We start from the raw sequence: 57671 nt of genomic DNA, 5'->3' as shown, positions 1-57671 counted from the left end.
AAGCCTCGGAAGAAATAGCGCAAAATTCTTTTATATGCGAATGCCATTGGAAGAGTAGTAATTGAAAATAAATTTACAAAAGCAGTTCCAGTAAAAGAAACATTTAAAGAATTACAGTAGACAAAAAAACGGCCAACAAAAAATATCATCAGCCGCCTTATCAATGTAAAATACTTCAACAAACACTAAAAAAAGCTTTACTGGTCTCCAAAAGCTTATTCCTTATGAAACACAAGATAGGACAAAAACAAAGAGCAAAAAATACCCTGTACAGGGTATTTTTTGCATAAATCAATAAGAATCAATGATATCTTGAGAAATAAGCCGATAAATTTCTGCTACCTGTTCGTTATAATTTAAAAACTGATGGTGTAGCTCTAGGGTATTCAAATCCGACCTTAAGGCCGGGCCTGTTTGGGCTTTCTTTGCACCCAGTTCCAAACTTTTGCTGATGGTCTCAATAATCAAAGGCTTCAGCATTTCATAATCCAATCCTTTTCTATGCATGATTTCTTCGGCCAATCGCAACATGTGGTTAGAGAAATTACTCGCAAACACAGCCGCCACATGAAGGGCCATTCTATCTTTGGACTTGACCACATACTGTAGTGGTGAGAGGCTATTAGCCAATTTTTTCAACTTCAATAAGGTTTGTTGATCATCAGATTCGAGTAAAAAAGGGACTTCGGTAAAATCGATTTCCCGCTCCTTCGTAAAACTCTGTAATGGGTAGAAAATCCCTGTATAGCTTGCAGAACTGTATCCCAACATATCCATTGAAACTGAGCCAGAGGTATGTACCAAAATACTTTCTTCGGGCAGGATTAAGGCATCTGCCAATTCGGAAATGGCCTGATCACTGACTGCCAAAATATAAATCTCAGCTTCAGATTCGGAAAAGTCAAGACTATCCTGAGCCTCAGTCGTATACAGCTTTTTAGTCAGTTCAACGGCTTTAGCTAAGTTTCTACCATAGATCTCCGTGACCGTATGGCCTGCTTCTTCCAATGCAGGAGCTAAGTGCCAAGCCACATTCCCTGTTCCTAGAATTGCAATTTTAAACTTCATCTATGAAATATAATTCATTTTACCAGCTAAAAAAATAAGGGAATGCGGATAGCCCACATTCCCTTATACAATAATATCGGCTTAATGTCTAAGCGTTAAACTCAAGCCCCTTATCCCTCATTTTTTTGAATTCATCATACCTCCTGTAAATGGCAACACAGAACCCAATGAGCATGATAATAGTCCCGGCCCAAAGGATATTGATTTGGGGCTTAACAATAGCCTTTAATACCACATAATCTTTTTGATACCTATTTACCTTAAAGGTAAACTGGTTTGTTTCAGGAAGGATATTTTCCACCTCTACCTTAACCCCTAATTCAATATCCACAGCAGGTATTCTTCCTACTTGATTATCCCTGATGATAAAAATCGGTTCGAGATATTTTTCAACATCATAATCCATAACCATCAGCCTGGCCTTGACAGCCACATCTCCTTCTCTTAGGCTTACCCCGTCAATTTCCGTAATGACATCACCACCTTGGAATTCAGTAACAAAGTCTGCAATGTAGAAGGTTTCTCCGGGCGAAACGTCAAATAACTCATCTTCCCTCCACTCCGGATCTTCAAAATCATTGATGGCTGATACAAAAGTGTAAAGATCTCTGTTTAGGAACCTTCTTGAATCAGGAGATGAAATCAAACCCATTTGGGGATTGAATTGTGACATAGGGTTTAGCGTAAACTGGTATTGATCTTCCTTGTAATAGTCAATTTGGAAGTAATCATTTTCCTCCAAGATAAGCGGCACCCTATCACCTTTCTCAAAATAGATTTTATTTCTGTATACAATATCCTCTAGGGCAATGGCTTCATTGACATTGTCCGTGGATTTCAACTTATTCACATTAACAAGGGAAGGCATACCTTTTACCTTCTTTTGTCTGCCTCTATAAATGGCCGTATAATCCTTAATTTGGGTTGGCTTATTAATCCAAAGCAAAACATGCTCTTTATTAAGTTCGTCTTCCCAGCTATTGCTGTACGTAAGACCGGACATATTGTAGGAAATGACTTCAGAATAACCGGAAGAAAACATTACCCCGATCAAAATCATACCCAAACCGATATGGGCAAGTGAGCCCCCTACCAGTTTAAAGGTAGACTTTTTGATCAGACGGAAAAGAATAGTGGAATTGGCAACAATCGTGAATGTACCTGCCAAAGTGACTACGATATAGGATAGGTCATATACTTTTCCAATAACGATAATCACAGCAGAAAGGATCACTGCCACGACATACGGGGTCACCAATGCCTCCCTAAGTGCCTTGGCATCCATTTTATTCCACCAGAAAAACTGTCCTACAGCAGTCAATAGGGCCAAAACCACTGCAAACCAAAGTTGGAACTTGGTATAGAAGCCCACCTGATCTGCTGGAGGAGCCATGTTGGAAATACCTCCAAAACTTTCCACAATGGCATTCCATACAGGAATGGATGTCGGAAGGATGACCTGAAAAGCCATCAAGGCCAAAGTTGTGGCCCCAATAAATATCCAGAACTCTCTAGAGTAAACCGAGGCCTCTTTTTCAGAAGTAGGAATATGTTTCCAATGTCTGATAGCAAGGAAAACTGCCACAGCAAGGAAAAAAAGCATGTATATGAGCAATTGTCCCGAAAGTCCCAGGTCTGTAAATGAGTGGACTGAGGCATCTCCCAAAACGCCTGAACGCACCAAAAAAGTAGCATACAGCACCAGAATGAAAGAAGCGATGATCAGTACAATAGAAGATTTAAGTGCGGTACTGCTCTTTTTGAAGGTAATCATGGTGTGAATACCCGCTACTAAAATCAACCAAGGTACATAGACAGCATTTTCAACAGGATCCCAATTCCAATATCCCCCAAAATTCAAGGTGACATATGCCCAATAAGCTCCCATAATGATGCCCATCCCAAGGATCATTGCAGAAAAGATTGCCCAAGGCAAAGCCGGACGTACCCATTCTGTGTATTTTCTTGTAGCAAGCCCTCCAATAAGGTAGGCAAATGGAATCAAAGTAGTGGCATAACCTAAAAATAGCGTCGGGGGATGGATAACCATCCAAATATTTTGAAGCAAGGGGTTTAGCCCTGTGCCATCCTCAGGAACGAAATCCGGATTGATCTGAAAAATCGGAGCACTCATCGCATCCCTTATGAGGATGAAAGGAGAGCTTCCTATCTTCAAATCGCCGATCACCACTCCTAAAATCATGGACACCAAAAATGCCTGTACCAGGGCAAAAACCAACATCACTGGCCCTTCCCATATTTTATTGGTTTTGATAAGGATCAAGCCCAACACCACATTCCATACTATCCAAAGTATAAATGAGCCTTCCTGTCCTTCCCAAAATGAGGAAATCATATAATGTACAGGAAGCGCCTTAGAAGAGTGGGAATAGGCATAGAAATATTCAAACCTATGGTTATATATGATCTCAAAAAGTGCCAAAGCTATGGTCAGCCCAGAAGCTGCATGCACATAAAATGCAACGCGGCTGAAACGCCTCCAAACATGCTTTTGAAATTCATCGACAACAGTATATTGGTAATAGCCATAAGCAGTAACCAAAGCACTTACAAAGGCAAGGATCACTGCAAAATGTCCTAAATTACCTATAAAGGTATTTATCATCTTTTTCTAAGTCAAAGTAAGGAAATTTTTACATACCAGCGGTACTGATATCGTTCTCCTGATATTTGGATGGACACTTCATCAGGATTTTGTCGGCTACAAATAGGTCTTCATTTTTATAGGAACCGATCACTACTACTTGCTCCGCTCTAGAAAAATCCGGTGGGACAGGTTCATTATAGAACACCTTTTGTTCAGTACCGTCATTATCTACCATCATGAAATAAAACGAAGTTTTACTGGGATTTACCTCTATCCCTTCTGCAAGTCCTGCGGTATTTTTCTTCAACTCGCCCACCACATGGATAGGCTTATCGTCCCCTTTCATTTTCATCGCCTTGGCAGTGGAGAAACTTTCGTAAGTACTCGCGTCACCGATCATCGAAACGATGATAATTATAGCTACTGCTATGATTCCAAGTCCTAAAATATGTCCCTTTTTCATATACTTTTTACTTGCTTGATCAAACAAGCTTATTTATTGATTATTCCTGAAGCAGTTTTTCCAGTCTGCTTACCTTTTTATCTGTATTGATAATATAAACCACAATACCAGCAAATACGATAGCGATGATACCTACTAATACATAGATTTTACCTTCAGAACGCATCACATCTGCCATTTCTACCCTGGTATTCTGGTAATCAGCTTCTGTTATTTCTATTTTTTCCTGCGCCATGACCTGCATACTGAAGGCCATGAATAGGATGATTAACCACCTTTTCATGATACTTGATTGATCAACTTATCTTCTATTTTTCTTTCAGCTCTTCTAAGCCTTACACGTACAGAACTTATCCAGGTTCCCAAAAGTGTCCATCCAATAATCGCAGGATAAAACACCAACCTTAATTTACTATCCAAATCATAGGCATTGAAACCTGGGTTACCCCCATTACCCGGATGCAAGCTATCGGTAAGTCTGGGAAGTACAAAAATCAATGGAATAAATGCTGCAAAAGCAAAAATACTGTAAACTGCCCCTATCCTTGCTCTCTGATGCACATCCGTTAGCGAATTTCTCAAAACCAGGTACGCAAAATACATCAACAAGCCTATGGCAGATGCATTTTGCTTAGGATCTCCTGACCAGTAATCACCCCAGGTAAACTTTGCCCACAACATCCCAGTCACTATTCCCAAAACACCAAACAAAATGGCTGCATTGGTAAACTCAATGGCCAAATCGTCATGCTTCAGGTCATTGCTGCGAAGGAATTTGACACTATAAACCACGGCTACCACCAACATGATGATCATACCAAACCACATGGTCACATGGAAGTGCAATGCCCGGATGGTCTCATTCAAAATGGGTAAACGGGGAACATCAAGCAGCAGACCTGCTGTAAGGGTGTAAGCCAGTAAGGCAATGGTAAGGATTTTCCACCAACTCGCTCTCATCGTACGATTTTTGCTTAATCAAGCGCAAAAATACGTCATAAGTTCCTGATTCTTGTGCTTTTTGTGACATAAGTTTACAAATGCCTATTCCCCATATACCAATTCAAGCTTTTCCACGATCAAAATAATAGAGATTGATACGCCCCACTCACAAAAAGTAAACCCTAGCTTCTCCACAAGTAAGGAAATAAAATATAAGCAGTCACCGCCACAATGGCATTGATGGCTAAAAGTGTAATCAGTTTGTCCACACTAACGGACCAGTCCAATCCATCAATGGCATTTTTGGATACCCTGATGGCCATTAGCAAAATCGGAATGATCACCGGAAAACTCAATATGGCCATCAGGGTGGCATTATTGCTCGCCTTGGAAGCAATACCCGACACCATGGTCAGGCAGGCAGAAAAACCTATAGCTCCTAATAGCAGATTCAGCACAAATAAGCCTTGGTCCTGAACAGGATTCCCAAGAATGATACTGAAGACCAGGTAACCTAATAATGCCAGAACCAGGGTAAGTATTGAATTATAGAGAATTTTAGAAATGATTACGGCTTCAGGCGAGGCGATCATATAATAATACAACTGACGGCCTTGATGTTCCTGCACAAAACTCTTCGCTACAGCATTCACTGCAGAGAATAGAATGATGATCCAGTAAAGGGCGTTCCAGGTGGGAACAGCGATATTACCTTGCTTGGCTCCCACGCTTAGGTATACGATAAAAACTGCCGAGACTACATACAGCAAAATCCCATTGAGGGCATATTTCTGCCTCCATTCTAAGGTAAACTCTTTGATGATGAGGGTCCGGATTTGTTGGTGCATGGCGCAAAGATAGGGAAATAAGATGTATATAAAGGACAAAAATAAGCAAGGCATAAAAGCCAAAGAATGACGTCTATTCTTGAAGATGTTTCAAACCCAAAAGCAACCTGCATTTTTTTGACCAATGATAATCCAATTACCTATTGGTATTTATTGGGACAAATCCTGTATTTTAAGGGTCCAACAATCCAATCAACTCAAGTGAAAACATTTTCAAAACTAAGTCTGTTCGGAGTTTTCATGCTTTTTGTTCTTGCCTGTAGCCCAAAAGACCAAACTGAGAAAAAAAGTGAACGCCTTCCAAGAATTGCCATAGCCGGAATCGCCATAGAATCCAGTACCTTCTCCCCTGCCGTCAGTGAGATGGACGCTTTTAGGATAAGCAGGGGAAATGACATATTCAACCTTTACCCTTTCCTTGCTGATGACGCTCCGAATAGAAATCGCGCTGATTGGTTCCCCACACTTTATGCCAGAGCCATTCCGGGAGGAGCTGTTACCAGGGAAACATATGAATCCCTGATGGAGGAAATGCTTGACATGCTCCGCGAAAATGCCCCATTTGACGGGATGTTTTTTGATATTCATGGAGCCATGAGTGTTATTGGACTTGATGATCCGGAAGGGGATATGATAGTCAGGATAAGAGAAGTAATAGGTGACGAAACGATGATTTCCACTTCCATGGACCTACATGGAAGTGTTTCCTGGCGTTTGGCTGAAAATACAGACCTCATTACCTGCTTCAGAATGGCACCCCATGAGGACGCTATGGAGTCAAAGAAAAGGACGGTAGATAATCTCCTGGAAAGACTTGAACACGGATTGGGAAAACCGGCCTACAAGGCTTGGGTGGCCGTTCCAATTTTGTTACCAGGGGAAAAGACGAGTACAAGGGTCGAGCCGGCCAAAAGTCTATATGATAAAGTAGCCCGGATTGCAGATCAGGAAGGGGTAGTTGACGCTGGGATCTGGATAGGCTATGCCTGGGCGGATGAACCAAGGAATCAAGCCTATGTCATGGTAACTGGAGACGACCAAGAAAAGGTGACAGAAGGAGCTACCTATTTGGCCAATAGTTTTTGGGAGGTAAGGAAGGAATTTGATTTCATTGCACCCACAGCGAGCCTGGAAGAATGCTTGGATAAAGCCATAAAAAGTGAGGTCAGGCCTTTTATCATCAGTGATATGGGGGACAATCCTACCGCCGGAGGAGCAGGGGATGTGACTTGGACTTTAAGGGAAATATTAAAAAGACCGGAATTCCAAAAAACGGATGGCAAATCACTGATTTATGCCTCCATTCCTGATGCCGACTTCGTAGAAAAAGCCATACAAGCCGGTGTGGGAGGACAGGTAGAAGGGTATGCAGGTGCAAGAGTGGATGACCGGTTTTCTCCCCCCATCCTCCTTAAAGGTCAGGTTATGGCCATTGAACACGGGGACCCCAATGCACAGACTGAAGTCGTGGTGAAAGTGGGAAGTGTATCTGTAATTGTTACCAAAAGGAGAAAACCCTATCACAGAGAATCCGATTTTACCAATTTGGGACTGAACCCAAGAGAGGCGGATATATTGGTGGTAAAAATAGGTTACTTGGTACCTGAACTCTATGACATGCGGGCTGATTGGATCATGGCATTAACCCCTGGAGGAGTGGACCAAGATTTGGAAAGAATGGAATTTAAGCGCATCAACCGACCCATGTTTCCCTTTGACCGGGACATGGAAGACCCCGACTTGCAGCCCAAACTGGTGCCTGTGAAGTAATTTGCGCTTTATAAGTGTAGTTCTTTTATGACCGGTATTTGTAGATATTGGATACTTATGGATATTGAGATATTGGATATTGGGATATTTCACACAGATATTTAAATCTAGTATTCCCTCATAAAATATTTCAATCTATTTCAACATTATTTCTCCCATATTTCTACTGAATATCCCCAATATCGAATAATATCTCTCAGTAAATATCCTCTAATTGTTTGTCCTCAGTGGCGGATCTAATATCGACTTTGTCAAATATCATGAAGTGAATATCTTTTAAATTCTGCCAAAATGACATTTTTCACCCTTTGGAACGGGGCTTGATAAGGCTCTATTGTCAAAAATGTTTATCAGTAACTTAAAATCAATATAGCTATGCAGGAAAAAGGTACCATCTCGATTCATACCGAGAACATTTTCCCAATCATCAAGAAGTTTTTGTATTCAGACCATGAGATTTTTCTCCGCGAACTGGTCTCCAATGCCGTAGATGCTACCCAAAAGATCAAAAGATTGGCCCAATTAGGGCAGTATAATGGGGAGCTGGGCGACATTTCCGTGGAAGTGGCTTTTGACAAAGACAAAAAGACTATTACCATCTCTGACAAGGGATTGGGCATGACCGCAGAGGAAATCAAGAAGTACATCAATCAAATTGCTTTCTCCGGAGCTACGGAGTTTGTGGAGAAATTCAAAGATGCCAAAGACGCCAATGAGATCATCGGTAAGTTTGGTCTGGGTTTCTACTCTGCCTTTATGGTGGCCAAGCAAGTGGAAATCAACACCCTCTCCTATCAGGAAGGTGCGCAACCGGCCCGATGGACCTGTGATGGCAGCACGGAGTTTGAAATCTCTGCCGGAGACAGAAAGACAAGAGGAACGGATATCATCTTGCACATTAATGAAGATTCAGAGGAGTTTTTGGACAAATGGAGATTACAGGGCATCTTGGATAAATATGCCAAATTCCTGCCTGTTCCGATCAAATTTGGCACCAAGACAGAGAGCGTAGAAGATGGTGTAGATGACAAGGGGGAGAAAAAATGGAAATCCGTGGAAGTGGACAATATCATCAATACCACTTCTCCTATCTGGACCAAATCTCCCAACGACCTGAAGGATGAAGATTATTTGAGTTTTTACAAAGAGCTTTATCCAATGAGCGAAGATCCACTATTCTGGATTCACCTCAATGTGGATTACCCTTTCAATTTGACCGGGGTCTTGTATTTCCCAAAAGTCAAAAACGACTTTGAATTCCAAAAAAACAAAATCAAATTGTACAGCCGTCAGGTATTTATTACTGATGAGGTGAAGGACATTGTTCCTGAATTTTTGATGTTGCTGCATGGGGTAATAGACTCACCGGATATTCCTTTGAACGTCTCCAGAAGTTTCCTACAGTCGGATTCCAATGTGAAGAAAATCAACAACTACATCACCAAAAAGGTGGCGGACAAGTTGGCCGAACTCTTCAAGAAAGACCGCAAAGTCTATGAAGAAAAATGGAATGACATTGGTCTGTTTGTAAAATACGGCATGATCAGCGAGGAAAAATTTGCTGAAAAAGGCAAGGAATTCACCTTGTTGAAAAACACCAATGGGGAGTTTTTCACACTCACAGAATATAAAGATAAAGTCAAGGCCCTTCAAACAGATAAAAATGAGCAGGTGGTTTACCTCTATGCTACGGATATTGCCAAACAGGATGCCTTTATCCAATCTGCCAATAAAAAAGACTATGATGTGCTGGTGATGGATTCTCCTATTGACAACCACTTTATTCAACACTTGGAGATGAAGGAAGAGAAAACTTCATTGAAGCGTGTGGATGCGGATGTGGTAGAGAAGTTGATCCAAAAAGAGGACACTTATGCCAACCTGTTGACTGAGGAGCAGTCGAAAAAGGTGAAGGATGTCTTCGAAAAAGCCATCAACAACCAAGCCTACAGAGTGGAAGTGGAAGGATTGAGTCCTGAGGAGATGCCGGTGACGGTTACCATGGAGGAGTTTATGCGCAGGATGAAGGAAATGGCCCAGATGGGAGGAGGTATGGGCTTTTATGGGGCCATGCCTGATAACTACAAGGTCGCCATCAATGGCAACCATCCTTTGATTGACAAGATTTTGAAAGCAGAAGCCGAAGAAGATCAGGCCAAACTGGCCAAGCAGGCATTTGACCTGGCCTTATTGGCCCAGGGCATGCTTACTGGCAAAGACCTGACCGCCTTTGTGAAGAGAAGTGTGGAATTGATCTAAAAATCTGCAACCATACCACCCTCCAAGGGTTCTAAACCCTTGGAGGGTTTTTTTATTAAACACAAAAGGACACATTAGTCACAAAAGCATCCTATACTCCCAAAAGCCCCCTCTTTTGTTCCCTTTTGTCACTTTTGTGGTTCATAAAAACAAATCGAACTGTTTTTTGACAAAAAAAGGATCCTTCTCATACTTTAACATGCTGTTCGTTTACTATATTTCAAATTTCATTACTAAATCGTAAACAATTGGAAATCAGTACTTTAATCATTATTTAATTTAATTTTTTCCTCGCTGTAAATCAGCAGGTTAAGAATTGAATGGGAATATTTTTTAGTTTAAGACTTGACAACTAAGCTATTTTTTTTTTTTAATTAGTGAAGAATTAGTTCTTACCGGTAAGAATTTTTCTACTGCTTGAAAATCAGGTAGTAATGTGAAAACTTAAATTAAATCAAAGATGAAAAAATTGTTAATTTCTTTATTTCTCCTAACACTTACCATTTACGGTGGGCATTTATTAGCGAATGACGCATCACTTCCAGGAGATGACCCTGATTATATGATCGCTATGAAAACAGAAGAGAAAGACAGTGAAGGCAATGTAATCAAAACGACGTGTGTTCATTGTGCCTCAAATGGGTCATGTGAGGTTTTAATTTGTTTGTAGACAAAATATTAGTTTAAATTACTAGAACAAAGGACCATTAATTTAAAGTCCTTTGTTCTATGGTTGAATACATTTTCTAAAAATGAGAGAATTATTACCTATTTCACTTGTTCTTCTATTTTCCATTTTGAGTTGCTCAGGAAGGAATGAAGGTTTTGAGAATTTCACTTTTTTTCTTGAAAAGACAATTAACTTTGAAAACGAAATGTATGCCATACACAACATGGAATTTCGGGGATTTGAGGATTCATTATTATACGGGTATGATATAGGCAGAGCGGCAATATTTAAGTTCGACCAAAAGGGAAATCTTTTGGAAAGCAATAGGTTTCAAAATGGTGAAAATGAGATTGACCTTTTGACTTTACGTGATGTATATCCAGTAAACAGAGATTCAATATTTATCGTAGAGTCAGGGTATAATAACCTTTTATTATTAGATGGAAATTTAAAAATTATAAATTCCTGGAATATCAGGAAACTTACAGATTCAAAGGTAAACTTGGGACGCTCAAATCCTCAGATTGTGAATTTTGATTATATTGATCAAGTACCATATATTACTTTAGTGGCCATGGACGGGGATTTAGACCCTACAGAAAAAGAGTTTTTTGAAGAGTCTTTTTTAGCTGCAAAGATTAACTTATTGACCGGGGAATTTATACCAATGTTTAAGTATCCTAATGAATCTCCTTATCGGAAATACCTATTTTGGGGAGACGAATCAGCATATATTCTATATCATGAAAATAAATATTATGTAACATTTCCTCTTGATCCTAATCTTTATGTTTTCACTGAGCATTCTAATGATTACCATATTATTTATTATACTGGTGAGCTGAATAAATCTACAACGGGAGTAAATTTTGGTATGAATCAGAGCGAATTTTTGGAGAATCATTATTTAGAAGTATTTCATATCAAAAATGATTTTAATCTGATTTCAAAAAGTATACTTAAAATATCAGATAAGAAATATTTTGTAAGAGCGGTTAGAAAGGCTATTAATGTTAACAACATAGACTCAAAGGATATAAACACTTTTCGTTTGAAAGGCCCTAAACAAGATTTTATTTTACAAATCTTCGAGTTAGAAGAAGATGTTGATGGTCAATTGTGGAAGGAATTTTTACTGCCAAAGCATTATAAAAATTATAGTTTCATTGATCAAGAAGGAAAATTTTATTTCAAGGAAAATAATGAAGAAAGTGAAAAATATTCAATTGATGTACTTACTTGGAGCTTTAATGATCTTTCAAAGCTGTAAGCATTCTGATTTTCAAACGTATTCATCACAATTAGACATTGATCATCAATCATATAACCTAATACTCACTACCAATCTTGATTGTCACAATTGCATTGATCAAATTATTTATGGAAATAGAAACCCAAATGAATACTATGGCCTTATATTTTCTCATACTAAAAAGGCTTCACTGTTAGATTTTAGTTATGTAGATGAAACCAAAGATTGGATTTCATGGCAAATCACTTATGATGAAAACTTGTTTTTAGAATTAATTGAGTTTTCAGCAAATAAAAAGACACCTATATATTTTGAAGTGGAGAACAAAAAATTAAAATCTGTTAAATCATTGAAATAGGAAAATTTATAATCAGACTCTTAAACTTAAGAACGGGTACATCAAATTATTGAAGTCATAGGTTTAAATACAGATAATTAACTCCTGCAAAATGAAATCATTTTGATCAAAGTCCATGCATCGCAACCCGACCCAAAAAACCCTGATAAAAGTCTAGTGGATCTGCTAAAACAATCCTCAGAATTCACCATTCTATCCAATAAGCGCTATGGAAGAGAATACCTTCCTCAGGTTTATGCTTGGTGCTTAAACAACCCTTAAAATACTTATCTCCCTTTGTTCCCTATTGTCCCTGTTGTGGTTCAAAATAAAAAGCCAATTATCGGTAAACCTTGTCTATTCCAATCGCTGACACCATCAATTTTTTCAAACACAAAAGAACACAATAGTTACAAAAGTAACCTGAATTACCCTTAGACCCCAAAAGCCCCCTCCTTTGTTCCCTTTTGTCACTTTTGTGGTTCATAAAAAAAATCGAACTGTTTTTTGACAAAAAAGGATCCTTCTTCTACTTTAACATGCTGTTCGTTTACTATATTTCAAATTTCATCACTAAATCGTAAACAATTGGTAATCAGTGCTTTAATCATTATTTAATTTAATTTTTTTCTCCCTGTAAATCAGCAGGTTAATAATTGGATGGAAATATTTTTTAGTTTAAAACTTGACAACTAAGCTATTTTTTTTGATTAGTGAAGAATTAGTTCTTACCGGTAATAACTGAGTTTTATAAGTAAAAATAAATTTCCAATCTAAAATTTTACTAAAATGAAAAACTCTTTCTTAAAAAATTCAATTCTTAAAACAGTAGCTTTTCCAGTTATCGTTTTATTAGGCATTAATTTCGGGATTCAAGCAAATGATGAGGGGTTAGAGGACGGCACCTCAACCTGTGCTGACTCATGCGAAAGTGATGATTTTAAGGTATGTTCTATCGCGGCAACAGATGCGAATGGACATCCAATCACTGTTTTATGTCACTTTATGAAAAAGAAATAATATTAAAACACTTAAGAATAATGGCGACAGAATTGGTCTGTCGCCATTTTTTGAAAACATAACAATAAAAAAATGCGGGCTTTTTCTTTTGTTATCATTATCAGTCTAATTTGCAGTTGTAAGAATGAAAATTTGAGCATATTACTAGGAGAACCTACTGTATTTTTTTCTGATAGTGAATTTGAAAAATATGAGATTTTAAAATCTGAACATATAGCTGTCATATCAGATTCACTTTTCAGGCCATCTACAATTTTGGTAATAGATGATAAATATTTAGTTATTTCAGATATTGCTGCAAAAAAGGCACTTCATTTATATGACGCATTAAATGATAATTACATCATGAATTTTGGGGAAAGGGGTTTCGGTCCAGGAGAAATTCAAGTTCCTTGGAAATTATATCAACCTGAGAGTAATACCGTTGGGGTTTATGATATTGAGCAAAATAAAACCCTTGAATCTGATATTCTATCCATTTCTTTGGGAATGAATGATCCTAAAGAAATAAAACTTCCCGCTGGTGTAAACAGTAATGGGGTAACCCGAATTAAGGAAAGACTATTTTTTTTTGATTCCAATAACGATGATGGCAGGCTTTTTTATTACGATATGTCTGAGATGAGAACTCAAAGAATTGGAACTTTTCCAAACTTTGAAAAACAATATCCACAGTTTTCAAAATCAGAGTTGAGAGAAAAAATTGGATTTGCGAAATTAGTTAACAGAGGTTCATTGTTTGCGCTGTCACACTATAATGTACCCTTAATTCAAATATATCATGCAGACCTTGATGAATGGATTTCTATTTTTGGGCCTGATGAATTACCCGCTCAAAATTTACTGGGGAAGACTGTTTTTTATGGATCAGTTTTCATCTCAGAAAAATATATTTATAAACATACTATGGAAGAGAGGATACATTCAAAAATCCATCAAAAACCATTTATATTTTCAATCATAGCGGTCAGTTACAAAAAAAATTGATCTTGGACACGGGAATTTTTGAATTTACAGTCCTAAAGGACAATACTATCTTTGGCCTAACCAGAAACGATGGGCAATTTGATTATGCATTGGTCAAGTTTCATCTCTAAATGCTTTAAATCCCTAAATGCTTCCTAAATTCACCCTTAGACCCCAAAAGACCCCTCCTTTTGTTCCCTTTTGTATCTTTTCCCGACTTTCGGGACAGGTTGTGGTTCATAATTAAAAACTAAGCTGTTCTGTTTGGAATAGATTTGTGAAAATCAGAAAATCAAAGCCCCAAATGAACCAGCCATTACCACCCCTAAAATAATTACAACCAACTGGTGGCCTGAGATACAATCTTCCTAAAATTGACTAAAAACCTATTTAAGTGCTTGTCCCCTAATTCCCTAACAACTTCCTCACCCCTTCCAGTATCTCCTTGAAGCCTTCCTTAAAATGTTCGGCAGAAGCAGAAAGATTGGGTTCCATTTCTTCCTTTTTCTCATTGTAGAGTTTTTCAACCTTCTCCTTCCCTTTTTTGAATTCCGCTTCAAGCGTGGTCCGCTTTTCCTTGAGGTCTTTGATCTTTTTTTCAATATCCTCCTTGGCTTCTCCTCCAGACTCCTTACCTTTTTCGATTAATTCTTCTATTTTAGTGCCTATGTCCTGAAGGATCGCTTCTACTTCTTCAAATCCGGTCTTTTTCGCAGCCATAATGTGAAATGTTTTAGTCAAATACCCAAAATATGATCAACAAGATACTCAATAAGCTCCAAACTACCAGCAAACTCAAATACAATTTGTTTGAACAGAGTGAAGCCCTTTTCAGGCAAATGGAAGAAATCTGCCATACCATCGCCAAGGAAATTTTTGAGGCCAACAAAGATGACAAACCTGTCCCCCTTAAGGTAGAACGCATCAATGACTTTGAATTTATTTTCCGGATAGGCGGGGATGTGCTGATCTTTATCCTGCAGAGCAATATTGTCCGTCTTTCAGATGATACATATCTCAGCAAAACCAAATACTTGAAGAATGACCTCAATCTGAGGTACTTCGGACAGATATTAATTTACAATTTCATCAGTGATACCCTTACTTATGGTAGACTGGAAGATCCTGGATACCTGATAGGCCGGGTTTTATTAAATAAAGAAAATAAATTCTTTATTGAAGGGGACCGCAAAATCGTTTACTCCTTTCCTGAGCTCAAGGACAATCCGGTAACACCGGAAAAAATGCGTAACCTCATCGAAAAACTGATAGAATCTGCATTGGACAATGACCTCTTGGCGCCGGCTTTCCAGGACCTTATGCTGATCACCTATCACCAAAAACTGGAGCATACCTCAAGTATGGGCAATCCCAAAAAAATAGGATTTGATCTTTTTGCCAAGCCCCGGGAATAACTATTCTTCTATGGTTTCGGGAGACTGTGTCTGCTTCTCATAGAGTTCTGCATAGGTGCCCTTTAAGGCCATCAAGGTGTCATGGGTACCCTGTTCGACGATTTCTCCATCATCCAACACGATGATTTTATCTGCCAGCTTGGCCGATGACACCCGGTGTGAAATGATGATGGATGTTCTTTTGGCCATGATGTCCTTAAGCGCATTGAGGATGGCATTTTCCGTCTTGGTATCCACTGCTGACAAGCAGTCATCCAACAATAATATGCTGGGTTCTTTGGCAATGGCCCGCGCTATAGATACCCGTTGCTTTTGACCTCCGGAAAGGGTGATGCCTCTTTCCCCCAGCCGGGTTTCAAAGCCTTTAGGAAAATCCACAATATTATGATAAACGTCAGCATCTTTAGCTGCTTTTTCCACTACGCCCTCGTGAATGCTGTCCAGTCCAAAGGCGATGTTGCTACCTATTGTATCGCTAAAGAGGAATACATCCTGTGGGACATACCCGATTTGTTTTCTCAAAGAAGCAATATCATATACCTCAACATTTTTTCCATCTACCTGAATCTGTCCGGAACTGACATCATACATACGCATCAGCAGGTTGGCTATCGTAGACTTCCCTGAGCCTGTGGTTCCAATAATGGCGAGGGATTGGCCGGAGTCAATTTTAAAACTCACATCCCTTAATGCATGTATTCCCGAATCCGGATAGACAAAACTCACGTTTTCAAAAGCCACATCGCCCCGGATGGGTATATCGAGTGATTCTGTACTTTGAATATCGTTTTGTTCATCCAAAAATTCATTGATCCTCGCTTGGGAGGCTGCTGCCCTTTGAACAATGCTGGTTACCCAGCCCAAAGAAGTCACCGGCCAGGTAAGCATATTGACATAAAGAATAAACTCAGCAATGACACCATAACCAATGGTTCCGTTCATGACCTGAATCCCGCCAATATATACCGTCAAAATGGTGCTGATTCCAATCAAAGCCATGATCAAGGGAAAAAACAAGGACTGCACAATAGTCAGGCTGATGGATTTCTCTTTGTATTCCTCACTGGCCTTGGCAAAATCATTGGCAGAATCATCTTCTCTTACAAATGCTTTCAATACCCTTATTCCTGAAAAGGCCTCCTGCACGAAGGTACTTAATCCCGATAGGCTGCGCTGGATTTTTTCCGAGCGCTCATTGATCATATTATTCACAAAGTAAATGCTCAGTGAAAGAATGGGCAAAGGCAATAAGGAGTACAAAGTCAATTCCACATTGACAGAAAGCATGTACCCGATCACCATGGGAAATAAAATCAGGAGGTTCAAACCATACATGATGGCTGGCCCCAAGTACATTCTCACCCTGCTGACATCTTCCGTTATCCTTGCCATCAAATCCCCTGTGCTATTTCTTCTGTAGAAACTCAATGGGAGGTTTTGATAATGGGCGAATATTTCATTTTTCATATCATACTCAATGAGCCTGGACATGATGATAATCGTCTGACGAATAAGGAATAAGAAAAAACCCCTGAGCAGTGCCATGGCCAAAATCAGCACACCAAAAATCAGGATGTATTTCAGAAAAGCAGACCGTGCAAAATCCGCCAGTTCCCCCTCAGAAAACACCTGATAAAAGGAAAAAACCTCTACCACATAATCTATGGCAATCCGCACCAATTGGGCAGGAATTATTACAAAAAAATTGGAAATGATAGTAAATAAAGTTCCCAACAAGAGGTAACCCTTATATTTATACAGATACTTATTAAGCCTCCAAAGCGGTTTCACAAAATAAAAACTTTTAAATCTCTTGATTTGTTTTATATTACTCTATTAATTGCAGTAGTAAAGCCCAAACAAAATATATAATTTTGCTCCGGGACACATCACAAACAACATTCCCAAATATAACACATTTAAAAATTCCAAGTTCAGATGGTAGAAATTAATACTGAGGAAAAAGTGAAGGAAGGTTCGATTTACGGACAGATAACTTCATTGGGTCATGAGCAATTGGTGATTTGCTATGACGAGCCCACTGGCCTAAAAGCCATCATCGGCATTCACAACACCGTTCTAGGCCCTGCTTTAGGTGGCACCCGGATGTGGAACTACGCCTCAGAGGCCGAAGCCATTACAGATGTCCTGAGACTTTCCAGGGGAATGACTTTCAAAGCTGCCATCTCAGGATTGAACTTGGGAGGAGGTAAAGCGGTAATCATTGGAGACCCAAAGTTGAAGAGTGAAGCCTTCATGAGAAGATTCGGCAGGTTTGTAGAAAGCTTGAATGGCAGATACATCACCGCTGAAGACGTCAACACCAAAACCAGCGACATGGAATATATCGCCATGGAGACCAAACATGTGACTGGCCTACCAGAATACAAAGGTGGCGGTGGAGATCCATCACCCGTAACCGCATATGGCACTTACTTGGGCATGAAAGCTGCTGCAAAAAAAGCATATGGTTCTGACTCCTTAAGCGGAAAGAAAGTAGCCGTTCAGGGAATTGGTCAAGTGGGGAAATACCTGGTCAATCATCTGGTACAGGAAGGTGCGGAGGTATTTATTACCGATATCTTTGAAGACAGATTAAAGGCTGTATCTCAGGAAACCGGGGCCACTGTAGTGGATCCCAACGCCATCTATGACATCGATATGGACATTTATGCCCCTTGCGCACTAGGAGCTACTGTCAATGATGAAACCATTGATCGGTTGAAGTGCTATATCATTGCCGGTGGAGCCAACAATCAGCTTTTGGACGAGCAAAAGCATGGCCAAATGCTACTGGAAAGAGGAATCATTTATGCCCCAGACTTCTTGATCAATGCCGGTGGTTTGATTAATGTCTATACCGAGTTCCTAGGTGGATACAAAAGAGAAGTGGCTTATGGACATGCAGAAAAAATTTATGACACCTGCTTGGCCATCTTAAATAAATCAGAAAAAGACAAAATCCCTTCACAACAGGCAGCTATTGAAATGGCTTGGGCCCGAATAGAGGCCATAGGCAAAGTTAAATTGTCTTATTAGGCATCTTATAAATTCAAAACCACCTGATCGGGAACTTTAGCCCGAATCAGGTGGTTTTTTGTACATTAACCTAGGCAAGATGACCATAAACTGTCAATCTTAGCCCAAAACACTTATATTTACGTTCTTTAATTTCAGGTATGTTAAACAGAAGAATTCTAAGGGTAAAAGCATTTCAAAACCTTTACGCTTATGAGCAGTGCAGATCCTCCAACTTTAACCTTGCGAAGGATCAGATCAGAGAGGCTTTTCAACCGGATCTCAACAGCATGGAAGTGCAGGATAAAGTCCAATTGAAAAGGGATGCCGCAAAGGCGATTGAAATTTTTTCCAACAACCTGAATGCAGAATTACTTCCTACAGGAGGTGTTGAAAATGGTAAAATCATCCAAGAAGTAAAAAACGCTATCCATTACTTCCATAAAGCCAATCAAAAGGATACTGATTTTTTGCTTAAAAATATGATTGCCTCTGCAGAGCGATTGCCACAATTATACCTGCTTGCCATACAGATTTTGGTGGCTTTTAGCGACCATGTGGCTGTCGAGGGAGAAAAGAAAAAGAAATTTTCCAAGGACAAAGCGCCGCTTAGTCTTGGGGAATTAAATTTGGCCAACAATAAAATCCTAGCTAAGATCAGGGAGTCTGCAGAGTTCAAGTCAGCTTGTATCCGACAAATGGCGGATATTGAAGAACTTGAGCTGGAAATCAAAGAATGGTTTAGAGATTATGTCAGGCCATTGGAAAGCTATCAGGCCTATTTGAAATTGGATACGCCGAGCCTTGAGCAGGATTTTGACATTGCAGATGAGATCCTTAAAAAGGTCATTTTCAAAACAGAGGCCATTTTAAGTTTTTTTTCAGAAAAAGACCTGAATTGGACAGAAAACAGAACCATTGTAAGGAGCTTGGCATCAAAAGTGCTTAAGAATGTCAAAGACAATTATGACCCGGAAGGGGAGGTATTGCCTGAAATCGCCCTGAATTGGGAAGAGGACAAGGAATTTTTCCAAAATATATTTAACTTAACAGTTGAAAATGATGGGGCCAATAGGGAATTAATTGCCAAAAAAACGCAAAATTGGGACATCGAAAGAATTGCCCAAACAGATAAAATAATCCTGTCTATGGCAATTACGGAAATGAAGAATTTCCCGAGTATTCCTGTAAAGGTCAGCATCAATGAGTATATTGACATTTCCAAAAATTATTCTACTCCGAAAAGTAAGCAATTTGTCAATGGTCTTTTGGATGTACTTTCAAAAGAATTAACTGAAAATGGACAAATCCGTAAGAGTGGAAGAGGTTTACTAGATAACAAATAAAAATTAAAAGATATGAGCAAGAGTACTAACGGATGGATTGCATTTATTGCCGGAGCAGGTATAGGTGCGGCCATTGGCATATTGTTTGCCCCAGATACAGGCAAAAATACCAGAGACAAGCTTTCCTATCAACTGTCAAAGTACAGCGAAGAATTGGAAAAGCTGATCAATGATTTGAAAGAAGGTAAAAACATGCCTTATAATGAGGCAAAATCCGAAGGCAATCGCGTGATTTCGGATGCCAAAAACAAAGCAGAAAATCTGCTTAGCGACGTGAATAAATTAATAGAACAAATAAATAGAGAAGCCAATTAACCCTTAAATTTCATGAAATACTTCAGATTAACAGCCTTGGCACTAGGCGTTGTGTTGATGGCAGCGAGCTGTGATTCTAAGAAAGATGATCAGTCTGACAAAATCGCAGAATTAGAACAAAAGTTAGCCAGACTGGAAGCTACACAAGCCGTACCTTCCAACGTGTCCTCTGTAACTTCAGCAGATCCTTCTACCCAAGGAAAATTCAGTTTCCAGGAAATGGAATATGATTTTGGCACCATAGATGAAGGAAAGGTGATCGAACACGTTTTCAAATTTACCAATGAAGGGGAAGCGCCATTGGTAATTTCCAATATCACTGCGTCTTGTGGCTGTACAAGCCCTGATTGGAGCAAAGCTCCCGTAAAACCAGGAGAAGAAGGATTTGTTAAGGTAGTATTCAACTCTACTGCAAAACCTGGAACTCAGGCACCAACGGTCACCATCCAGGCAAATACCAGCCCTAATGTGACCAGATTGAGAATGAAAGGAAATGTAACACCAAGAGGAGCAGCGGCCACCAGTCAACTGGGTCCAGTTAAAAGATAATTATGCAAACCTGGATATTATTACAAGCTGACGGCGGAGCCGGGATCATGGGACAAGTGTTCCTTTTTGGCTCTATCATATTGATCATGTATTTCTTCATGATCAGACCTCAACAGAAAAAACAAAAGAAACCAAATTATTCCTTGAAGCCATCAAGAAAGGGGATACGGTAGTAACCATTGGTGGAATTCACGGTAAAGTGAATGCCATCGAAGGAGATACCCTGGTTTTGGATTTGGATAAAGGTCTCAAAATTAAAGTTGAAAAATCGGCTATTTCAGCTGATTACACCAAAAAAACGACAGGCACTAAATAACTAAACCTTGTCAGTATTAAAAAAAAGATTTGCCGATTTGAATCCTCAAAAGATGGCAAACCTGAAAGTGGCGGCATTATGCTTTCTGGCAGCCGCCACTTTTTGGGTTTTAAATGCCCTCAATAAGGACAATTACACTACCGTGGTAGACTTTCCGATCGAAATTATTTTCGACCAGGAAGAGTTTATGGCTGTAGAAAATCTGCCTTCAAGGGTAAAGGTAGAAATCAACGGTAATGGCTGGGACTTGCTGAGGAAGTACTTTAAAATCAATGAGGCCCCTTTCTTGATTGAAATCAATAACCCTTCCACTAAAAATTACATCCTAACTTCTGAAATCCGAAGAAATCTGGCAGAAACCATTTCGCCAACAGGATTGGTTTCTATGGTAACGGATACCATTAAATTCAAAGTAGATAAGCTCGTCACAAGAAAAATAAAAGTATTGCCAGATACCACCACAAACACATTGGCAAAAAACCATAGATTGGTTGGAAAAATGGAAATTGACCCCGATGTGATCAATATAAAAGGACCAACATCTATTCTTCAAGAACTTGATGGAGTATTAAAGATATCTCTTGGTGAAGATAAGATCAACAAGTCCTTCAATAAAATACTTCCACTGGAAGCTCCTGAAGCATTCCAAGATTTTTTGACGCTGGATGAAGAAAGTGTCCATATCAAATTTGATGTTATCCAAATGCTGGAAGGGAATAAGAGGCTAAGAGTAAAAACCTTAAACTTCCCTTCCAATGTTTCCCTCCAAAATGAGGTCAATACAGTCATTATGTCCTATCTGATCGACGAAAGGAAGGTAGAAGAATTGGGTAATTTTGAATTTGAAGCCGTTTTGAATTACAACAACAGGAATAGGGAAGATAGTACGATCAAGGTACAGGTAAGCCCCCGTCCCAATTTCCTTGAAAACATCAAATTTGAGCCGGAAATCTTAAAACTCAGGTATGAAAAACCATAAGCCCTTTCTGGTTGGTATTACAGGAGGTATAGGTTCTGGCAAAAGCACCGTAGCCCAGATTTTTTCCATTTTGAGCATCCCCATTTATTATGCGGATGATAGGGCCAAATGGCTGATGGCCCATGACCCTCATTTAAAAGAACAGATCATTGCCGCCTTCGGCAAGGAAAGCTATTCAGCTGAAGGAGAATTGAACAGGAGCTTTTTGGCATCACACGTTTTTGCTGATGAGGATAAGGTTAAATTGATCAATAGCTTGGTTCATCCCGCTGTGCGAAAAGATTTTGAAGCTTGGTCTGCAGCACAAAAAAGCCCTTATGTATTAAAAGAAGCAGCTTTGCTTTTTGAAACAGGTTCATACCAAGAACTGGATAAAGTCATCAATGTCAGCGCCCCTTTGAAACTCAGGATGACACGGGTATTGCTCCGGGACCCCCACAGGAATGAGGCACAGGTGAATGCCATCATTGATAAGCAATTACCGGATGAGGAGAAAAATAACAAAGCAGATTACGTTATAAAAAACACAGACAACAAACTGCTTATACCCCAAGTCCTGAAAATCCACCAGGAATTACTGAATACTCAAATCGGTAATTGAATTTGATCCAGGTAAAACTTCATCCTCGTGTGGGAAGTATTGAGGTAGTCTATCTGGTCAATTTTATCCAGCTTATGATTGTAAAAAACTTCTATATATTCCTCCCCAAGTAAATAGAGATTTACTTTGTGGGAATAGTAGCGGATGGCTACAATGAAAGTCCCTTCTGTATAAAGGACTTGGATTTTCTTATGTAATGGCAGTGCTCTAAATTCTTCCCTACTCATCATATACCTTTGACAATTCCATTTCGGCCGCAATATAGCCAAATGCAGACCAATATCCAGTATCCAAAACATTTTGAAAAATGGAGATGGCCCTGTTTGTATCTCCCTGCATGAGGTAATAATTACCAAGCCCATAACCTTGGGTCACATATTGAAGCCTCTGATCTCCATCCTCTACGTTGGTGGAGAGTAGGACTTCTGGCTGTAATTCACCTTTATACATTAGGATTCGCTTGAAGTAAGCATCATTTTCAATGATCTCCATATTTTTATTTACCGGATTGATGATGGCTTTGGCTTCTTCGGTTCTCCCCAACTTCATCAAGGCCATATAATACCAATCCAGAGTTGCCACTAAAAGGTCAGCATTACCAGACACCTCCATGCACTTTTCATAGGCAGCTATGGCATTTTCCCAGTCACGTTTCAGATAATGGGCCAAACCTAGATGATACCAAACGTTGAACTGTACATTTGACAAGGGAATGTTAAGACGATTAGGCATACCATCTTGTTCTATTTGTAATGGCTCCCCTTCCATCAACTCGGCTGCTTTTTTCAAGTCTACAATAGCCTGATCAAACTTACGGATGCTTATAAAACGATGCCCCCTGTGCCTTAGTGCCTCATAGCTTTGGGGAAATTCATTGAAAGCTTTTGTAAAAGTGCGAATGGCCAGGTCATGCCTGCCCAGATAAGCTTCTCTTCTACCTATCCAAATCAGGTTATCCAAGCTGGGGTCTTCTGCATAGGAAGCAAATGCTTTTTCTAACTTTTCAATCTGGTCTTTTTGGGACACGGAGTCTACTGTGGTCATCAAAGAATCTCCTAAAAGGCTCACTCCTTGAAACACAGCCTCAGGTTCTACAATAAATCCACTCTTATTATTGACCTTTTTTTTCTCAGGAGCACTGCATGAACAGAAACAAAAAAAGAAAATGGCGAAAAAGATGACATAAAATCTCATAGTTATTTCCTTTTTGGACGTTAAAGCTTTGTAAACTTGAATACTGAAAGCTATTATTGAAGATAAAAATTATTTTGGACATTTATGAACAAAGGCTTGAGGGAAAATTACAGCAAAGGCATTTTGGGGGTATTTTTTATATTTGCTTTAGTTCTCGCACTAAGTTCCTGCTCCTCCACCAAAAAAATCAGGAAACAAAACATTGAAAAAGTAATTGACACTGCCAAATCCTACAGAGGTACCCCATACCGCTACGGTGGCACCACCCGGTCCGGAATTGATTGTTCGGCTTTGATTTTTCATTCCTACAACAGCATAGGCATCAACCTCCCACGCACTTCCGCCGATCAAAGCAAAGTAGGGAAAAATGTTCCTGCTAGGAACCTTCAGAAGGGCGATCTGGTGTTTTTTGCTACCGGGAAAAGCAGGAGAAAGGTAACCCATTCGGGCATTGTTACCGAAGTGTCTTCACGGGGCGTATATTTTATTCACTCTTCCACCAGCCTAGGTGTAACGGAGGATAACCTCACCAACCCATACTGGAACAAGGCTTTCCGATTTGGGAAAAGGATATTGTAAAAAAATGGCACCGCAGCGATTGCGATGCCATTTGAGGGTTTAAAATCAATTTCCTTTTACCAAGGCAAACTCAAAAGATGGCCTGCCTCTTTCCCCATCTCTGGTTAAAGCGATAAACCGTACTTTATAGATATTGCCAGCCGCATCTTTTACAAGATAGAATCTGTCTTCCCTAATAGAAGGAGAAGCATTTGGCCCACCACCTGCTCTCCAATTCGAGCCAATAGTTAATCTATTGTCATTATTGAACGCCAACCCGGTCAGGTTGCCTTCGGAAAAATTTTCATAAGCAATATCAGCTTCCATAACTTGAACCGCTCCCACATTGCCATAAATGTTATGGAAAACCAGATCCTGGAAGGGATAAGCCAAGGTTCCATTGACCGCCTGAGGAAAAGGGGTAGTTGATGTTCCTGCACTCCACATAAAATCCCAATCCTCTTTCTTTGGCTCTACCTGTACCACACCTTCTTCAAAAGAAACATACACAAAATTAAAATCCCGGTCTTTGGACACCTCTACAGTGCTAAAGGTAGAAGATGTGACATCGGCATGCTGCAAAATATATTTTCCATCCTGAACCAGAACCCTGATTTTTTTCCAAGGTCTGGGGTCGATACCGAAAGCACCTCTATTCAGGAGGAAGACCTGGTTGGATGCGGCAGTGGCATTGACAGTACCCATTACCGGTGATGACAATGGGTTGGAAGGCAGGTCAACAGACAGGATGGCTTCCATATTGGTGAAGCTCATTTCCAGTCTCCCACTGGACCTTAAGGGTTCTGCTTGTTCATCGCTCACAGCATTCATGTCAAAGATCCCTGTAGGATAGGCCAAGGCTCCAGCGGTGCCATTAATCAATACTTTAAAATCTGTTCCAGTAGAAAATGCCAGGTCCCACTTTTTTCTGCTGACAGGAAGCTGTTCTCCCTTACTTAAATTGATAAATACCGAATTGGGGAAAGTAGATCCCCCTCCGTTGATTTCGATCAATCCTTCTTCCACAGGTGGGACTTCTAGAACCGGTTCCTCAGACTCAGTACAGGAAAACGTGAAGGCAGCTAATGCGCCCATCATCCAAATGCGAATGTTTTTTGTGGTAATCATTTGTTGTACGTGTTATTTTGATAATTGATAAGTAATTCCAAGAAAATAGGAACGGCCAAAACCCATTGGTCTTGCCGGACCTCCGCCATGGGCACTTCCAGCCGTAGAAGTACTCATGATATCTGAAATGTTGAACATATTTCTAGCCCCACCTGTAAGGGTAATTCCTATCGGAAGGTTTTTTCTTAAGGTTAAGTCCATCCAATGAAACCCTTCCAACATGATTTGCCTGGGTACTGCCTGTCCACCATCACCTGCTGCCAATTCAAACCCAGGAAGGGGTCCAGTCCATTTATAAAACAGGTTAATATCTGTCTCTAAGAATGGGATTTTATAAGTGATATTGCTATTTATTTCAGGGCTGAATAACATGACTGGGAGTGTTTGATCTTCCTGAGAAAGCAAATTGAAACGCCCTATATAGGATGCCCCGGCTTCTAAAGTCCAGCGGTTTGCTTTTAAACTCTGATTCAGCATCAGTCCTTGTGTACGGTATTGATTGATGTTAAAAAGGGTGGTAATCCTTGGATCAGTCGGGTCCATTCCAAAGGCTATCCTGTCCCTAACCTCATTATGGAAAGCACTCAATATGGTTTTCCAGCCCAAAGCACTTTCTTTTTCCTGAAAGGTCAGGGAGGCATTGAAGCTATCCGAACGTTCAGGTGATAAATCAGGGTTCCCTGCAATGGAATGACTGGCATCAAAAAAGTCAAAATACAACTCCCTGATGGATGGAGCCCTAAACCCATTAGCATAAGCCAGTCTCAGGTCCAACTTGGAACTGATCGCCAATTTCGTATTGATAGAAGGAATCAATGGAGGAGCCTGATAGGCCGAGTTATAGGCCGTACGCAATCCAGGCCTTACCTGAAGAAATGAACTGATCCGCCATTCCCCAGTAAGAAAGGCTGCATAATCTTGGATACCACGATTTTCATTAATCCTATCACCGACTCCGGATTCGGTATTGATGTCAATGCCGGGCATTAAAGTGAGATTGGGAGATACAAGCCAATTCCCAATCGTACGGAAAGTAAAGCCCTGATGGTTCACCAACGCCTGTGATCCTTCCTGCCGCGATAGGTTTTGCTCATTGGTTCGCACATTGGTCACCCAAGTCTGGGTCTCCCTTTTAAAGTCTGTATAGGCCATTTGGGTAGACAATTGAAAGGCCGGACTGAAATCAACCCTGGCATTCATGCGGTGCATCCAACGCTGGGTTATGAAATTCCGATCAATTACCTCTAATCGGTTTTCCGGACCAAAGGAAGTGATGATTTCGTCCATAAAGTCAACGTGATAGTCTAACTCAACTTTATCTTTGCGGAACCCTATGGAAGCATTGGCCAACCATTGGTCTTTGGGCAGCCATTGAAACATTCGCCCGGTCTGTGGGCCCTTCCATCCTCCAAATTGATTTTGGGTAAGTCCCAATCCTAAAGAAAGCGGACCTTCTGTTGTGTAAGTACCTTGAACGGACCTGATGCGGTTACCCGCTCCATGAAAAGGACTGTACTCATTACCCGCAGTTTCTTCCTGCATTCGGGTAGAAAGGGTATAACCTGCCTTGGCTCCAGGATTTTTGGTGATGATATTGATCACACCTGCCAGGGCGTCAGCACCATAGATAACAGCCATAGGCCCTTCTACAATTTCTATTTTTTCGATTTGATTGATATCAATCTGATTGAGGTTGATTTCATTATTGACTCCTTGTCTGCCAACCATCGGCACTCCATCAATCAGTATTTTTACATTTTGCCCTGACATCCCCATCATTTCCAAATTACTGCTTCCCAATGCGTTGTCCTGACTGAACCGGATGCCTAATTCAGTATTGAGAACTTCCTGCAAATTACCGGCTGCCCGCTGCTGAATTCTTTCTTTATCAATAGACCTCACCATGTAAGTGGACTGTCTTGCGGATTGAGGTCCAAAGTTTCCAGTAATGACCACTTCATTTAAATCATTCAATGCTTCTTTAAGGACAAAAACCGTGGACAAAGATTCTGAATGTATGGGGAAGGTTTGGCTATCATAGCCTACGGCAGAAATTTTTAAGGAACTTACCGATTCCCAATTACTGATATCAAATACACCTTCCACATCAGCGACAACACCTTTAGCCTCCCCATACTGAACCGTTGCAAAAGGGATAGGTCTGCCATTTTCATCCACTACCTTACCCCTCAAACCTTTCTCCGCTTGGGCAGAAGAGTAAAGCAATAAAAGTGTGGCCAAAAAGCATAGACTAAATTTATTTAGATTAAATCTAATCATAATTATAAATTTTTTTGCCGGGAGACAGGCTCCCGGCGATTTAGGTTTTACAAGCTGTCAATCAATCTTTTCCATGCATCCAATTGCGGGATACCAGGCTTTCTTAGTCCAAAGAACTGGGCGATCATATCACCTTTTTGATCAAAAAGCTCTAAGGAAGAAACCAGACCGTCTTCCGTCTGCTTATGCACCACAAAAGCTGAATCGATCAGGTCTTCGTTGAGATGCATATTGAAATCAGGATCCAACACATTCAACCAAGCCCCCATTTGACGGATGGTGCGTACTTTTCCCTGGTGGATCTGAATATTTCCCTTATTCCCGGCAAAAATCATAATAGGCATCTTTTCGGCCGAGGCTACCTCCAATACCTTCCTTACAGAAATCCTTTCCACTTCATAGGCCCATTTATCATTAATCCATTTCACGGCATCAAGGCGATGAACCTTGTACTTTCTAAGCATACCAAAGAATTCATGGGTATCCTTCATATTTTCCCAATCCTGGGTAAAGGCTTCCATGTCAATTTCTTTGGCATACTCAGGTATGGCAAATGCTTCTGTTGGGAGTTCCTCATTTTGGTTTGAGGCCTTGTATTGTGTTACCAAGGCTTCAAATACTTCAACCCTGCTTTTTTCCTGCAGGTAAATCTTCATAATGGCTTCACCGGATTTGTCAAAAAACTGAAAGCTTCTCATGGTACCTCTTGGAGTCTCATTGATCACTGCAAAGCCATACTTCCACGCACTAAAAAACACCCGCTGTTCAATGGGACCAATTACCGTGGCTACTTGGTAAGGTGCCTCTCCCTGAATATCTATTTTCTGAAAATTTCCTTTATGCTCCAAGACACAGCCATCATTTCTGGTCAAGGCCATCACTTTTCCAAGATTTTTACAGGCGATGAGAAACTCCGCCCAGTTACCTTCGAGTCTGATGGTAGAATCCCCAATAGTAGTGGCCAAGAGTTCCATTTCAGACACCCCAAGTTGGCTAGCAGCATCTCTGATTCTTAGCTGAGGCGCTTCTGCTTTCAAGGCATCCCATGCCTGCTTCAATGTTTCTGTTGTGAATTTTTGTAATGCGGTTTCCATAGTTTATGCAATTTTAAATGTATGGGATTGATGATGTACGGGTAAGGATTGGATAAAATGGGGCATACCATCATAGCCATTTCTGACCAAAATGGGATGTTCAAATACGTGTTCTAAGTGCTGCGAAGCCATGACTTCAGCAACAGCACCTTGTTGATAGACTTTTCCCTCTTTGAGCAATATCACCTGATCGGCATAAGCTGCAGCCATATTAAGATCATGCAGCACAGCCAAGACTGCGATATCTTTTCTTTTAAGTTGTGAGGCAATGTGCAACACCTGATGTTGATGGGCGATATCCATGCTGGAAGTAGGCTCATCTAATAGCAGGAACTTAGGTTGGTCTGAGCCGGCCCAAACCTGTACCAAGACTCTGGCCAACTGTACCCTTTGTTTCTCTCCGCCGGACAGCGCTCCATACAACCTGTCTCTGAATGCCCAGGTCTGCGTTTCTATCATGACTTCTTTGACGAGCTGTTCACCTCCGGCCATACCTAATGATAAAAGGCCCAATTCTACGACTTCTTTTACCTTGAAAGGAAAAGTAAGTTGGCTATGCTGGGGCATGACCGCCCTAATTTTAGCCAGATCTTTCGGCCTATAATTTTCTATGGCTTTGCCATTGTAGATGATTTCTCCTGCCTGGGCCTTATAATCTCCGGCCAGAACTTTCAACAGACTGGACTTTCCAGCACCATTAGGCCCTACAATAGCAGTAAGTTCTCCAGGGTTTAGCTGCAGGGAGACCTTGTTGACAATGGCTCTTCCCTGAACGAGGTATTGAATATTTCTTGCTTCCAGCATACTACGTTCTGATCTTTTTTACATTCATCAATAACCAAATAAAGAATGGAGCTCCTAAAATGGCCGTAATGATACCAATGGGCATCTCAGCAGGTGCCACCATGGTTCTGGCCAATAAATCAGCCAATGTCAAAAGAATAGCGCCGGCCAGGAAAGATCCAGGTATGACCAAACGATGATCTGCTCCAAATAAAATTCTTAATAAATGAGGTACCACTAGACCAACAAAGCCTATGGTTCCTGTTAAGGCCACAGCTGTACCCACTACCAATGCACTGCCCACCAAAATGAGCAGCTTGGTTCTTTGCACATCTACTCCCATATGGAAGGCTTCACTTTCTCCAATGGCAAGCGCATTCAATGCTCTGTGCTGACCGATGATAAGCCCTACCGGTAAAAAGGAAAAGCCCAACATGAGCATAACCTTTTCCCAATTGGCACCTCCCACATCCCCGAGACTCCAAAATGTGAAATTTCTCAAGGCTGCATCGTCCGCATAAAAAATAGATAGACCGATCAGGGCCCCTGCCAGGGCATTTAGCGCCACACCAGCAAGAATAAGCAAAGAAATATCTGTTTTACCTGCCTGACTGGACAAGCGATAGACCAAAAAGGTATTCATCAAACCTCCAATAAAGGCAAAGCCCACCAATCCGAATTTCCCCAATGCAGACAAAAAAGTAAGGGAAGAACCAAAGACAATGAAAATAACTGCAAAAAGGGCACTGCCACTGCTGACACCGATCAATCCCGGTTCAACCAGAGGATTCCTAAAAAGCCCCTGAAGGGCAGCACCCGCTATGCCCAGCGCACCTCCCACCAACATGGCCAATAGTAAACGTGGAAGGCGAATCTGAAGCAAAACATTTTTTTCCTGCAAGCTGACACCATCGAAACCCAACCACTCTCCAAAAATCACCTGCATGACTTTGGACAAAGGAATTGGAAAAGCACCCATACTCAAGGAAAGGACAGCCAATACCAAGAGCAAAAATGCCATGGCACCAAGCACGAGCCGCTGATGGGAGACTTTGTTCGATATGGCCAACTTTGATATCATTAATCTCTGATTGACTTTGCAAGTTCCAATGCTGCCGCAGCAATCCTAGGCCCAAAACCTGAAAGATAATGACCGTCAAATGCCAGAACTTGCTGCTTTTGAAAGGCAGTAGTCTGATCAATACCCCTGATTTGGGACACGGCATCCTTACCCCCGATCGTGGATAAACCGGACTCAAAAAAAAGTAAGTAGTCCGGATTGATAGAAACAATGGCTTCTGGGGTCAGTGGAATGAAATCTTTGAAACCCTTACCTGCAAATTCTCCTCCAGCCATTTCAATAACTGAAGCTGCAAAAGTCTCTTCGCCTGCAAGAAACACCGTTTCCAAGCCCCTTGCCATGACAAATGCCACTCTTGGCCTGTCTTCGCTTTTATTAGCTGACAGATAGGCAGCTAATGCAGCCTCATCCGCTTCAAGATTAGCACTCAGTGCAGCCGCCCTTTCCTCAACTCCAAGGAACTGCCCCAGTTCACTGATAAGGTTGTAGGTTCCGGAAACTTGCTGTGGTTTTTTAAAGAAATGCAATACGATACCTGTAGCTTCTAATTGCTGCACTACATCAGTTGTAAGGTAACCTTCCTCAGCGAGGACCAAATCCGGGCCCAAGGCCAATATCCCTTCTGCTTTGATCTGATTTCTATATCCTATAGAAGGCAATTGTTGAAGGTCTACCGGATAGGTAGATGTGATATCTGTGGCAATGATCTGCTCTTTGAAACCTAAAGCAGCTACTATTTCAGAAACAGTACCACCTGCGGTAATGATTTTAGCCTCATCCCTAGCCATTCCTTCTGAAGGCGTGCTCTGTCCGCAGGCAACTAACAATAGGGGCATCAATAAACCCAACAATAAATTTCTTATCATTATTTAGATTAATTTCAAATTATATGGCAAATATCATGTTATTTGGATTTAATCCAAATTAATTTTAATTGAAAATTTCTATCGCTTTGAGTTATCATTCAGGGCATTATGTAATGTTTAAATCTCATAGAAAAAGTCTATAGTTAAATAAAGGTGCTGAATTTCTTAGTAGCACAATTTTTATGGCCTAACAGAAGAGCGGGCTCGACGGGATAAAACCGAAAAGTCGGGGTAAATTCAATTTCAAAATGAATTGTAGGATAGAAATATAAAAATCAACGGATTATTGGGATTAATTTTCCAAACATCCTTTGGTATTCAGCATTAATAATTAATTTTGCGACCAATATCTAAAAAGTGTATATCCTTTTTACAATACTAAATACAAATGGCAAATATTGGTAAGATAACCCAGGTAATTGGTCCGGTAGTGGACATCTCCTTCGAGGGAGGAAAATTGCCTAATATTTTGGATGCGCTGACAGTTACTAAAGAAGACGGTCAGCAAGTTGTCCTTGAAGTTCAGCAACACCTAGGCGAAGACAGGGTGAGAACCATCGCAATGGATGCAACCGAAGGGCTTGTAAGAGGCCAAGAGGCTATTGACAATGGTGCTCCTATTTCAGTACCTACCGGTGAAGCCATCAAGGGTAGGTTGTTCAACGTAGTGGGCTCCGCTATCGATGGCTTACCTGAGGTAGAATCAGCCAAAAGATTGCCAATCCACCGTTCTGCACCAAAATTTGAAGACCTTTCTACTTCTACAGAAGTGCTTTTTACCGGAATCAAGGTAATTGACTTGATCGAACCTTATGCAAAAGGTGGTAAAATCGGTCTATTCGGTGGTGCCGGTGTAGGTAAAACAGTATTGATTCAGGAATTGATCAACAACATTGCCAAAGCTTATTCAGGTCTTTCTGTATTTGCAGGTGTAGGTGAGAGAACCCGTGAAGGTAATGACCTTTTAAGGGAAATGATCGAATCAGGCATCGTAACTTATGGTGAAGACTTTTTACATACATTGGAAACTGAAGGTGGTTGGGACCTTTCAAAAGTAGATTTGAAGAAATTGGAAGAATCCAAAGCAACCTTCGTGTTCGGACAGATGAACGAGCCTCCTGGTGCCCGTGCAAGGGTAGCCTTGACAGGTTTGACTTTGGCTGAGTACTACAGGGATGGAGAAGGTGATGGCGCAGGTAAAGATATCCTATTCTTTATCGACAATATCTTCCGTTTCACCCAAGCAGGATCTGAAGTATCTGCCCTTTTGGGCAGGATGCCGTCAGCGGTGGGTTACCAGCCTACTTTGGCTACCGAAATGGGTTCCATGCAGGAAAGGATTACCTCCACCAAAAATGGCTCCATTACTTCTGTTCAGGCGGTTTACGTACCTGCGGATGACTTGACTGACCCAGCACCGGCGACCACCTTCGCCCACTTGGATGCTACCACTGTACTTTCCAGAAAAATTGCTGAATTGGGAATTTACCCAGCAGTAGATCCTCTGGATTCTACTTCTAGAATTTTGACGCCGGATATTTTAGGAGATGAGCACTATGACTGTGCTCAAAAAGTGAAAGAAATCCTTCAGCGTTACAAAGAATTGCAGGACATCATTGCCATCTTAGGTATGGAAGAATTGTCTGAAGAAGATAAGATGGTGGTGCACAGAGCAAGAAGGGTACAGCGTTTCCTTTCTCAGCCATTCCACGTAGCAGAGCAGTTTACCGGTCTTAAAGGTGTATTGGTGGATATCAAAGACACCATCAAAGGTTTCACTATGATCATGGACGGTGAATTGGATCACCTTCCTGAAGCAGCTTTCAACTTGGTAGGTACCATTGAAGATGCCATTGCCAAAGGTGAGAAGATGTTGGCCGAGGTTAAAAATTAATATTCAGGACAACTGAATTAAAGGAATCGAATTATGATGCAATTGACCATTATCACTCCAGACCAAATGGTATTTCAGGGTGAAGTAACAGAAGCTACTTTCCCAGGTGCCAATGGTTCTTTCCAGGTATTGAAAAACCACGCGGCCATTGTTTCGGCTTTGGCAAAGGGAAATGTTTCCTATACCACCAAAGAAGGACTAAAGAGCCATGTTATCGAAGGAGGAGTGGTAGAAGTGAATGATAACAAAATTGTACTCTTGGCCGAAAAAGTAATCGGTTAAATATAAATACATCATTTGAAAACCTGGGCCTAATGGTCCGGGTTTTTTTATGCCCTTTTGGAAAATGCTGGTGGTCAACACCTTTTATTTCCAATAGGTTTTTGGTTTCTGATTTATTTGTCTCTACCTTTGCAACCCTGAAAGGAGGTGTATACATATGATCATAGTCAACGTAAAAGAAAACGAATCTATTGAGAAAGCGCTTAAGCGTTTCAAAAAGAAGTTTGATAAGACTGGAGCTGTAAGAGAGCTTAGAGCTAGACAGCACTTTGTAAAACCTTCTGTAAAGAACAGAGACCAAAAAATCAAAGCAGCTTACAAGCAGAGATTACAGACAGAAGAAATGAAGTAATTGTTTGTTATCTTTTTGAGATACATCACATCTAGAAGCGTACCTACCATAAGTGGGTGCGCTTTTTTTATTTTTATTTCCTTAACAATACTTAACCCAATCTATTAGTGATTTTGTGTGTTGAAATGTAATTTGGGTGAATCTTAAATACTGTAATATGAGAATCATTCTTAAATTCTTATATTCAGAATTAGTAATCCTACCCTATGCTAGATTCTTTTATCAACTACCTGGAATTTGAAAAAAGGGCAAGTGCCCATACGGTACTGGCCTATAGGAAAGACTTGGAGCAATTTTCTGAGTTTTGCCAGACGGCTTTTGAGAAAGCAGATATTGCCCAGGCGGAACATGCGGAAATCCGTGCCTGGATCATAGATTTGGTGGAAGAAGGATTAAGCAGTACCAGCATCAACAGGAAGATTGCCACTTTAAGGTCTTTTTACAAGTTCCTGCTACGGTCAGATGAAATCAGCAAAGATCCTACCTATAAAATCAAAGCCCTAAAGACTCCCAAACGTTTGCCTGAATTTGTGCAGGAAGAGGCCATAGAAAAAATCCTGGATGAGTTTCAATATGAGAATACATTTGAGGGGCAACGGGACCGTATGGTGATGGAATTTCTCTACCTTACCGGGGTGCGTTTGTCCGAATTGATAGCATTAAAATGGAGGGATATCAACCTGGCTTCTGATTCGGTTAAAGTATTTGGAAAAAGAAAAAAGGAGAGAATAATACCTATAAATAATGTGCTGAAAAAAAATATTGTTTCGTATAAAAAAGTATTTGAAGAAACATTTTCAAATGTAGACCATAGTGATTATTTTATCGTTAGTATTAAGAAAGAGCAGGCCTATCCTATGAAAATTTATCGGATTGTGAGACAGTATTTAGACCTTTTCGCTCAGACCCAAAAAAGAAGCCCGCACTTGTTGAGACATACTTTCGCCACCCATTTACTCAACAAGGGAGCTGATTTGAATGCGGTAAAAGATTTGCTGGGCCATGCCAATCTTGCTGCTACCCAAGTTTACACGCACAATTCCATGGAAAAACTTAAGGCTGTGTTTGAACAAGCACATCCTAAAGCTTAATATACGTTTAACTTTAAATCTTTACAGTTATGAAACTTCAAATGCATTCCATCCATTTCGATGCCGATCGCAAGCTTATTGACTTCATCCAGAAGAAGGCAGATAAACTCGATACTTTCTATGATCGCATCATCGACGGTGAAGTATTTTTAAGACTTGATAAAAATGAAAAAAATGCGAATAAAATCGTGGAGATTAAAATGAATGTTCCCGGCAAGACCTTATTTGCCAAGCAGCAAAGTGACTCTTTTGAAGCTGCCGCTGATGAGGCAGTAGAAGCTCTTAGAAGGCAGATCAAAAAATTTAAAGAAAAAGTGGTCCTAGCCAACCAATAAAATCCAAACCCGTCAAACGACGGGTTTTTTTATTTTTATATCTGAATGGACCTCCCGGATTTGCTGCCGAAATAAATGAATAATACCGAGCATATCAGCATTAACCAAATCAATAAATTCCAATCAGCAAAAATATCAAATGCTATTCCAAACAGTAAAGGCCCTAAGGCAGCGAGGTAATAACCTGTGGACTGGGACATGCCTGAAAGAGAAGCGGTGGTTTTTTCATGCCGGGTACGCAAGCCTATCAGAGTATATGCTAAGGAAATACTGGAACCTAAGCCTAATCCAACCAAAATAAGTCCCAAGTAATTGACCCATAATTCATGTATAAATAACGAACTGAACCCGATAAGGTACATGATGCCAAGTACCCAAACTACACCCACTTGATCTTTAAATCTTGTAGCTATAATGGGAGCTAAAAAAGAACCGGTCAAACCTACAATCTGCATTAAGGAAACCAAAACTCCAGCTTCCACGGCAGACAAGCCTCGATCTATCATCATATCGGGCAACCAGGCAATGATGGTGAAAAAGAGTAAAGACTGAACCCCCATAAACATACTGACTTCCCAGGCCAGCCTAGATTTCCAAACATTAACTTTTGGCAGATCATTTTCAGTTTGACGCTCAGGGGTTTTCCATTTCAATTGCGGGAACCATAGAAGCAATACCAAGACCAATAAAACCACCCAGGTCAAAAGAGAACCTCTCCAGCCCAAACCCAAATCAATGGCCATGGGTGCTGATATCCCCGATGCAATGGCTGCAAATAAGGTCATCCCGGTGGTGTAGGAGGCGGTAACCAAACCTATTTTTTGTGGAATTCTGTTCTTTATCAGAGGGATAAGTAGCACATTACAGATTACAATACCAATCCCTGTAAGTCCAGTACCAATAAACAAAATATCCGGACCTCCCTGTACCCTGATTATCGTCCCAAACAAGAGCAATAAGAGTGCATAAAAAATCGCCCTGGCATTGCCCAGCCGCTTACCGATTGCTGCAGAAAACAGCGAAAAGGTAGCAAATGTCAACAAAGGAAGGGTAGTCAAAAAGCCTGCCCAACCATTGGATAATCCAAGGTCTTCACGGATCATTGGTATCAAAGGACCCACTGCGGTTATGGAGGGACGCAAGTTGAAGGATACTAAAAGGATCCCTAGAAACAAAAATCCAGTTTTCTGGTAAAGCGGCTGGTCAGATTTCATGTTCTATGAAAAAGAATGAGGCTGTCTTATAAGTCAAGATTTCAGAATATTTCCGGAATTTTTTTGGCGTTTAATTTAGTGAAACTTTGTGTAATGGAGTTTTCGTGGCGTTTTTAGCCACAAAGCCGATAAGTCACAAAGGGATTAATTCTTAAACAAAATTTTGTTTTGGAAATAAATTTGAAAATCAATGTATAAGACAGCCTCTTAATCGATTTATTTCTGGATGATAGGCAAATTTATGAAATCAGGTATTGGATTCCACCATATCTTTCACGCAATCCACCCAAGTATCTCTGGAATTAAGGCTAGGCACCAAGTCCCAGTGTTCGCCACCCAACTCCTCAAATTCCTCTTTATATTCCTCGCCTACTTCAATGGTAGTCTCTAAGCAATCCGCCACAAAGGCCGGAGAAAACACCAGTACTTTTTTCACTCCCTTTTCTGCCATTTCTTTGATCAAATCTTCCGTATATGGCTTGATCCAAGGATCATTCCCTAACCTGGACTGAAAGCAGGTAACCACTTTTTCCTCGGGGAGTCCCAGCTTATCTGCTATCAAACGCGTTGTATGGAAACATTGCCCTCTATAACAAAACTGGTTTTTCTTAGTATAGTTGGCACAGCATTTATCACTGAGTTGGCAATAACCATCTACTGAACCCTTTCTGATCTGTCTTTCAGGCAATCCATGGTAAGAAAATAGGTACACGTCATAGTCCTCTTTTTCCATCATTTCCTTACCCAATTCCGCCCAGGCTTCTAGGAAAATGGGATGATCTACGAAGTTGTTGACAAAAGTAATGTTAGGAATAATCTGCCAGGTCCTCGCAATTTCCATTACTCTATCCACCACAGAACCATTAGTGGCAGAAGCGTACTGTGGGAAAAGTGGAATGACAATTATTTTTTTGACATTGGCTTTGTTGAGCTTCTTCAGCCCCTCTTCAATACTCGGAGACTGATACCGCATCGCAATTTCAACCTCATACTTGTCCATGTCCAGCTTTTTGACCAACTTTTCTTTTAAGTCCTCTGTATGAAACAATAAAGGAGAACCTCTATCGGTCCACAATTTTCTGTATTCTTTGGCGGACTTGGGGGCTCTAAAAGGTGCAATGATTAAATTAACAAGCATCCATCTAGGGATAAAAGGAAAATCAATCACCCTGCCATCCATCAAGAACTCCCTGAGATACTTTCTTACATCACCGGTTTTGGTACTGTCCGGTGTTCCCAAATTGACCAACAATACTCCGATCTTGGCTTTATTTTTATTTATCATATCAATTTCAACAATGCTTTTTTTGAAAACCAAAAGTAAGGGCTTTGGTTATAAAATACCAATTGATTCTTTTTATGAACAATTGAGGGAAAAATAAATTCATGTCACCACACATAAATTTACATTGCTGTTAAAAATTCTTTGAATACATAGCCAATTGACTTAATTTTCATTTTTCAAAAGTAGATAATAAAAATAGCATGACTGAGCCCATGACTTTGGTATTGAACCATAAACAGATCCAACAAAAGATCACCAGAATGGCCTACGAAATCTATGAGCGAAATGCCTCTGAAGAAGCAATCCTTTTAGCTGGCATTCGTGGCATGGGCAGTCAGCTGGCCCACTATCTGGCAGAAAGTTTACAAAATATCTCCCATCTTAATGTTCAGGTTACTGAGATTTTACTGGATAAAGAGGATGTCAACAGGGGAAAAGTAAAGTTATCATCTGATTTGGACCTGACCGACCAGAATGTCATCATTGTGGATGATGTACTCAATACAGGAAAAACGCTGGTCTATGCCTTAAAGCCCTTTTTAGATGCGCCTATCAAAAAAATGGAAGTAGCTGTTTTAGTAAACCGAAGCCACAAGCTATTTCCGGTAACCCCTGATTATACTGGTCTAGAATTGGCCACTACACTCAGCGAACACATCACAGTTGACCTTAGCAAAGAAAACCATTCTGTTCACCTGCACTAATACCTCCATGTCCATTCATCAATCTTCGAATATCAAACGAATTACCACCCATATCCTTCAGGAAATGAAAATGCGTGGGGAAAAAATCTCCATGTTGACAGCCTACGACTTTTCAATGGCCGGGATCATCGATGCCGCGGGGATAGACATTATCCTGGTGGGCGATTCGGCCTCCAATGTGATGGCAGGACATGAAACCACGCTCCCAATAACATTGGATCAGATGATTTACCATGCCACCTCAGTAGTCCGTGCGGTCAAGCGGGCTTTTGTTGTGGTAGATATTCCTTTTGGATCTTATCAGGGGAATAGCTCAGAAGCACTTCGTTCTGCCATTCGGATCATGAAAGAGTCTGGTGCGCATGCGGTAAAAGTTGAGGGTGGTGCTGAAATCAAAGAATCAGTAAGTAGAATACTCAGTGCAGGTGTCCCGGTGATGGGGCACTTGGGCTTAACCCCCCAGTCCATCTATAAATTCGGGACCTACACTGTAAGGGCCAGAGAAGAGGCAGAAGCCCAAAAACTATTGGAAGACGCCAAATTACTGGAAGCATGTGGCTGTTTTGCTATAGTATTGGAAAAAATTCCAGCCAGCTTGGCCAAAAAAGTTGCCGAAGCCGTAGAAATCCCCGTCATAGGAATTGGTGCAGGCCCTGATGTCGATGGGCAGGTTTTGGTAGTCCACGACATGCTGGGTATCACACAGGAGTTTAAACCTAGATTTCTTCGCCAATATGCAGACCTGCAGGGCATCATGACCAAAGCCGTGGAAGACTACATCAAAGATGTCAAGGATAGAAATTTTCCTAACCAAGGGGAGAGTTATTGAGATTTACCTGACCAAGAGTTTCCTTGTAAGCTTTTGCCGGGAATCACTCACCAATTGTAATACATAAATGCCTGGGGCCAGTCCAAACCCTTGTATTTCTTCTACTCTATTGGCCTCTATGGTGACGTCGTCCAAGATCACTTGACCTAACATATTAACCAGTCGCAAACTTGCATTTTGAGAACTCAAGACACGGAAATCACCTGAGGTGGGATTAGGGTAAACCCTCACCAAAAAATCCTCGGTAGATGGTGGAAGGCTTCCTTGAACTCCTTTTAAATACTCCAAACCACCCGCTGTATTTCCCAGAATCAGGTCATGGCCTGCTCCAAAGGGCATGGATAAAGCACTTAGCCAAGTGTTCCTTGCAAATCTGCTCTGACTCGTCTCAACCCCATGTAAAAAAAGTTGAACAGTTTGCCTTTGATTCTGTTCCATGAAATTTTCAATATAAATCAATACGCCTCTTTGGTCAATGGCATATAGAGAAGGACTCTGTCCCTGTAAGACATGCACACTTAGGTTCCTACTGGCAGGATTATCCTGAAATCCCAGGAAATCCCTGCTCTCCAGTGTTAGTCGCCACTCTCCTTCCAAATCAAGGGAAAACAACACCAATTCTCCACTCTGTTTTGCCAAGAGCAGGTAATCTCTACTGTTGAAGCTAAAAGGCTCCAAATGGTCCAATGGTCTGGTCCCTGTTACAGGTACTGTCAATTCCCTCATGGATGCTAAATCTGCCTGTCTACCCACAAAAATCCTCCTTTCCAATCTGAAGTTAACCGTATCTACGCCAGAAACCCAATAAATAGTTTGCCCTGATGTGGTCTGATACTCTAGGTACTGCAGGTCTGTAAAGTTTAAACTTGACAATCCCAAATAATCTGTCTCCACCAACCGAAAGCCCTCCTCATCTTTTATAAATTGATATGCCAATCCAACAACCCTCCCGTCAACATTCGAATTGGCCGTAAGAACCATCTCTCCTGCTTCTTTGAACCCTTTAAAAAAAGGCCTGGTATTTTCACCCAAATCCAGCATGTCCGATTGCAGAAAGGGCTCAGCCACCCCAATGCCTTTACTCAATGAAAAAACATTTCTGCCATAATCTGCATTAAAAACCCCTGCTACTGAGGAGGAATTGCTACTGACCAACAACTGCTCATCTTTCAAATAGGCAGCATGGAAAATCGGAAATTGAGGCAGTGCCCCATATTCTGGCAGCGTGGTGGAGAAAGAACGAAACAGGGGTGCTGCATTAGAACCCTCATTGGGTAAAAAATACAGCACATCGCATTCATCCTGTCCCAGTAAAAGATCAAAAACACCATCTCCATTAAAATCTGCATACAAAACGGAGTGCCCACCGGCATGTTGGATTCTTGCTGAAGTCTCATCGGCTTCAGGCGCTTCACTGATAGGAATGCCACCACAGGTAAGACCAAAGCTGAAATCTCCACAAGTGCAAAATTCAAAATTTCCCCATCTGGACTGAGGAAATGCAAAGCCGTCAATATCCGGCACGCCTTTCCTTTCCATGCTGGTGTTTCTATAAAGCTCCAGGTAATCCCCAACCACAAAATTAAAGGTCACGATATCCAGATCCCCGTCTCCATCAATATCCATTATCAAGGGGATGTCCAACACATTGGCCTGTACATTGGACCCATTGTCCAATCGGAGGAAGTTTTGAGCCACTTCCCATTGGGGAAAATTGGCTCCTGCAGGTGTCACATTCCGGTAAGCTTTGATGCCAAAAGGAGAACTAGTGAAAAGGTCTTTTCTGCCATCCCCGTCAAAATCTGCCAATACTAAAAACCCGTTGACATCTGTTGGAAAATAATAGGCCATCTCCGGAAGATACCGAAAGCCATCCATCGTATTTTCAAAAACCAAAATTCTCCTGGAATTGATATCCCATACCAGCAATTCTTCCTTCCCATCTCCATTGGTATCCATTTCCTGAATTTGTGCCGCATTGATTCCTGCAGCAAATGGAAGCGCAAGTGGCACCCCATTTACTTCCACAGGAATGCTTTGATCAAAGGAGAAAACTTGCTGAGCTTGGAGAGAAAAACTCTGGAATATAAAAAGCAGCAAAAGCAAATACTTCATGAGTAGCCATATTGATCACTTAAAATTAAACGATTGATTTTGATATAAGATGTTTTGTAAAGCTTTAATTTTATCAGCTAATTGAGTGATCATGAAAATTGAAGATTTATACCTGGCTTTTTTAAAGTCCACAGGCGTCAGTACTGACACCAGAAAAATAGAAAAAGATAATATTTTCTTTGCACTTAAAGGGCCAAATTTCAATGCCAATGACTTTGCTGCACAAGCATTGGAAACAGGGGCTTCCATGGTAGTGATAGATGAGGAACGGGTTATACCTCAGGAAGATTCAAGGTATTTCTTGGTAGATGATGTTCTTTTGGCACTCCAAAAATTAGCCAATTACCACAGAAGGCAATTAACCATTCCGATCATTGGCTTGACAGGAAGTAATGGCAAAACTACCTCAAAAGAGCTTTTACACGCGGTTTTGAAGCAAAAATTCCGAACTTCTGCCACCGTCGGGAACCTCAATAACCATATTGGGGTACCTTTGACGCTATTGGCCATTCCAAAAGATACGGAGATTGCGATAATTGAAATGGGAGCCAATAAGCAGGGAGATATCAAAGAGCTTTGCGACATTGCTGAGCCTACCCATGGATTTATCACCAACATTGGCAAAGCTCATCTCGAGGGCATGGGTGGACCGGAGGGGGTACTGAAAACCAAAACAGAACTCTTTCAGCATTTGAGAGAGAAAAAGGGGGTAGTTTTCATCAATTCTCAAGACCCTATTTTGTCCAATATGGCCAAGCGCTTTGAAAATCCGGTTTTATATCCGGCAAAGGGGGATTTCTGCGAAGTTGAATTTCTGGGCGCTGATCCCTTTGTGAAATTCAGGGTAGAAGGTGATGAACAAGTACACCTGAGTTCACTCATTGGAGCCTACAATTTCGGCAACATCGCCACCGCATTGACCCTTGGAAAATATTTTGGTATCCCTATGCATTTGGCTGTTAAGGCCATTGAAGCTTATCGTCCATCCAATATGCGGTCCCAGCTGGTAGAAAAAAGGTCCAACCTGATCATCTTGGACGCCTATAATGCCAATCCATCCAGTATGGAAGTGGCCATTGACACCTTCGGAAAGATGAGTGGGAAAAAGCACAAAATGGTCATTTTGGGAGACATGTATGAATTGGGCGATGCCACAGAGGCAGAACATGCCAAATTGGGAGAGCTGGTTGGGCAATACAACTTTGAAAAAATCTGCTTTACAGGAAAATATATCGAGGCAGCCTTAAAAAAAGCACCTTTCAGATCGCTTTATTTCCCAGATCCTTTTTCCTTCCGAAATTGGTTACAAGATTCCAAACTGGAAGATTACATGATCCTGATCAAAGGCAGTAGAGGAATGAAACTGGAAGGTTTGGTGGATTTCATTTAGTAGCTTTAAGCAAAACAATTCAGGGTATTTTCGAATTATTATTAAGATGAGTAAAAACTATCTTTCTTTCCTTTCTGCACTTACAGAAAACAACCACAAAGATTGGATGGATGCGAATAGGGATTGGTATCAATCGGTAAGAATGGAGTTTTTGGAAGATGTGGATTTTTTGCTCAAATCCATCAGTCTTTGGGAACCTGGGATGTCCACTTTCAAAGCCAAGGACTGCGTATTCCGGCAAAATAGAGACATTCGGTTTTCGGCCAATAAAGATCCCTATAAGACCAATTTTGCCGCCTATTTCTCAGTGGGCGGAAAAAAATCAAATGGACCAGGCTATTACCTTCATATTCAACCTGGACAAAGCTTCCTAGCGGGTGGTATATGGATGCCTCCGGCGGATATACTCAAAAAAATCCGTCAGGAAATCGACTACTCTGGTAAAGATTTGCTAGAGATTCTTGAAGAATCCGCATTCAAAAAAACCTTTGGAGGTCTGGAAGGCGAGCAGCTGAAAACCTCGCCAAAAGGTTATGAAGCTGACCACCCACATATAGAACTTTTGCGCTTCAAAAGCTTTATCGTTTCCACCGCCTTAACAGATGATGAAATCAATTCAGGCAAGTTCAAGGAAAAAGCGATTGCCAATTTTAAAAAAATGAAACCCTTCCATGATTTTTTAGCAAGAGCCATAGAAGAGACAGAAAACGGCAATGGCCTGCTTTAAAACTAGAAATCAAAGCCATCGAAGGCCCCATTAAAAATTCCTGTAACCGCTCCTATTCCCATTAAGATTAGGATGATAATCCCTAAGCCAAAAGCTACTGCATACCAAAGCAACTTGGCTTTGGCCCAATTGGCTTTATTGGGATTGCCGTTTTTATCAATGGCCCAAACGATAAGCATGACCAATCCTAAAATTGGAATATTGGCGATAAAGATGGTTAAAAACCAATCTCCTGTATTTACTGGAGGGTGTTTGAATTCATTATTGAAGTCCATAATCGCTGGGGTTTTGGTCTGAAATCAAATCCTCTACCCTGAAATGGTATTCACTCATGGCCAAATTGTCCGGGTTGAAAGGATCTGTTTGAATAAAGGTGATTTTCACCGCATCATATTCATTGATTTTGCTGAATTCCACAGCGTAGATTTCAGCGACTTTTCTGGCAATGATTTCTTCGCCTACATGGAGCTGGGGCCCCCTTCCATTGATCAGGCGTAACTCCACTTCATTGTACCGAACGCCATCGTGGAAGCTTTTCTGCATGTTCACTTCCACCCTTTCAAAGTTACCAATGGCCATGATTTTAGAGGAAGGGAAATACCCATCCCCTGCTAACTTATTCATGCTCCACATGATCCCTTTGAACAAGGTTTCTCCATCACAGGCGCATGAGCTGAGCCAAAGTAAGGTCAACAGAAAAATGGGTACACGGATTTTCATTTTCAATGTGTTTGAAACTACCTGGCAGCAACCGCCTCAATTTCAATCAACAAATCAGGATTTGCCAAGGCATAAACAGCCAAAGTAGAGCGGGCCACCTTGTTTGGGTTTTGATCATTGTTGAAATATTCCCCATAAGCTGTAAACCAGGCATTCCAGTCAATATTGCCTTCTTTATCAGGGGCCAGATAAACCCTCAAAAAAATCACATCTCCCATGGTAAACCCTGCTTCTCCAATAGTTTCTTTGATCCTTTCCAAAATTCCTATACTCTGCTCATAGGTGTCTCCGTACCTTTGATAGGTGCCGGGTATGGCATCCGGATTTTTAACAGGTGCTACCAAGCCAGAAGTATAAAAATATTCCTTCCCCTCAGGAATATATACTCCTCTTAGGATACTGGCATCTGGCCTGTCATATCGCACAATAAAGTCTTCTTCTGGTCCTGCAGCAGCCATCTGGTCTGAAACCTTAGCCTCACAAGCCAAAAGCAACATTAGGACAGGAATAATGAGTGTTTTCATGGTTATTTTATTTATCAACAGCTTCCAAAGCTTTCAACTTGTTTTTCACCCTAAGTATAAAGTCACTCAATACATTCATATAATTTATGAATGCATCGTATGGTGTATCATAGTGGCTGAAATAGGAGTGTACTGCTCCGTCAGAGAAGAACTTGGTACACATGTAATAAAAATGATCAGAAGTCTGTAAGTATTTCCAATCCCTTATGATATCCGGATCATCAATTTTCTGAACCTGTGCCTCAAGCTCATACAGTTTGGTAAAGGCTTCATTTTGGAGATCATTGCCCAGCCATGCAGTAAGGTCGCGCTCTTCGTCCGCCCATGAAATAGGGGTAGGAACCTGTATTTTCGCTATAGGCTTAGCGTTTCTTGCCGCCTCAGTGGTGGTACTAAAACTGAAATTAGTATAACGGAAAACTGCCTCTGGCAAGCTCCTCATAAATTCAAATATTCCTGTTTCTGCCCACTGATGCTCCCCGAAAGTTTCATAATCCATGAAAAGATTTAAAACCTCTTGTTCCTGAGGGATCGCGTTGATCCAATTCACAAATTTTTCGGTAGTCAATGGGTAATCTGACCAGGTTTTATTACTGAACCTGAAAGCAATATCATCGCTGAGTTGAAAATTCTTAAGGAGGATTCTGAGATTGGGATCAACTGAATTTTGATAAACAAAATTTGGGCTTTTCCAGCCCAAAATATGCTTGGCACCTTCAGTAAGCATGGCTTCAAATCCCATTTCCGCTACCATAGCACCGATTTTATCAGAGTAAATCAACTCTGTATTCCTAAAGACTTTGGGTTCATAACCATTAAAGAGTCTTTTGATCTTTTCTTTGTGACTTTCTACCATCCTCACAAACTCCTCCTTGTTGGCGAGAGAACACAATGCATGGGCATCTGTCTCACTCAAGAGTTCAACATGACCGGTGGCAACCAACCTTTGGAAGCTTTCCAACACATCCGGGGCATAGAGTTCAAATTGATCCAAACACACGCCGGAAATGGAAAAAGTAACCTTGAATTTACCATTGTAACGTCTTATCAATTCCAAAAGCAATTCATTCATAGGAAGGTAGCATTTTTGGGCCACTTTTCGAATGATGCTTCTGTTGGAATAATCATCCCAATAGTAATGGTCTTCTCCTATATCAAAAAAACGATAAGGTTTTATCCTGAATGGTTGGTGTACCTGAAAGTAAAAGCAAATGGTTCTCATGGTTGTTCTTGGTGTAATTTTTCGTAAACAGTAACTAGTTTGGCAGCAACATGCTCCCATTTCAATTTTTTCAGTTCCTCACTGCCAAGTTCCTTAAACATTTTGGAAATACTGTGATAATGCAAAAGCCCAAATATGGCATCGGCCATGGCGTCCACATCCCAAAAATCAATTTTAATGGCATTCCTGAGCACCTCAGCCACGCCTGACTGCTTAGAGATGATCACCGGGGTATTATGCCTTACCGCCTCTAAGGGAGCAATACCAAAAGGTTCGGATACGGAAGGCATCACGTACACATCTGATATCGCATACATGTCATCCACGTCTTTCCCTTTTAAAAATCCTGTAAAGTGAAACTTGGTCCCCATGCCCAATTCTGCTACACGTTCTACCATCCTGTTCAGCAAATCACCACTGCCTGCCATTACAAACCTGACATTGGGATCCCTATCGATTACTTTTTTGGCAGCTTCTACAAAATATTCAGGTCCTTTCTGAAAAGTAATTCTTCCCAAAAATGTTACAATTTTTTCAGGTACATTTTTTCTGACCGAGGATTGAATGATACTTGCATCCAAAACCGCATTATGTAAGACACTGACTTTATTAGGATCTACGCCATATTTTTCTATCACCACTTTTTTCGTCAGGTGACTTACTGCCAAGATATGGTCAGCTGCCAGCAATCCTGCCTTTTCTATTTCATAAACAGGACCTTGTCCTCCGCCTTCCCCGGCCCGGTCAAACTGTGTGGCATGAATATGTGCTATAAATGGCTTCCCTGATATTTCCTTTGCCGCAATGCCCGCAGGATAGGCCAACCAATCGTGGGCATGAATGAGATCGTGATCCTTGGACTTGGCAATTTGAGCAGCTACTAAAGCATAACGCGAAACCTCTTTAATCAGATCTTTCCCATATTTTCCGCTAAACTCAAACTTATTGGAGAAAACACTTTCATCTACATCAGTCCTATCATGTAAAGTATAGTCCGTATATTTTTTAAACTCTTCCGGGCCTAGGTAAGGAACCAAAAAACTGCTGACCTCCAAGTAGGTGAGGTTTTTCCAAATCTTTTTAAACTTCCGTTCACGATAGTCAATCACCACATCGCTGGCATTGACAAAGTCCGCCAATGGCTCTTCATCCCCCCAAAGTTTGGGCACCACAAAAATGATGTCCTGCTTGTGGTGAACCAATCCCTTCACCAAGCCATAGCAAGCTGTCCCCAATCCTCCGGAAATATGTGGGGGAAACTCCCACCCGAACATTAAAACCTTCATATACAAACAGTTAAACTTTTTTCACTAAATACATGATTCGAAGTAATTCTCCTATGCTCCAGGCCTGAGAAATGGCTCCTTTTGGTCTATGTGGAGGATCACCGTCGTAAATCTCTGCAACGGTACCAACACCATATTGTGTCATTACTCCATCAAAGCTTTCTATGATTTTTTCGACAAAGCGTTTCCCGGATTTACCATGTAACTTCAGATAACCCTCCACAAAATTCCCTAGTAACCAAACCCAGACTGTTCCGTTATGGTATGCCTGATCTCGTGTAAATTGATTGCCATGGTAATAGCCTTTATACCCGGGATCATCCGGTGCTAAGGAACGCAACCCTCTATTGGTTAATAATTTAGACCTGACAATTTCCAAAATTGAATCCATTTGACTTTCCTCCAAGGGGGAATGAGGAAGAGAGGTTGCAAATATCATATTGGGTCGAACGGACCAATCTTTATAAAACCCATCTACATAATCTGCTAGGTACCCCCTTTCTTCATCCCAAAAGACCTCATTGAAAGTTTTTTTGACACGATCAGCAGTAGATTTAACTTCTTCATCCCCAGTCAATTCATGGTAAAAACAAAGGGCATTGTACCAAAGGGCGTTGATTTCAACAGGACAGCCCATTCTAGGTGTTACAGGACCATCTGAGTTGACTGCATCCATCCAAGTCAGCGCCAGTCCCTCTTCTCCCCCATAAATGAGCCCATTTTCCAGCATGTGAATATTATAGTCTGTACCCAGCCTATACCCATCAATGATGCCTTTCATTTTTTCCAAATACCGGGATTTAACTGTTTTTTTGTCTCCTGTGAATGCGATGTATTGCTGCAAGGACCAGAAAAACCAAAGTGAAGCATCCATAGAACTAAGGTTTCTCATTACACCACTACCAACATTAGGGAATAATGGCCCGTGAAGATCCGCTACCATGGTATCCATGATGGCCAAAAAGGTTTCCTTATCCCCTTGCGTCAGTGTAAGGCCGGGAGTAGCAATAAATGTATCTCTACCCCACCAGCCAAACCAAGGATAACCTGCAATAACGTGGGTTTTTCCGTCTCTCTTTTGGATAAACTGACTGGCAGAATTAATCAGGCAGTTTTCAAAATTATTTCTTGGGACCCTCCGGGCCAGTTCTTTTTCAAAAGCTCGCTGTCGGGTACTTGGGTCAGCTTCGATTAGTCCCGCTGAAAAAATTACGGACTCTCCTTTGTCAATATCAAATTCAAAATAACCCGGATAGAATAAGTCCTCTTGATATTCATAGCCCCTTTCTCTTTCCATGATATACTCAAAGTTATAGTACCACTCTGGCATGGGGGCAAATACATTTTTCTTGGATAGCTGTAGGTATAAAGGGGTGTAATGGGGATAAAGCTGAAACTTGGCTCCATTAGGAACTTTTTGAAATTCTTTATTGATCTGATCATTGGCCTTACACAGGTGGTGATAGCCTCTGAAGGCCAAAAATGGCTTGATCTGAATTTTGGTAGGAGAATGTGCTTCCAGCAACGTATAGCGGATCATTACCCTGTCACGATTGGTATCTAAAATAATTTCTTTTTGAAGTACCACACCACCTACCCTGTAGGTAAGTTTGGGAATAGGTTCAGAACTGAAATCTTCTAGGTATTTATGCCCTCTAGGGGAATAATTGCCCGGGAATTTACTGATCCCCAGATTGAAGCTCGCTCCTCTTTGGATGACTGTTTCATGCACGGTGGACAGCATCACATGAAGCTGTTCATCTATTTGGGGCTGAGGGGCAACTAAGAGTCCGTGATATTTTCTGGTGTTACATCCTATAATGGTAGTACTGGTATAGCATCCTCCTCTATTGGTACGGATGATTTCCCTATCCAGGGAATAATTTAAATTGATCAGCTGGGTTTTGTCAAAATGGATATAACTCATGCGTTAAAAGTTTGAGATTTCCATAAAAATACCTTTTTGAGCGGGAAAGAAAAACTAATTAACATAAAAATAAAAGGTTATGTTTCCATAACCTTTTGATATTTGAAAAATCAGGAACGAACTCCTTCTTTTTGCAACTCTTCGAAATTTTTTAGTGACTCTTCAAACTTTGACACATATAGTCTTACAGCTTTCAAGTCTACCGTTTTGACCTTTGGAAATTTTGGCGAAGCCTTGAATAATGTGAACATACCTTTAAAATCTTATTAATACCATTCAGACAAATTTTGTGCCATTTGGGTTCACTGATAGATCAAAAACTAAAATGCCCCTGTGATAAGGGGCATTTGGGTGGAAGACCGGATTCGAACCGGCGACCTCTGGTGCCACAAACCAGCGCTCTAACCTGCTGAGCTACAACCACCGTTTTTCATTATTCTCAAGGCCTTTCCCCTGATTGGTTTGCAAAGGTAATTGTTGATAATTTCTTTTACAATATTCAATCCTCTATTTTTCTTGAAAATTTTAGTCTTTGTCCTTTTTGTCCTTCATGGAATGTGCCGTTTTCGTACGCCAAATGTCCGGAAACAATAGTATGGGTTACTTTGGACTTAAAAGTATGGCCTTCAAAAGGAGACCAACCACATTTGGAAAGAATATTTTCTTTCCCGACTGTCCATGGACTATCCAGATCCACAATGGCCAAATCTGCATGGTATCCAGGTCGGATAAAACCCCGCTTATCTATTTCAAATAGGATTGCCACGTTGTGAACAGCTTTTTGCACAATTTCATCCAACCTTAACTTGCCATCGTGGTACATATCCAACAGGGCTACTAAACTATGCTGAACCAAAGGACCTCCTGAAGGTGCAGAGGTATAAGATTTACTTTTTTCTTCCAAGGTATGAGGTGCATGATCGGTCGCTATTACATCAATGTTCCCATTCTTGACGCCCTCCAATATCCTTTCTCTGTCATCTTTGGTTTTCACAGCTGGGTTCCACTTTATCAAATTACCTTTTTCTTCATAATCATCTTCCGAAAACCAAAGGTGATGGATACAGGCCTCTGCGGTGATTCTTTTTTCTTCTAAAGGAATATGTGGATCGAAAAGCTCAACCTCCTTCCCTGTACTGATATGCAAAACATGTAGTTTGCTGCCATACCTTCTTGCCATATCTACCACTTTTTTGGAAGCATCATAACAAGCCTCTTCAGATCGGATTTTGGGATGAAACTTAACAGGAATATCTTCTCCATATTCCTTCTTATACTTTTCTAAGTTGGCTTTGATGATGTTATCATTCTCGCTGTGCGTGGCAATCAACATTTTACATTCTGCAAAAATACGCTCCAAGCTTTCCTGATTATCCACCAGCATATTTCCGGTAGAAGATCCCTGAAATACTTTTACCCCACAAACATTTTCGGGATCCAGTTTTAAAATCTCATCTATATTATCGTTGGTCGCGCCAAAAAAGAAGGAATAATTGGCCAGAGACTTTTCTGAAGCAATTTTATATTTCTCTTCCAACAATTCTATAGTAACTGCTTGAGGAACGGTATTGGGCATTTCCATATAGGAGGTAACACCTCCGGCTACAGCTGCTTTTGCTTCGGTATAAATTTCGGCTTTGTGTGTCAACCCCGGTTCTCTAAAATGTACCTGATCATCAATCAAACCTGGAAAGATATATTTACCATCAGCCTTGATGTGTATGTCTGCATCAAATTCAGACAGGTCTTTTCCAACATTATAGATCAATCCATCCTTTACCAAAATATCGGATCGGGTTATCTCCCCTTCATTTACTATATTTGCACCGGTTATCAGTATACTTTTCATTTGAATTTATGGGATTAATTTCTTTGTAATCATTTTCCGAAATGACCTTCAAAGCAAGCTTGTCATAAAATTCAACCTGCTCAAACACAAAAGTGTTCACTTGATGGCCATTTAACCATTGATCCAAAAATACAAAATCATGCCCGATAGCACGCTTACTTTTGAAAATTTTAAATTGAACAAACAGCTTTTGGAAGCGGTGAGCGATGCAGGCTATACCAAACCTACACCTATTCAGGAAAAGGCTCTTCCCTTGGCTTTGTCCGGACATGATGTATTAGGGATTGCCCAGACAGGAACAGGAAAAACGGCCGCCTATGTGCTCCCTTTACTAATGAAGGTTAAATACGCACAAGGCATGCATCCCCGTGCTTTGATTTTGGCCCCTACACGGGAACTTGTGATGCAGATAGAAGAGGCTGTGGTTACTTTTGGAAAGTATACAGATTTACGCTATGTCTGTTTATATGGAGGCTTAGGGCCCAAAACGCAGATTGAGAAACTTCAGGCGGGTGTGGATATCATCATCTCTACTCCGGGGAGGTTTATAGACCTCTACAAAAAAGGGGAGATTTTCACAAAAGAGATAAAAACCATGATACTCGATGAAGCAGATAAAATGCTGGATATGGGTTTCATGCCTCAAATAAGAAGCATCTTAGAATTCATACCGGTCAAAAGACAAAACCTGCTCTTTTCAGCCACTTTTGGGCCAAAAGTGGAAAAGTTTTCACAGGAGTTTTTGGAATTTCCGGAAAGGGTAGAAGTCGCCCCCCAGGCCACAACCGCCGAGACCATTCAACAAGTCAAATATGATGTGCCCAATATCAAAACAAAAATCAACCTGCTCATTCATCTCCTGAAGGATGAAAACTTGAATAGGGTGATCATTTTTGCCAAGTCCAGGAAAAATGCAGAATCCGTATTCAACTTCCTGGAAAGAAAGAAGCTGGGAGAAATCCGGGTAATCCATGCCAATAAAGGCCAAAACACCCGCATCAATTCCATGGAGGATTTCAAGGCTGGGGATGTCAGGATATTGGTAGCCACGGATGTAGCAGCCAGAGGATTGGACATCAGTATGGTCAGTCATGTGATCAATTTTGATGTACCTCTGATTTATGAAGATTATGTCCACAGAATTGGAAGGACCGGTAGGGCTGAAAATGAAGGCTTTGCCATCACCTTTATCAACCCTGCTGAGGAGTACCATTTTGAAAAAATCCAGGAAATCATCCGCATGGAAGTGCCAAGGGTACAGATCCCTGCTGAAGTAGACATCACACAAACTCCTTTTGAAGAAAAGCAGGGGTATGAAAGGGAAATTGATAATCAGAAAAAGAAAGATAACCCGGATTACAAAGGGGCTTTCCACGAGAAAAAAGTAAAGTATAGACCGAATCCCGACCAAAAGAAAGAAAAAAGGGGCAACAAAAACTCCAAAGCCAAAAGGAACCGCAACCAGCTTAAAAGTCAGGGCAAGTGGAAGAATAAAGGGTGATAGCGGAAATTGTACCATGTACTATGTACCAAGTACCAAGAAGCGGTACCAATGACAAGTTTAGGTAACCGTCATGCTGATCCCAAAGGCTCGGGAAAAGGGTCTCCTAAAGCAAAAGAAATCCTTCTCCGAATTGGGAAAGTGACCTAGAAAACATAGCAGGGCAGCAGCAAACCTTTATTTTTAAAATCAAACGGTTGATACAGGGGAAGCTATGTGTGCTATCTTCTCCTATGTGGTTAAAAAAATTCTGTCACAAATTTCCCTCTGTGGTAGTGGTAGAGAACATTGACACAAGTAAACGTCACTCTGAGTAAAGCGGAAGCCTCCCCCGATACTTTCGGGGAGTCTGTCTGTCTCACAAAATAGAGGAGATCCCCCGTAATGCTACGGGGCAGACCTTCACCTCCGCAAGCTCCAGTTGCCATTGACAGATTTATAATCTTCCCCTCGGCAGGCTCGGGGATCGGGAGGTTTGCTTTTTCAGGTGGTGGGGGAGGGAAATGCAGCCCTGCCGCATTTCCCTCCCCCACCACCACTTATTTAAGGCCTATCCGGTGGCCAAGCTTGCCGAGGCCTTACCATTTAATTTGAAATATCCTTTCTTTAAATAACAAATTTTAATAGCTAGAGAAGAGGTTTAAAACAACAGTGATCCCCCTTTCTTTACATTTCCCCAAATCTTAAATTTCCATAAAAAAACATACCTGGCATTAAAAATTTAGTGAATTTTTCTGATATTATGCTTCTAATATAATTTGATCAAAATGAGGCATTTATCCATTTCCCCTTTATTCCTTTTACTTTTCGTTTTTAGTTGTGGGCCAAAACAGGCATTCGATTCAACAATCATTATTGCAGGGCAATTTCTTAATTCTGAATCAAAGGAAGTGGAGCTTTACATGGAAAATGACTTGGAGTTCTTTCCTTTAGCAGAGGATGGGTATTTTCTCATCCGTCTGGAAATCGATGATTATCAGACTTTTCAGCTGGGAACGGATCGAAGATCATTTGAGCTGTTTATGGCCCCAGGAGACAGCATTTATGTGACTGCTGATGCCAAAGATTTCAGGAACAGCTTTCAGGCTTCTGGAGATCGGGTTGAAGAAAACACTTATTTGGTTGAAAAAGGAAGGTCTTATTCTGAAAGCAGTATGATGGACCTAATTGAAAAAGATAAGGATGAGTACCTTGAAGGAATGAATATATTTTTCACCAAACAAAGTGGGCGTTTCGAAAATTTGAAGCAAGCGCATGAACTTCATCCCGGATTTTTAAAACTGGAAGAAGCTTATTTTGAGTTTTCTCCCCTTTCAATGGATATCTATTACCTGAATTATCAGTCCTATTTTAAAAATGTTGACAAAGAAGATCTAGACTTTCCTTTGGAAGAAATGAAAGCCAAGTTGGCTGAAATTGACTTAGACAGAAGTGACTTACTGATTGACGGAACCTACACAGCTATCATAAGTCATCTGCTCAGCGAAAAAACCAATGAAATTTCCAAACAGGACAGTACCCTACAAAATACTCCTGAAGGGAATGAGAGGGCGTCATTTTTAGCCATGGAAGATCTTTTGGAAAACCAATTGGTCAAAGACTATTTTTTATTCAGACACGCGATAGAAAACCTGCAATTCAAAGGACTTGAAGCTGCTAAACCATCCATTGAAAAATTCCAAGCTGAAAATCAGAGTCCAAAACTTGTCACGAAACTGGAAAAAGAGCTAAAAAAATGGGATGCCATTTTACCCGGCATGGCAATTCCTGACTTTACTTTTGAAGACATTTCCGGTGAGATGGTCCAATTAAGCAACCTAAAAGGCACCTTGGTTTACATCGACATTTGGGCTACTTGGTGCAAACCCTGTATTGAAGAACATCCGTACTGGGACCAATTAAAAGAGGAGTACAAAGACAAACTGGTTTCTTTTTTGACCATTTCCATTGATGAAAACAAAGAAAACTGGGAAAAAATGGTCATATCCAAAAATATGGAGGGTTTGCAATGGATAGCCGAAAAAGCTTGGAGATCTGACCTGAACCAATACTTTATGGTCAATTCCATACCAAGATTTATTCTTTTGGACCAGGAAGGAAAGATTATTGACCCAAATGCCGAAAGGCCATCAGGAGATATCCGGAAAACATTGGATCAATTCTTATAACAGGGTTTTCAAAATTATATAAGCTTTCCCAACTATAGAGAATTCAAAATAGCGGAAAACCAACTATTATCCACAAACCCCAAATTACTCAAGGTGCGCTATACTTGGTACATCGTACTTGGTACTTGGTACAATTACTTCTCTCCAATTGGCATTTTTCAGCACGCCCTAATTATCCCTGGGAGGATTGATCATTATATGCGCCCTATGGGTACCGGGATCCATGATCCATGGCATGGCAGGACCGGAGGGGCGCAGAGGCAGACCTGTACTCTCAGCAGTAGCCCAAGGGATATAAACCACATACCGAAGGTAGGAATCCTGAACCTCTCCTGTTAAGGGGTTGTAATCTTTGGCATCGGCAGTCCTTACATATAAGGTGGCTCCATCTTTGGGCATTTTTAATTTTCCACTTTTGGCCTCTGCCTCACGTATATCAAAAATTTCTTGAGCACTTTTCCCTTCCCTCTTCAAAACACGCCCCCTTTCCATAAATTCATCAAGGTCTTTATGATAACATGCCACGTTAAAACCTGGAGAATTGGGGTCATCAGTCAGGCAAATTAAATCATTATTCCCTCTTCTCAATACCATCAAATTTCCCTTTTCATCGTACCCATATACCATGGCGTCTGCTTTTAACTCATCAGGGGCAGCCATCAGAGCAGTTTTTATCTGAATTTCTTTAGACGGTATTTGTTGGGCAAAGCTGAAATCACTAATAAAAAATAGAGCAGTGAGGAAGCATAATGTTTTCATAGACAGGTTAGATTTTGATGATGGAATTTAACCAATTTTGCCCCTTAAAAAAAGAAAAACCTTCAGTAAAACACCGAATTGGTGAGCACTGAAGGTTCTAAATATGGAAATTATCTTAATTATCTTTCTCCTCTGGTATTGGTGCCATCTACAGGTGTTCTGTGTTCTCTGTTGGCGATATCCCATGAAAGATGGAAAATCAACCTGGCCCTAGTGGTCATCAGGGGAAACTCAATTTTATCCACGGTATCTGCAGGTGTATGGTAGTCATCATGCAAGCCTGAGAAAAAGAAGATCGATGGAATGTTGTATTTGGCAAAATTGTAATGATCAGACCTATAATAGAACCTATTCGGATCATCAGGAGCATCATAGCGGTAATCCAAAGTTAATCCAGTGTAGGTAATGTTGTTATAATCTAGGATAATTTTCAAATGGCTGGACAACATGTCTGAGCCGATGGCATAAAGGTAATTTGGATTTTCTACATCCTGGTATTCATAATCTATCCTGCCCAACATATCAATATTGAAGTTGTTGACCGTATTTTCTAAGGGGAAAATTGGATTTTCTACATAGTACTGTGATCCGAGTAATCCTTTTTCTTCCGCAGTCAAAGCAATAAAGAGGATACTTCTTCTGGGACGGATACCGTCTTTGGCCGCCATCGCAAAGGCTTCTGCTATTTCCATAACAGCGACAGTTCCAGACCCATTGTCGTCCGCTCCATAATTAACACTGCCGTCTGCATTAGGTGCCACGTGGTCATAATGGGCAGAAATAACCAAAACTTCATCTTTCTTATCTGTTCCTTCCAGGTATCCCAAAACATTTTCAGTGGACACTATCCTTTTGTTCTTTTTGACCTGATAGCTTACCTTTTTGGCGTTGATGGATTCAGGATTATTCCTGGCTGCTTCTTTCAAGATCTCCATAGGCACGTCAAAAATCCTCGCCATTTGGGTAGCACTTACAAGGAAAATCGGCTCCTGCTTGGTAGCTTGCTCAAAACCCAGACGTCCTGAAGTGCTTAATGAACGATATCTGCTGGCTAATCTGTCAAAATTAGCCTGATCCTCCATAGTGGTGATTACAATACCTAAAGCACCGGCATCCATCACATCCTTCACCACGTTTTGTGCCCTTGCGCCAATCGCCCATAAGCCAACCAACTTTCCGTTGACATCTACCTTGGAAAGATTGCCTTCAGTAGCTTCTCCTAAAAACACGAGGTCTGCACGCTGCGCACGCCTCATATCTCCGTCACCAATGAAGATAAAATCCTTATTGGCTTCCAGTTTTTCTCTTCCCAATTGAAAAGTAACTTCCGGGTAAGAAACAGCAGCCAAATCAAACACTTGATAATAATCACCATTAACCGGTCCGGTAAGGCCCAAGTCTTGGAAGTGCGCTTTCAAGTATTCAGCTGCTTTTTTCTGTCCTTCAGCACCAGTATCTCTCCCCTGAAGCTCCTCCGATGCGATGTATCTAAGGTGTCGCTCCAAGTCTTCTGCCGTGATGGTTGCACCATATTTCAGTGCTGTAGCATCTTGGGCAGAAACATTGGCCCCTAGCAACAACGCCAAGGCTCCAACTAACCAAAATCTTCTTTTCATACGTCTTTTTTCTATTTCAACAATTAAGGCTTTAAAATTAGAAATAATTCTGAAACCCATAAAACCGTTTGTCAATTTCAGTGTTGTAATGGTAGAATTCTTTGAACGGAAAAGCCATTATCATCCAATAATTTATACATTTGCAGTACCTAAAA

At 40.9% G+C, this 57671-nt stretch carries 54 protein-coding genes, 1 tRNA gene and 1 pseudogene (1 of these 56 running past the window's edge); 26 read left to right on the top strand and 30 right to left on the bottom strand.

Annotated features, from left to right (window positions below; genetic code table 11):
• The 7 genes from B879_RS03880 to B879_RS03850 all read right to left on the bottom strand — a co-directional run.
• Positions 1–47, bottom strand: partial view of a DUF502 domain-containing protein gene (locus B879_RS03880; protein WP_040400223.1) — the beginning only. The gene continues 514 nt to the left of window position 1, outside the view; only the first 47 of its 561 coding nucleotides appear in the window; it begins with the start codon at positions 45–47; the stop codon falls past the left edge of the window.
• Between the two features lie 244 nt (positions 48–291).
• Positions 292–1068: a Rossmann-like and DUF2520 domain-containing protein gene (locus tag B879_RS03875; RefSeq protein ID WP_009183834.1), complete on the bottom strand. Its 777-nt coding sequence runs from the start codon at positions 1066–1068 to the stop codon at positions 292–294.
• Positions 1069–1156: 88 nt separating this feature from the next.
• A complete protein-coding gene (gene ccsA, locus B879_RS03870; RefSeq protein WP_009183833.1) occupies positions 1157–3694 on the bottom strand; it encodes a cytochrome c biogenesis protein CcsA in 2538 nt (845 codons plus the stop codon).
• Between the two features lie 28 nt (positions 3695–3722).
• Positions 3723–4139 carry a cytochrome c maturation protein CcmE domain-containing protein gene (locus tag B879_RS03865; protein ID WP_009183832.1) on the bottom strand — a complete coding sequence of 139 codons (417 nt, stop codon included), beginning with the start codon at positions 4137–4139 and terminating at the stop codon, positions 3723–3725.
• Between the two features lie 40 nt (positions 4140–4179).
• On the bottom strand, positions 4180–4422 hold the full coding sequence (locus B879_RS03860) for a CcmD family protein (RefSeq protein WP_193786158.1): 243 nt from the start codon (positions 4420–4422) through the stop codon (positions 4180–4182).
• Positions 4419–5099 carry a cytochrome c biogenesis protein CcsA gene (ccsA, locus tag B879_RS03855; protein ID WP_009183830.1) on the bottom strand — a complete coding sequence of 227 codons (681 nt, stop codon included), beginning with the start codon at positions 5097–5099 and terminating at the stop codon, positions 4419–4421. The genes B879_RS03860 and ccsA (B879_RS03855) overlap by 4 nt, the downstream gene beginning before the upstream one ends.
• 164 nt (positions 5100–5263) lie before the next feature.
• Positions 5264–5929 (bottom strand): heme exporter protein CcmB, encoded by a 666-nt coding sequence (locus tag B879_RS03850; protein ID WP_009183829.1) that lies wholly within the window; start codon positions 5927–5929, stop codon positions 5264–5266.
• A gap of 240 nt (positions 5930–6169) precedes the next feature.
• Here B879_RS03850 and B879_RS03845 point away from each other — a divergent pair, with 240 nt between their 5' ends.
• The 6 genes from B879_RS03845 (at position 6170) to B879_RS03820 (ending at position 14224) form a co-directional block, all read left to right on the top strand.
• Positions 6170–7699, top strand: coding sequence for a M81 family metallopeptidase (locus B879_RS03845; RefSeq protein ID WP_040400208.1), 1530 nt, complete (start codon positions 6170–6172; stop codon positions 7697–7699).
• A 375-nt stretch (positions 7700–8074) separates the two neighbouring features.
• Positions 8075–9958: a molecular chaperone HtpG gene (gene htpG, locus B879_RS03840; RefSeq protein WP_009183827.1), complete on the top strand. Its 1884-nt coding sequence runs from the start codon at positions 8075–8077 to the stop codon at positions 9956–9958.
• A 752-nt stretch (positions 9959–10710) separates the two neighbouring features.
• Complete coding sequence (locus B879_RS03835; RefSeq protein WP_009183825.1) at positions 10711–11898, top strand: hypothetical protein; 1188 nt, start codon at positions 10711–10713, stop codon at positions 11896–11898.
• Positions 11858–12238 (top strand): hypothetical protein, encoded by a 381-nt coding sequence (locus B879_RS03830; RefSeq protein ID WP_162136885.1) that lies wholly within the window; start codon positions 11858–11860, stop codon positions 12236–12238. Before B879_RS03835 ends, B879_RS03830 begins: the two co-directional genes overlap by 41 nt.
• A gap of 768 nt (positions 12239–13006) precedes the next feature.
• Positions 13007–13237 carry a hypothetical protein gene (locus tag B879_RS03825; RefSeq protein WP_009183823.1) on the top strand — a complete coding sequence of 77 codons (231 nt, stop codon included), beginning with the start codon at positions 13007–13009 and terminating at the stop codon, positions 13235–13237.
• Positions 13238–13369: 132 nt separating this feature from the next.
• Positions 13370–14224: a hypothetical protein gene (locus tag B879_RS03820; protein WP_157231512.1), complete on the top strand. Its 855-nt coding sequence runs from the start codon at positions 13370–13372 to the stop codon at positions 14222–14224.
• Between the two features lie 384 nt (positions 14225–14608).
• Here the strand turns inward: B879_RS03820 and B879_RS03815 are convergent, their stop codons facing one another.
• The gene (locus B879_RS03815; RefSeq protein ID WP_009183821.1) at positions 14609–14923 is read right to left on the bottom strand and encodes a hypothetical protein; all 315 of its coding nucleotides are present in this window, start codon (positions 14921–14923) and stop codon (positions 14609–14611) included.
• Between the two features lie 32 nt (positions 14924–14955).
• On the opposite strand from B879_RS03815, the gene B879_RS03810 reads away from it, so the two are divergent.
• Positions 14956–15618 carry a hypothetical protein gene (locus B879_RS03810; RefSeq protein WP_009183820.1) on the top strand — a complete coding sequence of 221 codons (663 nt, stop codon included), beginning with the start codon at positions 14956–14958 and terminating at the stop codon, positions 15616–15618.
• Here the strand turns inward: B879_RS03810 and B879_RS03805 are convergent, their stop codons facing one another.
• Entirely contained in the window at positions 15619–17409 is a 1791-nt protein-coding gene (locus B879_RS03805) for an ABC transporter ATP-binding protein (protein ID WP_009183819.1), read from the bottom strand. It lies immediately after the preceding gene.
• A gap of 147 nt (positions 17410–17556) precedes the next feature.
• Here B879_RS03805 and B879_RS03800 point away from each other — a divergent pair, with 147 nt between their 5' ends.
• From B879_RS03800 to coaE, 7 genes and pseudogenes are all read left to right on the top strand, one after another.
• Positions 17557–18657 carry a Glu/Leu/Phe/Val family dehydrogenase gene (locus tag B879_RS03800; RefSeq protein WP_009183818.1) on the top strand — a complete coding sequence of 367 codons (1101 nt, stop codon included), beginning with the start codon at positions 17557–17559 and terminating at the stop codon, positions 18655–18657.
• Positions 18658–18797: 140 nt separating this feature from the next.
• The gene (gene nusB, locus B879_RS03795; RefSeq protein WP_009183817.1) at positions 18798–19982 is read left to right on the top strand and encodes a transcription antitermination factor NusB; all 1185 of its coding nucleotides are present in this window, start codon (positions 18798–18800) and stop codon (positions 19980–19982) included.
• Between the two features lie 12 nt (positions 19983–19994).
• Positions 19995–20297 (top strand): YtxH domain-containing protein, encoded by a 303-nt coding sequence (locus tag B879_RS03790; protein WP_009183816.1) that lies wholly within the window; start codon positions 19995–19997, stop codon positions 20295–20297.
• A 12-nt stretch (positions 20298–20309) separates the two neighbouring features.
• Positions 20310–20846, top strand: a complete 537-nt coding sequence (locus B879_RS03785; RefSeq protein WP_009183815.1) for a DUF1573 domain-containing protein — start codon at positions 20310–20312, stop codon at positions 20844–20846.
• A gap of 2 nt (positions 20847–20848) precedes the next feature.
• Positions 20849–21162 (top strand): annotated as a pseudogene (gene yajC, locus B879_RS03780) (preprotein translocase subunit YajC).
• Positions 21163–21214: 52 nt separating this feature from the next.
• Positions 21215–22141, top strand: a complete 927-nt coding sequence (locus tag B879_RS03775) for a YbbR-like domain-containing protein (RefSeq protein ID WP_202949580.1) — start codon at positions 21215–21217, stop codon at positions 22139–22141.
• Entirely contained in the window at positions 22128–22742 is a 615-nt protein-coding gene (gene coaE, locus B879_RS03770) for a dephospho-CoA kinase (RefSeq protein WP_009183813.1), read from the top strand. Before B879_RS03775 ends, coaE begins: the two co-directional genes overlap by 14 nt.
• Here coaE and B879_RS03765 read toward each other — a convergent pair.
• On the bottom strand, positions 22727–22969 hold the full coding sequence (locus tag B879_RS03765; protein WP_040400221.1) for a hypothetical protein: 243 nt from the start codon (positions 22967–22969) through the stop codon (positions 22727–22729). The two genes, coaE and B879_RS03765, sit on opposite strands and share 16 nt — an antisense overlap.
• On the bottom strand, positions 22962–23936 hold the full coding sequence (locus tag B879_RS03760; RefSeq protein ID WP_040400206.1) for a tetratricopeptide repeat protein: 975 nt from the start codon (positions 23934–23936) through the stop codon (positions 22962–22964). The genes B879_RS03765 and B879_RS03760 overlap by 8 nt, the downstream gene beginning before the upstream one ends.
• 84 nt (positions 23937–24020) lie before the next feature.
• Between B879_RS03760 and B879_RS03755 the strand changes: the two genes are divergently transcribed.
• Entirely contained in the window at positions 24021–24515 is a 495-nt protein-coding gene (locus tag B879_RS03755) for a C40 family peptidase (RefSeq protein WP_009183811.1), read from the top strand.
• Positions 24516–24560: 45 nt separating this feature from the next.
• On the opposite strand, the gene B879_RS03750 is transcribed toward B879_RS03755, so the two are convergent.
• Genes B879_RS03750 through B879_RS03725 form a run of 6 tightly spaced genes read right to left on the bottom strand, consistent with a single transcriptional unit; the run spans position 24561 to position 31726 of the window.
• Positions 24561–25622 (bottom strand): HmuY family protein, encoded by a 1062-nt coding sequence (locus tag B879_RS03750; RefSeq protein WP_009183810.1) that lies wholly within the window; start codon positions 25620–25622, stop codon positions 24561–24563.
• Positions 25623–25634: 12 nt separating this feature from the next.
• Positions 25635–27902 carry a TonB-dependent receptor gene (locus B879_RS03745; protein WP_009183809.1) on the bottom strand — a complete coding sequence of 756 codons (2268 nt, stop codon included), beginning with the start codon at positions 27900–27902 and terminating at the stop codon, positions 25635–25637.
• A 47-nt stretch (positions 27903–27949) separates the two neighbouring features.
• On the bottom strand, positions 27950–28996 hold the full coding sequence (locus B879_RS03740; RefSeq protein WP_009183808.1) for a hemin-degrading factor: 1047 nt from the start codon (positions 28994–28996) through the stop codon (positions 27950–27952).
• A gap of 3 nt (positions 28997–28999) precedes the next feature.
• Entirely contained in the window at positions 29000–29800 is an 801-nt protein-coding gene (locus B879_RS03735) for a heme ABC transporter ATP-binding protein (protein ID WP_009183807.1), read from the bottom strand.
• A 1-nt stretch (position 29801) separates the two neighbouring features.
• Positions 29802–30860: a FecCD family ABC transporter permease gene (locus B879_RS03730; RefSeq protein ID WP_009183806.1), complete on the bottom strand. Its 1059-nt coding sequence runs from the start codon at positions 30858–30860 to the stop codon at positions 29802–29804.
• Positions 30860–31726: a heme/hemin ABC transporter substrate-binding protein gene (locus B879_RS03725; RefSeq protein ID WP_009183805.1), complete on the bottom strand. Its 867-nt coding sequence runs from the start codon at positions 31724–31726 to the stop codon at positions 30860–30862. Before B879_RS03725 ends, B879_RS03730 begins: the two co-directional genes overlap by 1 nt.
• Before the next feature lie 388 nt (positions 31727–32114).
• Between B879_RS03725 and atpD the strand changes: the two genes are divergently transcribed.
• From atpD to hpf, 5 genes are all read left to right on the top strand, one after another.
• Entirely contained in the window at positions 32115–33620 is a 1506-nt protein-coding gene (gene atpD / locus B879_RS03720) for a F0F1 ATP synthase subunit beta (protein ID WP_009183804.1), read from the top strand.
• Between the two features lie 33 nt (positions 33621–33653).
• Positions 33654–33902 (top strand): ATP synthase F1 subunit epsilon, encoded by a 249-nt coding sequence (gene atpC, locus B879_RS03715; protein ID WP_009183803.1) that lies wholly within the window; start codon positions 33654–33656, stop codon positions 33900–33902.
• A gap of 157 nt (positions 33903–34059) precedes the next feature.
• Entirely contained in the window at positions 34060–34254 is a 195-nt protein-coding gene (rpsU, locus tag B879_RS03710) for a 30S ribosomal protein S21 (RefSeq protein WP_009183802.1), read from the top strand.
• Between the two features lie 206 nt (positions 34255–34460).
• Complete coding sequence (locus B879_RS03705; RefSeq protein WP_009183801.1) at positions 34461–35345, top strand: tyrosine-type recombinase/integrase; 885 nt, start codon at positions 34461–34463, stop codon at positions 35343–35345.
• Positions 35346–35374: 29 nt separating this feature from the next.
• Positions 35375–35680, top strand: a complete 306-nt coding sequence (gene hpf / locus B879_RS03700) for a ribosome hibernation-promoting factor, HPF/YfiA family (RefSeq protein WP_009183800.1) — start codon at positions 35375–35377, stop codon at positions 35678–35680.
• A gap of 35 nt (positions 35681–35715) precedes the next feature.
• On the opposite strand, the gene B879_RS03695 is transcribed toward hpf, so the two are convergent.
• Together B879_RS03695 and hemH are read right to left on the bottom strand one after the other, a co-directional pair.
• Entirely contained in the window at positions 35716–36894 is a 1179-nt protein-coding gene (locus B879_RS03695; RefSeq protein ID WP_009183799.1) for a CynX/NimT family MFS transporter, read from the bottom strand.
• A gap of 247 nt (positions 36895–37141) precedes the next feature.
• Positions 37142–38176, bottom strand: a complete 1035-nt coding sequence (hemH, locus tag B879_RS03690; protein WP_040400219.1) for a ferrochelatase — start codon at positions 38174–38176, stop codon at positions 37142–37144.
• A 203-nt stretch (positions 38177–38379) separates the two neighbouring features.
• Here hemH and B879_RS03685 point away from each other — a divergent pair, with 203 nt between their 5' ends.
• Together B879_RS03685 and panB are read left to right on the top strand one after the other, a co-directional pair.
• Positions 38380–38883, top strand: a complete 504-nt coding sequence (locus tag B879_RS03685; protein ID WP_009183797.1) for a phosphoribosyltransferase family protein — start codon at positions 38380–38382, stop codon at positions 38881–38883.
• A 7-nt stretch (positions 38884–38890) separates the two neighbouring features.
• On the top strand, positions 38891–39712 hold the full coding sequence (gene panB, locus B879_RS03680) for a 3-methyl-2-oxobutanoate hydroxymethyltransferase (RefSeq protein ID WP_009183796.1): 822 nt from the start codon (positions 38891–38893) through the stop codon (positions 39710–39712).
• Positions 39713–39715: 3 nt separating this feature from the next.
• On the opposite strand, the gene B879_RS03675 is transcribed toward panB, so the two are convergent.
• Entirely contained in the window at positions 39716–41827 is a 2112-nt protein-coding gene (locus B879_RS03675; RefSeq protein ID WP_009183795.1) for a T9SS type A sorting domain-containing protein, read from the bottom strand.
• Positions 41828–41918: 91 nt separating this feature from the next.
• Between B879_RS03675 and B879_RS03670 the strand changes: the two genes are divergently transcribed.
• On the top strand, positions 41919–43217 hold the full coding sequence (locus B879_RS03670) for a UDP-N-acetylmuramoyl-tripeptide--D-alanyl-D-alanine ligase (RefSeq protein ID WP_009183794.1): 1299 nt from the start codon (positions 41919–41921) through the stop codon (positions 43215–43217).
• A 46-nt stretch (positions 43218–43263) separates the two neighbouring features.
• The gene (locus B879_RS03665) at positions 43264–43944 is read left to right on the top strand and encodes a DUF2461 domain-containing protein (protein ID WP_040400200.1); all 681 of its coding nucleotides are present in this window, start codon (positions 43264–43266) and stop codon (positions 43942–43944) included.
• A 2-nt stretch (positions 43945–43946) separates the two neighbouring features.
• Here B879_RS03665 and B879_RS03660 read toward each other — a convergent pair whose 3' ends face one another.
• The 8 genes from B879_RS03660 to B879_RS03625 form a co-directional block, all read right to left on the bottom strand.
• Positions 43947–44219 carry a hypothetical protein gene (locus tag B879_RS03660; RefSeq protein WP_009183792.1) on the bottom strand — a complete coding sequence of 91 codons (273 nt, stop codon included), beginning with the start codon at positions 44217–44219 and terminating at the stop codon, positions 43947–43949.
• Entirely contained in the window at positions 44206–44664 is a 459-nt protein-coding gene (locus B879_RS03655) for a hypothetical protein (protein WP_009183791.1), read from the bottom strand. The genes B879_RS03660 and B879_RS03655 overlap by 14 nt, the downstream gene beginning before the upstream one ends.
• 17 nt (positions 44665–44681) lie before the next feature.
• Positions 44682–45188, bottom strand: coding sequence for a RidA family protein (locus tag B879_RS03650; protein ID WP_009183790.1), 507 nt, complete (start codon positions 45186–45188; stop codon positions 44682–44684).
• A gap of 7 nt (positions 45189–45195) precedes the next feature.
• Positions 45196–46410, bottom strand: coding sequence for a glycoside hydrolase family 57 protein (locus tag B879_RS03645; RefSeq protein ID WP_009183789.1), 1215 nt, complete (start codon positions 46408–46410; stop codon positions 45196–45198).
• Positions 46407–47696, bottom strand: coding sequence for a glycosyltransferase family 4 protein (locus B879_RS03640; RefSeq protein ID WP_009183788.1), 1290 nt, complete (start codon positions 47694–47696; stop codon positions 46407–46409). Before B879_RS03640 ends, B879_RS03645 begins: the two co-directional genes overlap by 4 nt.
• A 10-nt stretch (positions 47697–47706) precedes the next feature.
• Positions 47707–49623, bottom strand: a complete 1917-nt coding sequence (locus B879_RS03635; RefSeq protein WP_009183787.1) for an amylo-alpha-1,6-glucosidase — start codon at positions 49621–49623, stop codon at positions 47707–47709.
• Between the two features lie 349 nt (positions 49624–49972).
• Positions 49973–50048: transfer RNA gene (locus tag B879_RS03630), tRNA-His, on the bottom strand.
• Between the two features lie 74 nt (positions 50049–50122).
• Positions 50123–51472: a dihydroorotase gene (locus B879_RS03625; protein ID WP_009183785.1), complete on the bottom strand. Its 1350-nt coding sequence runs from the start codon at positions 51470–51472 to the stop codon at positions 50123–50125.
• 139 nt (positions 51473–51611) lie between these two features.
• Here B879_RS03625 and B879_RS03620 point away from each other — a divergent pair, with 139 nt between their 5' ends.
• Both B879_RS03620 and B879_RS03610 read left to right on the top strand, forming a co-directional pair.
• Positions 51612–52973, top strand: coding sequence for a DEAD/DEAH box helicase (locus B879_RS03620; protein WP_009183784.1), 1362 nt, complete (start codon positions 51612–51614; stop codon positions 52971–52973).
• A gap of 767 nt (positions 52974–53740) precedes the next feature.
• Complete coding sequence (locus B879_RS03610) at positions 53741–55141, top strand: TlpA family protein disulfide reductase (RefSeq protein ID WP_009183783.1); 1401 nt, start codon at positions 53741–53743, stop codon at positions 55139–55141.
• 168 nt (positions 55142–55309) lie between these two features.
• On the opposite strand, the gene B879_RS03605 is transcribed toward B879_RS03610, so the two are convergent.
• Positions 55310–55900 carry a hypothetical protein gene (locus B879_RS03605; RefSeq protein ID WP_009183782.1) on the bottom strand — a complete coding sequence of 197 codons (591 nt, stop codon included), beginning with the start codon at positions 55898–55900 and terminating at the stop codon, positions 55310–55312.
• Positions 55901–56019: 119 nt separating this feature from the next.
• Positions 56020–57516: a M28 family peptidase gene (locus B879_RS03600; RefSeq protein ID WP_040400218.1), complete on the bottom strand. Its 1497-nt coding sequence runs from the start codon at positions 57514–57516 to the stop codon at positions 56020–56022.
• Positions 57517–57671: the final 155 nt, after the last annotated feature.

It is taken from the genome of Cecembia lonarensis LW9, assembly GCF_000298295.1.
Classification (GTDB): domain Bacteria; phylum Bacteroidota; class Bacteroidia; order Cytophagales; family Cyclobacteriaceae; genus Cecembia; species Cecembia lonarensis.
This window is presented reverse-complemented; position numbering and strand designations above follow the sequence as displayed.

Coding starts and splice junctions, on each gene's coding strand:
- B879_RS03875 (WP_009183834.1), bottom strand. CDS start 1,068: ATGAAGTTTAAAATTGCAATTCTAGGAACAGGGAATGTGGCTTGGCAC.
- ccsA (WP_009183833.1), bottom strand. CDS start 3,694: ATGATAAATACCTTTATAGGTAATTTAGGACATTTTGCAGTGATCCTT.
- B879_RS03865 (WP_009183832.1), bottom strand. CDS start 4,139: ATGAAAAAGGGACATATTTTAGGACTTGGAATCATAGCAGTAGCTATA.
- B879_RS03860 (WP_193786158.1), bottom strand. CDS start 4,422: ATGAAAAGGTGGTTAATCATCCTATTCATGGCCTTCAGTATGCAGGTC.
- ccsA (WP_009183830.1), bottom strand. CDS start 5,099: ATGAGAGCGAGTTGGTGGAAAATCCTTACCATTGCCTTACTGGCTTAC.
- B879_RS03850 (WP_009183829.1), bottom strand. CDS start 5,929: ATGCACCAACAAATCCGGACCCTCATCATCAAAGAGTTTACCTTAGAA.
- B879_RS03845 (WP_040400208.1), top strand. CDS start 6,170: ATGCTTTTTGTTCTTGCCTGTAGCCCAAAAGACCAAACTGAGAAAAAA.
- htpG (WP_009183827.1), top strand. CDS start 8,075: ATGCAGGAAAAAGGTACCATCTCGATTCATACCGAGAACATTTTCCCA.
- B879_RS03835 (WP_009183825.1), top strand. CDS start 10,711: ATGAGAGAATTATTACCTATTTCACTTGTTCTTCTATTTTCCATTTTG.
- B879_RS03830 (WP_162136885.1), top strand. CDS start 11,858: ATGTACTTACTTGGAGCTTTAATGATCTTTCAAAGCTGTAAGCATTCT.
- B879_RS03825 (WP_009183823.1), top strand. CDS start 13,007: ATGAAAAACTCTTTCTTAAAAAATTCAATTCTTAAAACAGTAGCTTTT.
- B879_RS03815 (WP_009183821.1), bottom strand. CDS start 14,923: ATGGCTGCGAAAAAGACCGGATTTGAAGAAGTAGAAGCGATCCTTCAG.
- B879_RS03810 (WP_009183820.1), top strand. CDS start 14,956: ATGATCAACAAGATACTCAATAAGCTCCAAACTACCAGCAAACTCAAA.
- B879_RS03800 (WP_009183818.1), top strand. CDS start 17,557: ATGGTAGAAATTAATACTGAGGAAAAAGTGAAGGAAGGTTCGATTTAC.
- nusB (WP_009183817.1), top strand. CDS start 18,798: ATGTTAAACAGAAGAATTCTAAGGGTAAAAGCATTTCAAAACCTTTAC.
- B879_RS03790 (WP_009183816.1), top strand. CDS start 19,995: ATGAGCAAGAGTACTAACGGATGGATTGCATTTATTGCCGGAGCAGGT.
- B879_RS03785 (WP_009183815.1), top strand. CDS start 20,310: ATGAAATACTTCAGATTAACAGCCTTGGCACTAGGCGTTGTGTTGATG.
- B879_RS03775 (WP_202949580.1), top strand. CDS start 21,215: ATGGCAAACCTGAAAGTGGCGGCATTATGCTTTCTGGCAGCCGCCACT.
- coaE (WP_009183813.1), top strand. CDS start 22,128: ATGAAAAACCATAAGCCCTTTCTGGTTGGTATTACAGGAGGTATAGGT.
- B879_RS03765 (WP_040400221.1), bottom strand. CDS start 22,969: ATGAGTAGGGAAGAATTTAGAGCACTGCCATTACATAAGAAAATCCAA.
- B879_RS03760 (WP_040400206.1), bottom strand. CDS start 23,936: ATGAGATTTTATGTCATCTTTTTCGCCATTTTCTTTTTTTGTTTCTGT.
- B879_RS03755 (WP_009183811.1), top strand. CDS start 24,021: ATGAACAAAGGCTTGAGGGAAAATTACAGCAAAGGCATTTTGGGGGTA.
- B879_RS03750 (WP_009183810.1), bottom strand. CDS start 25,622: ATGATTACCACAAAAAACATTCGCATTTGGATGATGGGCGCATTAGCT.
- B879_RS03745 (WP_009183809.1), bottom strand. CDS start 27,902: ATGATTAGATTTAATCTAAATAAATTTAGTCTATGCTTTTTGGCCACA.
- B879_RS03740 (WP_009183808.1), bottom strand. CDS start 28,996: ATGGAAACCGCATTACAAAAATTCACAACAGAAACATTGAAGCAGGCA.
- B879_RS03735 (WP_009183807.1), bottom strand. CDS start 29,800: ATGCTGGAAGCAAGAAATATTCAATACCTCGTTCAGGGAAGAGCCATT.
- B879_RS03730 (WP_009183806.1), bottom strand. CDS start 30,860: ATGATATCAAAGTTGGCCATATCGAACAAAGTCTCCCATCAGCGGCTC.
- B879_RS03725 (WP_009183805.1), bottom strand. CDS start 31,726: ATGATAAGAAATTTATTGTTGGGTTTATTGATGCCCCTATTGTTAGTT.
- atpD (WP_009183804.1), top strand. CDS start 32,115: ATGGCAAATATTGGTAAGATAACCCAGGTAATTGGTCCGGTAGTGGAC.
- atpC (WP_009183803.1), top strand. CDS start 33,654: ATGATGCAATTGACCATTATCACTCCAGACCAAATGGTATTTCAGGGT.
- rpsU (WP_009183802.1), top strand. CDS start 34,060: ATGATCATAGTCAACGTAAAAGAAAACGAATCTATTGAGAAAGCGCTT.
- B879_RS03705 (WP_009183801.1), top strand. CDS start 34,461: ATGCTAGATTCTTTTATCAACTACCTGGAATTTGAAAAAAGGGCAAGT.
- hpf (WP_009183800.1), top strand. CDS start 35,375: ATGAAACTTCAAATGCATTCCATCCATTTCGATGCCGATCGCAAGCTT.
- B879_RS03695 (WP_009183799.1), bottom strand. CDS start 36,894: ATGAAATCTGACCAGCCGCTTTACCAGAAAACTGGATTTTTGTTTCTA.
- B879_RS03685 (WP_009183797.1), top strand. CDS start 38,380: ATGACTGAGCCCATGACTTTGGTATTGAACCATAAACAGATCCAACAA.
- panB (WP_009183796.1), top strand. CDS start 38,891: ATGTCCATTCATCAATCTTCGAATATCAAACGAATTACCACCCATATC.
- B879_RS03675 (WP_009183795.1), bottom strand. CDS start 41,827: ATGAAGTATTTGCTTTTGCTGCTTTTTATATTCCAGAGTTTTTCTCTC.
- B879_RS03670 (WP_009183794.1), top strand. CDS start 41,919: ATGAAAATTGAAGATTTATACCTGGCTTTTTTAAAGTCCACAGGCGTC.
- B879_RS03665 (WP_040400200.1), top strand. CDS start 43,264: ATGAGTAAAAACTATCTTTCTTTCCTTTCTGCACTTACAGAAAACAAC.
- B879_RS03660 (WP_009183792.1), bottom strand. CDS start 44,219: ATGGACTTCAATAATGAATTCAAACACCCTCCAGTAAATACAGGAGAT.
- B879_RS03655 (WP_009183791.1), bottom strand. CDS start 44,664: ATGAAAATCCGTGTACCCATTTTTCTGTTGACCTTACTTTGGCTCAGC.
- B879_RS03650 (WP_009183790.1), bottom strand. CDS start 45,188: ATGAAAACACTCATTATTCCTGTCCTAATGTTGCTTTTGGCTTGTGAG.
- B879_RS03645 (WP_009183789.1), bottom strand. CDS start 46,410: ATGAGAACCATTTGCTTTTACTTTCAGGTACACCAACCATTCAGGATA.
- B879_RS03640 (WP_009183788.1), bottom strand. CDS start 47,696: ATGAAGGTTTTAATGTTCGGGTGGGAGTTTCCCCCACATATTTCCGGA.
- B879_RS03635 (WP_009183787.1), bottom strand. CDS start 49,623: ATGAGTTATATCCATTTTGACAAAACCCAGCTGATCAATTTAAATTAT.
- B879_RS03625 (WP_009183785.1), bottom strand. CDS start 51,472: ATGAAAAGTATACTGATAACCGGTGCAAATATAGTAAATGAAGGGGAG.
- B879_RS03620 (WP_009183784.1), top strand. CDS start 51,612: ATGCCCGATAGCACGCTTACTTTTGAAAATTTTAAATTGAACAAACAG.
- B879_RS03610 (WP_009183783.1), top strand. CDS start 53,741: ATGAGGCATTTATCCATTTCCCCTTTATTCCTTTTACTTTTCGTTTTT.
- B879_RS03605 (WP_009183782.1), bottom strand. CDS start 55,900: ATGAAAACATTATGCTTCCTCACTGCTCTATTTTTTATTAGTGATTTC.
- B879_RS03600 (WP_040400218.1), bottom strand. CDS start 57,516: ATGAAAAGAAGATTTTGGTTAGTTGGAGCCTTGGCGTTGTTGCTAGGG.